This window comes from Stenotrophomonas hibiscicola ATCC 19867 (genome assembly GCF_000382065.1).
In the GTDB taxonomy this organism is placed as follows: Bacteria; Pseudomonadota; Gammaproteobacteria; order Xanthomonadales; family Xanthomonadaceae; genus Stenotrophomonas; species Stenotrophomonas hibiscicola.
Window position 1 is genome coordinate 505,561 of the sequence record NZ_KB907499.1, and the last position, 57,671, is coordinate 563,231.

Sequence of the window (57,671 nt, forward strand, 5' to 3'; positions counted from 1 at the left end):
AAACCAGCTTTCGACGTTGCTGTTGCCGTTGCCGTTGCTCCTGCCTCTGCGGGTGCAGGGCGCAGCCCTGCCAGAACCCCAACACCCCGTACTTGCAACGGTCATCATCCCGGTCCACACTTCGTTGCCGATCTGAAGACGGCAACGATGACCCACAAGATCCCGCTGTTGATCGACACCGACCCCGGTGTGGACGACGCCCTGGCCCTGCTGATGGCCTTCGCCGATGAACGGCACGACGTGGTCGCCCTGACCATCGCCGCCGGCAATGTCGGCCTCGAGTACACCGTTCGCAACGCCCTCAAGCTCTGCGACATCGTCGGCCGCCCCGACGTGCCGGTGTTTGCCGGCAGCCCGGATCCGCTGCTGCATCCCTCCGTCGACGCTGCCCACGTGCATGGCCGTGACGGCTACGGCGACGTGGACCTGCCGCCGCCCAGCCGCCAGGCCGAAGCCGAGCACGCTGCACTGGCCATCCTGCGCCTGTCGCACGAGCACGCCGGCGAACTGATGCTGGTGATGCTGGGCCCGCTGACCAACCTTGCCCTGGCACTGAAGCTGGACCCGACCCTGCCCGAGCGCATCAAGCGCATCGTGGTGATGGGCGGCGCGGTCACCTGCCACGGCAACATCACCCCGGCGGCCGAATTCAATATTGCGTTCGACCCGGAAGCGGCGCACGTGGTGTTCACCTCGTTCAAGCACCTGCTGGTGTCGGACTGGGAGGCCACCGTCGCCCATGGCCTGCCGCTGCAGGACGCCGAGAAGTGGCTGCAGGCCGATTCCGATCGCGCCCGCTTCTACGAGTTGATCTCGCGCAAGACCCGGGGCCTGTCCGAAGACAGCAAGGGCGGCCGCTGGTACACCGCCGATGCGGTGGCCATGGCCTGGGCGCTGAACCCCGAAGGGCAGTTGCGGGTCGAGTCGCGCCCGCTGAACGTGGAGCTGAACGGCACGTTCAGCCGCGGCGCCACCATCGTCGACTGGAACCGCCAGACCGGCCAGCCGGACAACTGCGATCTGCTGATGGCCTACGACCAGCAGCGTTTCGAGGCCCTGGTGCGCCAGGCCCTGGGCGCGGACTGACGTCCGTGGCCCGGCACCGGTTGCCCCGGGTGGCAACCGGTGCTTATAATGCCGCTCTTGACCACCAGCCCATTTACGGTGTGAGCCCATGAAGGCCGATATCCATCCGAACTACCGCGACGTCGTCTTCCATGACGTCACCTCCGATTTCAAGATCCTGACCCGCTCGACCATGGCGACGAAGGAAACCATCCAGTGGGAAGACGGCAACGAATACCCGCTGGTCAAGGTTGAAATTTCCTCGGCTTCGCACCCGTTCTACACGGGCAAGCACAAGGTCATCGACACCTCGGGCCGTATCGACAAGTTCCAGAAGCGCTACGCGCGCTGATCTGTCGATCCAGCTTCGAACCAACGGCCGCGCTCTGCGCGGCCGTTTGTTTTTCCCCAACGCCAACCCAACGGGCGTTTGGATGGACGGAACACTGCGTTCGTGTGACAACGCTTTTGCCGATCCGGGCCGCTCAACGGCCGGCGTCTGGCTGCCTGTCGTATACGACTTCTGTCTAGCGCCGGGCAAATGCTGCTGTGCGATAATGACCTGATCCCCGGCACAGGCCGAGGACGTCATTCACGTGCCTGACCAATGCGCTTGGGCAGGCGCCTTCCCATGAAGGAGCGCACACAGTGTCCGATCTTGATCAGGTCACGCTCAACGCCGGCGACAAGTCGGTCGTTCTGCCCGTCATCAAACCCACCCTTGGCAACGACTGCGTCGACATCGCGAAGCTGACCAAGGAAACGGGGTATTTCACCTACGATTCCGGCTTCACCGCGACGGCCAGCTGCAAGTCCGCCATCACCTACATCGACGGCGACAAGGGCGTGCTGCTGTACCGCGGCTACCCGATCGAACAGCTGTCGGAAAAGTCGAGCTACGTCGAAGTGGCCTACCTGCTGATCAACGGCGAGCGCCCGAGCGCCGAGCAGCTGAAGGCCTTCACCGATGAGCTGACCGCCGAAGCCAACGTCGATGAGTCGATCAACACCCTGATCGGCAGCTTCGCCAAGGATGCCCACCCGATGGCCATCCTGGCCGCTGCGATCGCGCAGCTGTCGGCCATCTACCACGACTCGCTGGACCTGTCCGACGCCGAACAGCGCCGCCAGGCCGCCGTGCGCCTGATCGCCAAGGTGCCGACCCTGTCGGCGCTGATCTACCGCCACGGCAAGGGCCTGCCGGCCAACAAGCCGGACACCTCGCTGGACTATGTCAGCCGCTTCCTGAAGCAGACCTTCGAGTCGGCTGACGGCCAGTACGATCTGAACCCGGACGTGGTCAAGGCGCTGGACCTGCTGTTCATCCTGCACGCCGACCACGAGCAGAACGCCTCGACCTCGACCGTGCGCCTGGTCGGTTCGACCGGTGCCAACCCGTACGCGTCGGTCGCCGCTGGCGTCACCGCGCTGTGGGGTCCGGCCCACGGCGGTGCCAACGAAGCCGTGCTGAAGATGCTGGAAGAGATCGGCACTGCCGACAACGTCGAGTCCGCCGTGGTCAAGGCCAAGGACAAGACCTCCGGCTTCCGCCTGATGGGCTTCGGCCACCGCGTCTACAAGAACTTCGACCCGCGCGCCAAGGTCATCGGCGAGATGACCAGCAAGGTGCTCAAGCAGCTGGGCGTGCAGGATCCGCTGCTGGACGTGGCCGTGAAGCTGGAACAGGCCGCGCTGCAGGACGAGTACTTCGTCGCCCGCAAGCTGTACCCGAACGTCGATTTCTACAGCGGCATCATCTACAAGGCGCTGCAGATCCCGACCGAGATGTTCACCGTCATGTTCGCCCTGGGCCGTACCTCCGGCTGGGTGTCGCATTGGCTGGAACAGCAGGTCGACCCGGAAATGAAGATCGGCCGTCCGCGCCAGGTCTACACCGGCAGCGACGTGCGCGAGTACCAGGGCTGATCGCCCGCGTAGGTTGTGCCGAGAACGCCCCGCATCCGCGGGGCGTCTTTTTTTTTCGCGCGGACCTGGTAGGTGTGGACCGTTGGTCCGCACGATTTCGGCGCCCGCGAAAAATCATCCACGCATGGCGTGGATCTACCACCGCATCCGCCTCCGGTAGGTGCCAACCTTGGTTGGCACGCGCTTCATCGCGCCAAGACCGCGTGATTCAAGGGTCTCGCCAGCTTCACAACCGCTCGCGCAGCCTCAGGACGCCAGCTGCATCCGCAGCACCTGAAATGGAGCGTCCATCCCGATGAGTACCCGATTCGACCCACCCGAGCGCGGCCCGCTTGGTCCCGACGTCGCCACTGTCGTCACCGCCCCCATCGTCGCCCCTCCCAGCGAAAGCGCCGTTTCCTGGGGCGCGATCTTCGCAGGTGCCGCCGCTGCCGCCGCACTCTCCCTCATCCTGCTCATCCTCGGTGTCGGCCTTGGCCTCTCCTCGGTGTCGCCGTGGTCGTTCGAAGGCGTCAGCAAGGAAAAATTCGGCTGGTCCAGCATCGCCTGGCTCACCTTCACCGCACTGGCCGCATCGGGTCTGGGCGGCTATCTGGCCGGCCGCCTGCGCACCAAGTGGACGCAGATCCATGGCGATGAAACCTATTTCCGCGATACCGCGCACGGCTTCGTGTCGTGGGCCGTGGCCACGCTGCTGACTGCGGGCCTGCTGACCTCGGCCATCGGCGGCGTGCTCGGCACGGGCGCGAAGGTGGCGGGTGCCACTGCAGGCGCTGCCGCATCCACGGCCGGCGTTGGCGCCGCAGGTGCCGGTAGCGCTGCCGGCGCGGCTCCGGAAGGCGACCTCAACTACTGGGTCGATTCACTGTTCCGCAGCGCGACCAGCGCAGGGCCGTCTGATCCGACAGCGCCGCCGCCGGGTGCGCCGATGGATCCGAATGCTCCCTCGCCGCCGCCGCCGGCCGCTAGTGTCGGCCCGCGCGACGCGCGCATGGGTCCGCCGCCACGCCCGATGCCGGGCAACGGCCCGGTGGGCGACCGCCGCGAAGTCCGCGCCGAAGTGAACCGCATCATCGTCAACAGCCTGCAGGGCGAGGGCTTGGACCCGGCCGACACCCAGTACCTGTCGCAGCTGATCGCGCGCGAGACCGGCATGAGCCCGGCCGAAGCGCAGGCCCGTGTGACCGATGTGCAGACGCGCATGCGTGCCGCGCTGGAGAAGGCAAAGACCACCGCCAAGCAGGCGGCCGACGATGCCCGCAAGGCCGCAGCGTATGCCGCGCTGTGGCTGTTCATCACCCTGCTGATCGGCGCGTTCTTCGCCAGCCTCAGCGCCACCTGGGGCGGCCGCCGCCGCGACCTTTGAACGAGGAGACCTGAGATGAAAATGATTCTGCTCTGGCTGTTGGGCGTGCCGATTCCGCTGCTGATCCTGTACGCAATCTTCTTCTGAGATTGCATCGTTGAGTGGAGCCGTCAGGCCGCCGTAAGGCGGCCTGATGCCATCCCGTCGTGCGTGAGCATGTGTCTGCAGCGTCGAGTCCTGCTCGACGCTACAAAAGCAAGACGCGGCAGCTGAACTACGACTCCGCATACCGGCTCGGCGAACATTCCAGCACACGACGGAAGGCCGCAGAAAATCCGCTCGGAATGGATCCTGAAAGACGCGTCCGGTCCGCGATGAATGGTTTCTGACGTCGGATGTCGTTTTCACATCTTTTCGGAGTTATTGCATGGGCGTCACTATCGAGGCGAGGGAAGCTGTGGGCACTTATCCCTGCATGGACAACACCATGAACCGACGACTCACCCTTGCGCTCATCGCCACCACGTTGAGCCTGCTCAGCGCTGGGGCCTTCGCCCAGTACACCGGCCCGGGCGCCACCCATGCCGTCACCACGGTGGCCGAGGCGCGCGCCCAGCGTGACGACCAGCCGGTGGTGCTGCGGGGCACGCTGGTGGCCAGGATCGGCCACGAGCGCTACCGCTTCAAGGACGCCACCGGCGAGATCGATGTGGAAATCGACGACAAGGATCTGCCCAGCCACCAGGCCGTCAGCGCGACCACCGTGGTGGAGCTGCACGGAGAGGTGGATACGCACCGCTTCAAGCCCACCGACATCGACGTGGAGCACGTCGCCGTGGTGCCTGCGCATTGAAGGTCGTTCGCGATTTCTACACGTAGCATCGAGCCGTGCTCGACTCATGCGCACACGGTGCGCCTCAAGCGATAGTCGAGTATCACTCGACGCTACAAATGCAACGCAATGAGGTTTCTTGCATTCAAGTCGTGAGGAAATTTGCATAATCCTCAAACATTGAAAGCCCTCAAGAATTCTTCTTAACGTTCAGTTATTTAGGAATTGTTGCATGGCCTGCGTGCGGTAGGCCTACCTACCATTCTCTCGTCGCCCGTGACCACCTCCACGGGCGGCGCCTCCCTCCCTTTCTCCTTGGGGAGGGGGGCTTTCATATTCCCCCTGTCCGAGAGAGACACACATGCACGCCATTCTGAAGAAGGCCACGCTCGCTGCAGCGCTGGCCACTGTTTCGCTGTCCGCCAACGCGTTCGACGCCGACATCAAGGTCTGGGCCAACGTCGACCCGACCCTGGCCCTGCTCAAGGCCGATGGCACCGCGCTGGATTCGGTGGTCAACATGGTCCACAACCCGGTCACCGGCCTGGTGCCGTGGACCCAGCAGGTGCGCATCTACTCCAACGACGAAGACAAGGACATCGAAGTGCGCGTCGGCAGCGCTCCGCAGCTGCTCAATACCGATGGCAGCGGTGCCCCGGTGCCGCTGACTGTCAGCCTCAACGGCAAGGCGCTGGCCGTGGCCGCGCAGGACTTCGCTGCGTCCGACCTGTTCGACGGCGCACTGGAGGGCGCATCGATCCCGATGCCGCTGCGCATCGCGCAGACCAAGCAGGAGCCGATCGCCAAGGGCGGTACCTACGAAGGCATCGTCACCATCGCCATGCAGCAGAAGACCGCCAGCCCGTAAGGCGCCCGTGCCGGCCCGCATTCCGGGCCGGCCGCTTCCGGTAACACCCCCATGAAATCTCCCGCACCCGCCGTTACCCGGCTGGCGGTCGCGCTTGCCCTGTCGTTGGCCATGCCCGTGGTCGCGGCGCGCGGCGTTCCCGCCGGCTTCGAGGATCTGGTCGAAGGCCAGACCGAACAACTCGAGGTACGCCTGTTCGGCCGTTCGACGGGGCTGGTGCCGGTGCGCGTGACCCTGGAACACGTGCAGCTGGAAGCCCCGGCCGAGGCGCTGCAGGCATTGCAGCTGCCCGCCGAGGCACAGGCCGCGTTGTTGCCCGCGCTGTCGCAGCCGCTGCCGCGCAACAGCCATCTGGCCTGCCGTTACGGCGGCGCCAGCGCCGGCTGCGGTTACATCGATCCCCCCGAGGAGCCCACCGCCGTGCGCGCGCTGTATGACGAAGGCGAGGGCGCGGTGCGCCTGTTCGTCGCCCGCCAATGGATTCCCGGCGAACCGGCCGCCGAGCGCTACCACCAGGTCAGCGCCAATGCCGAAAACGCCTTTCTGCACCAGCACACGCTCAATGTCAGCGGCGGCCGCGGCTACCAGTCGCTGGCCGCGCAGGGCATGGGCGCGCTGGGCGTGTTGCAGCGCGGGCACCTGTCTGCCGATTGGACCTTCAGCCAGCAGCACTATCGCGGCGGCCGCGCCAACCGCGACTTCCAGCTGGACAACGCCTATTACCGCCATGACCTGGGGCAGCAGCACTACCTGCAGGCCGGGCGCATGGACCGCCGCAACCTGAGCAGCCCGCAGGGTGGCACCTTCAGTTTCAGCATGCTGCCGATGGACCGCTTCCAGGGCCTGCGCCTCGGCACCACGCAGGCGTACGTGGATTCCGCCGCCGCCGTGCAGGCCACGCCGCTCACCGTGCTGCTGGCACGCGATGCACGGGTGGATGCCTTCGACGGAGAGCGCCTGCTGCAGACCTTCTACCTGCAGGCCGGCATCAACCAGCTCGATACGCGCCGGTTTCCGCTGGGCAACTACACCGTCACCCTGCGCATCTACGAAGACGGTGTGCTGGTGCGCAGCGAGGACGCGCCGTTCGACAAGGGCGGCGACTGGATCGACAGCAGCGTGCAGTGGTTCATGCAGGGCGGCCGCCGTAACGAGCGCCGCAGCGACCGTTTCAACGACGAGCTGGCAGCGATGGCCGGCCTGCGCGTGCCGGTATCGCGCAACGTGGCAGTGACGGCCGGTGTCGCCGACCTCGGTGGCTTCAGCTATGGCGAACTGCGGCTGGACCTGCGCCACGTGTTCGCCACCCAGGAGATCCGCGGCACCTTCAGCGGCATGCACGGCAGCGACGGCAGCCGTGGCCAGCAGCACCAGCTGTCCTACCGTCGCCGCGCCTCGTGGAATGTGTACCACCAGCGCATGCGCGGCCGCGCCTGCCAGTTCGAGGACGACGCGCGCGACCGGCTCGGCTGTGCCGACTCGCTCAGCGCCTCGATGGCGCTGCCGGTGGCGGGCGGCAATGCCTACGTGGCCTACACCCGCCGCCAGACCTGGCGCGCAGGCACCGTGCAACCAGGGCTGGGGGATGATCCGCTGGCTGGGCTGGACCCGCTGTTGCCGCCGTGGCTGCCGCAGCCCACGCGCGTGCCGCAGCTCAGCCGCATCTGGCAGGCCAGCTACAGCCGCAGCCAGCGCTGGGGCGAGTTCAGTGTCTCCAGCCGCATCGGCGTGTGGCAGCAGACCAGTGGCGGCGGCCTGCGCGATGGACGCGATCGCGGCATCTATTTCAACTTCAGCCTCAACCGCCTGCAGCGCGGTGATCGCGGTAGCTCACAGCGCCGCTACGGCCTGGATGTGCGCCAGCCGCAGCACACGCGGCCCGACGTCAACTACAGCGCCGGCCAGACCCTGCGCCAGGAATACGAAGACCAGTACCGCGAAGTGTCGGGCGAACTGCGCGGCAACAACAACGAACGCTACAGCGCCACGCTCAGCGGGCAGCTGCAGAACCGCATCGGCCAGACCGGTGCCACGGTATCGCGCTACCAGCACCAGGGGGGCAATGAAGTGGCGTACAGCGCTACGCACAGTTCCGGCCTGGCCATCGGCTCGCGCGGGCTGTACTGGGGCGCAGGCGTGGGCGCCGATGCCGGGCTGGCAGTGCAGGTGGATGGCACCGACGACCTGGACCTGACCGGCGTGGCCGCCGAACTGCAGGTAGGCGGGCTGCGCCGACAGCGGCTGAAGCTGGGCGAACGCCGCCTGCTGCCGGTGTCCGCCTACCAATCGCACCGCGCCGAAGTGCAGGACGCCAGCGCACTGGACAGCATCGCCGCGGTGCGTGTGAGCGGTGCGGGCGGTGCGCGCCCGCTGTTCCTCTCGCCCGGGCGGCTGGTGCGCATGCCGGTGCCGATTGAAGTGACCTACACCTTCATCGGCAACGCCCACGACATCGCCGGTGCACCGCTGCGCGGCGCCCGCATTCTCAACGCGCCGGTGCCCGGCACCGGCAGCAATGGAGGCTTCGTGGCCGACTTCCCACGACGCGAAAAGACCCTGTACCTGCTGCAGGACGACCGGCTGCTGCACTGCCCGCTGCAGGTGCGCGAGCGCCGCAGCGTGGTGATGCTGGTGGGCGCCGTGCAGTGCGAACCGTTGGCCGTGGCGCAGCTGCCGCCCGATATCCGCCATCAGGCACGGGTGACGCGACTGCTGCAGGAGCAGGCGTTGATTGCCGCCACGCCGCAGACCGCGGCCGCGGGAGGTGCGCAGTGAACCGGCGGGTGTGGTGGGTGATGGCGGTGCTGTGTGCGCTGGTGGTGCTGGCGCCGCGGGCGATGGCGCAGCAGCCGCCGGAGACCGACCCCAGTCCGATAGTTCAGCAGGTGACGCTTGGGTGGGATCGATCTTCCATGCCAGGTGATCTGGAGATCTGGCCAGACAGGACGGTTCTGGGCTTCAGTCGTGACGTGTCGCGCAAGCTTGGCCAGATACATCTGACCTGCCGATCCAGTGTGGATCCTTCAAAAGGTAGTTGCAGCACATCTGGCCATGAACAGTTCCTTGCCGGAGCTTCGGAAGTTGTACTTCGGATGGTCGAGCAACGATCTGGCCTGTCAACTGAGGTGAGAGTGAAGGGGTGGTTGCGACGCATCCTTTCAGGTCGCGCCTGTTCCAACGACTTCTGGGGAACTGCAATACGACCGATGGATTCTGCCTACTGGGATATGTGCAGTATTGATTCCCCACTAGGTACAGGGGTAACGCTTGTACTTCCACAAGAAGAGCTGAGCCTATTGGTTGCGGGGCACTGGCGGGCCGAACTCCTCCTGGACCTCAGAGTGGATCCAAAGCAAGCCGCGGTGCATACCAATACTGTCTCCTTCGACTTCACCATCACCGACTACAACGCGGTCTCCATCTACTTCCCGCTCTTCGATCAGGTCACCCCGCACGTCGGCCTGAACCTGCAGTACGACCCGATCGCCCAGACCGTGGGAGGGCGAACCCAACTCGACATGTGCCTGTACGACGGACTGGGCTCGCAGAGCCAGTACCTGGGCGTCACCGTGCGCGACAGCGGGCCGCGTCCTCCGGGGCCTTCCGGCTACTCGGTCTGGCATACCGACGGCGGCAGCGACGCCACGCAGCGCGTGGACTACACCATCACCCTCGATCACAACGGCAGCGCCTTGCCCATGCGCAACGGTGTGGAGCAGCTGCTGCATGGCATCGATACAGCAAATCTGCGCCTGGTGCTGTTACCCGGCATGACGCAGCCGGTGTTCTGCGTGCCCACGCCATTGACGCTGGAAACCCCCCGCGTGCCGGTCAGCAGCAAGCGCCCCGGCTACTACGACGGCGATCTCAAGGTGGAACTGCGCGTTCCCACTGTCACGCCCTGATTCCCACGGAGCCCCCGATGAAACCTCTCATTCGCTGCCTGCTTCCCTTGTCGCTGCTGATGGCGATGCCTGCCCACGCCAATCTCACCGTGCACCCCATGCGCACGTCGGTAGACGTGAAGAAGGGCGCGCAGATCCGCATCTATTCGCAGTCCACCCAGCCGCAGTACGTGCAGGCCTCGATCAAGCGCATCGTCAATCCCGCCGGCGCAGACGAGCAGGAGGTTGAGGTCGAGCCCGGCGAAGCGGCCATCGCCATCACCCCCGGCAAGTTCGCGCTGGCCGGTGGCGGCAATCGCCTGATCCGGGTGATTCCGCTGCAGCCGGTCGAGAAGGAAACCGCCTACCGCGTGTACTTCGAAGGTGTGCGTGGCCCTGAAGGGATTGAGCACGCAGGCGAGGGCGAGCGCGCGCAGGCCAACATCGGCGTCAGCCTGGTCTGGGGCGCGCTGGTCAATGTGCTGCCCGCGCAGCCAGCCATGGCGGTACAGGTGGAAGGCAACCGCCTGCGCAACACCGGCACGGTGCGCGTAGGCATTACCAGCATCGCCGATTGCGATGGTGCGCGCTGCACCGCGCACGACGTGTCGCGAAGCCTGTATCCCGGCAGTGCGCTGGAGCTGCCGTTCCCCGTGCAGCCCGGACACACGCTGCAGCTGCGTTACCGCCTGACCCGCGATGGCTATCGCGAGCACGTACAGACCCTGGCGCCCAGCGCTGGTTGATTCCCCGGCCCCGCCAGCAGGGCTGGCGGGCTTTCACTTGAACTGGCTGTTAAGGAGTAAGCAATGAACCGTATCTACAGACGTGTGTGGAATCGAACCCGCCAATGCTGGGTTGTTGCCAGCGAACTGGCGTCGAGCGCAGGTAAGCCGCGGTCAACGGCTGCGGGCGCAGTGTTGCTTGGGCTTGTTCTTGCGGTTCCCTCAGCAGAAGCTGGCGACATCATTGCGGCTGATGAGTGCGATGAATCCATCTGGCAGGCGCTGTGCTTGAACTCGGAGGTGCGCGCAGGATCTTCTTCCGCATACTCGCTGTTCTCAGCTACGCCACGTGCGGGCATCAATGCGCTGGAACTTGGCTATCAAGCGAAAGCCAATGGCTATGGCAGTTCGGCCGTGGGTCCGGAGGCGAGGTCCGAGAACTTCTACTCCGCTGCGTTCGGCTGGAGGGCGCTTGCCGGTGAACACTACAGCGTCGCTGTGGGTGCCAACGCTCAGGCAACTGGGGGCTCGGCCATAGCGATGGGTAACGATTCAAAAGCATCCGCCTCGAGCGCAGTTGCGATTGGCCGACAGGCCAACTCCAGTGGGAAGTCGTCTGTCGCGCTTGGAGCTTCGGCCATTGCATCTGCAGATAGCGCGCACGCGCTGGGGTATCTCAGCCAGGCAACGGCAAAGTACGCAACTGCAGTGGGAACAGTAGCCAAAGCATTTGGCGCATACTCAATCGCAGTGGGCAACCACGCGACGGCCATTGGCGACGACGCCATCGCAATTGGGCGAAGTGCAAAGACCGTGGACAGTTCCGCTGGCGTGTCTCGCATCGCCATCGGCGGGGGCTCGTTTGCCGGCTCGGATGGATGGACGGGGGCAATCGCACTGGGCGGTCTGTCCAAGGCCGAGAACGATGCTATTGCCCTGGGCTATGAAGCGCGGGCGTTGGGCGAGGGCGCGCTTGGCATGGGGCGCGGGGCTCAGGCATCAGGGCGAGGAGCGACTGCCCTTGGGAAATCTGCCTTGGCCAGTGATGAGTATGGAATTGCCGTTGGCTTCGAAGCGCTGGCTGGCAGTACTCACACAACCGCCGTCGGCACTCGTTCGAGTGCGGTGGGCATTGGTGCGACAGCCTATGGAAATTCGGCCTATGTAAATGGACGCAATGGTGTCGCGGTAGGTAGTGGCTCTCGTGTCGACCATGGCAGTTCCGAGGGCGCGATAGCGATTGGTGCCGATTCGCGAGCGGGCGCAGATGGATACAACGGCGCCATTGCCCTCGGCGCCAACAGCACTGCCAGCCACGACAGCATTGCCATTGGCTACGGCGCATCCACGAGTGCTGCCGGCGCCATTGCACTGGGTCGGGGTTCTGTTGCGGCCGAGGCAAATACGGTTTCGGTAGGTAGCGGGGCCACCAAGCGCCGGATCGTCAATCTGGCTGATGCGAGGCTGTCCAGTACCAGTACCGATGCGGTTACCGGCAAGCAGCTCAATTCCACCAACACCAACGTGACCAGGGCCCAGACCGCTGCCGATGCAGCGAAGACGACAGCCACGGCGGCACAGTCCACGGCCAATACGGCCAATACCAATGCCAACACGGCATTGGCCAAGGCCAATGCGGTCAGTGGCCTGGTCAGCCAGGTCTCGGCCAGCGGCAACGTGCGTCTTGGCGGCGAGAACACCGGCACCGTGCTGGATGTGCGCAACAAGTCCAACGCAGTTCGCAGTATCTCTGGTTTGAAGGATGGAGCGCTGAGCACGACCAGCACCGAGGCAGTCACGGGCAAGCAGCTCAACGCCACCAATACCAATGTCAGCAAGGCGCAGGCAGCAGCCGACGCAACGGCTGCACGGCTGAACGCCAGCGCAGTGGCCCTTGGCGCGGGAGCTGTCGCGGAGCAGGGCAGCTACGGCATCAGTACGGCGCTGGGCAACAACGCCAAAGCCTACAACGGCAAGAGCGTCGCCATGGGCGCAGACGCTCGCGCGACGGTGGATGACGCGGGTAACAAGATCAGTGGCAACGCGGGTGTGTCCATCGGTGCTGGAACCCGCAGTGGCAACGGTGCGGTGGCACTTGGACTGGACGCTGTGGCAACGGGTGATCGTGGTATTGCCGTCGGTCATGAGGCATCCGGCAAAGGCACGCACGCAACGGCACTAGGCTTCCAGAGCAACGCGTCGGCCAACCAGGCCACGGCCGTTGGGCGCGGCGCCGTTGCCAGCAGCCTGTATGCCTCCGCACTGGGTAATCAGGCCAGTGCCACGGCACAGAGCGCGTTGGCCCTTGGTGATCGTGCCAATGCGGCACACGCGGGCGCTGTTGCGCTCGGCAATGGCTCAGCGACGACTGGGACCAATCAGGTCTCGGTGGGCAATGGCTCGTTGAAGCGCAAAGTGGTCAACGTGGCGGATGCCGCCTTGAGTACGTCCAGCAGTGAAGCGGTGACCGGCAGGCAGCTGCATGCCACCAACACCAGCGTGGCTGCTGTGAAGGCGACCGCGGACGGTGCGCAGGCGCGCGTGGCGGTGTTGGATGGCCTGGTGGGGCAGGTATCGGCAGGCGGCAACGTGCGCCTGGGTGCAGACAACACCGGCACCGTCGTCGACGTGGCCAACAAGACCGGCGCCAAACGCAAGCTGCGGAATCTGGCCAATGGCGTGCTCAGTACGTCCAGCACGGATGCAGTGACCGGGCAGCAGCTCAATGCCACCAATAGCGAAGTGACCAGCGTGCGCACGGCGGCAACCGCGGCGAAGACGGCGGCCGACGCCGCCCGTGGCGTGGCTGATGGCGCTGTGCAGAAGGCTGATGCCTTGGGCGGACTGGTGGGCCAGGTGTCTGCCAGTGGCAATGTCCGCCTGGGGGCAGAGAACACCGGCACCATCGTGGATGTCGCCAACAAGACCGGAGCCAAGCGACGCGTCTACAACATCGCCAACGGCACGCTGAGTGCAGGCAGCACCGATGCGGTGACCGGGCAGCAGCTGTTTGCGACCAATGCCACGGTGGAGACACAGCGACAGGCTTTGGCTGGGCACGCGCAGCAGCTGACGGATCAGGACGGGCGTATCACCGACAACCGGGTCGAGCTGGATGCGCTGCGTGCGGACTTCGATAACTTCGATCCGGATCTGGATGGCGTGGTCAAGTTCAGTGCTGATCGTCACCTGGTGGACATGGAAGGTGCGCGCGTATCGGGGGTGGCAGCGGGGGATATCAGTTCTGCGACCAGTACGGATGCGGTGAATGGTGGGCAGTTGTTTGTGACCAATGAGCGCGTCAATGCAATCGAGAGCGCCGGGAAGTTCCTGAGTATTGGAAGTGACAGCTTTAGCGAGGCCGCAAGGTCCGGCATTCTCGGGGTTGCCATTGGTGATTCTGCTCAAGCCAGTATCGATCAGGAGGGAGGGACCGCGATTGGTGCATTTGCTGTGGCGGGTGGGAAGAACTCTGTTGCTCTTGGAAGAGGCGCGTTTGTGGAGAGGGACGCGGAGAGTTCTTTTGCTCTTGGTGTCGGTTCGCGTGCATCGGGAGTCGAGACGACGGCACTTGGCGCGGACAGCAAGGCCGAAGCGAGCGCAGTCAGGGCTGTTGCTGTGGGCGCCGGGTCAATCGCAACAGATCCGGATACTGTTTCCTTCGGCAGAGACAGGTACCAACGCCGTTTGGTGAACGTAAGCCGGGGTATTGGGAAAGACGATGCGTCGACAATCGCGCAGCTCAACGAGACTCTTGGTGGACTCGGTGGTAGTGCAGGGGTGGATGCTCTTGGAAACGTCGTTGGACCCACCTATAGCGTGCAAGGTGGCAAGCAGAACAACGTCGGAGACGCCTTGGCTGCACTCGATGGGGCGGTGGTCAGGTCAGACAGCCGCGTAGATGGCCTCGAAGGTCAGCTGCGTGCGACGTTCCAACAGTCGCCCTCGACCCGGGCGGATGGCGTTGGTCAGCTGAACTTGGCAGGTGCGCAGGGCATGGTTCTGTCTAATCTTGCCGATGGGCGTATTGCTGCAGGTAGCCGTGATGCGGTGACTGGTAGCCAGTTGTTTGAGGCGAAGCAAGATATCGCGCGCAACCGTATCCATCTGGAGGAACTGAAGTCGCGTGGTTTCATGGAGGCGTCAGATCCTGCTGGCGTGGTCGACTTTGGGGGCTCTCGTCTAACTGGAGCCGCCAAGGGACGCATTGATGGCGACAGCAGCGATCTTGTCAATGGAGGTCAGCTGCATGAGACGAATCTTCGTCTCTCGAAAGTTGAAGCTGATTCGGCCTGGCTTGCGGTGGGCGCTGACGACCAATCACGCGGGGCAGTTGCTGGAGCGCTAGGTGTGGCTCTTGGTGGTGATGCAGTTGCTGGTGGAACCGGAGCGACAGCTCTAGGGAGCTACGCCACGGCGGAGGCGACCAACTCCATTGCGCTGGGCCGGGGGGCTTGGGTTTCAGAGAGTGGCTTCTATGGATTCGCCGTGGGGAGTGGATCTCGTGTCAACGCGAGATTCGGTGTTGCTATTGGTGCAGCCAGCCAAGTCCTCGGCGGCGCTGACGGCAGTGTTGCATTGGGGGCTGAGTCTGTCGCGGATCAGGTGGGCACAGTTTCTGTTGGCAATGACTACCTGAAACGCCGAATTGTGAACGTAGCCAACGGCCGCAACACCAACGACGCAGCCACCATCGGCCAGCTCCGCGGCGCCCTGTCCACGCTCGGCGGCAACATCGACGCCGAGGGCAATGTCACCACCCCCGGCTTCAACATCCAGGGCCAGCACCAGAACACCGTCAACGACGCTCTCACCACGCTGGACTCCGCCGTAGTCACCACCGGCTCCCGCATGGACCGCGTCGAAACCCAGCTCCGCTCGGTCTTCCAGGAAACGCCCTCCACCCGTAGCGACGGCACCGCCCAGCTCACCTTGGCGGGCACCAACGGCATGGTCATTTCCAACGTGGCCAACGGCCTGATCGCCGCCGGCAGCCGCGAGGCCGTCAATGGTGGCCAGCTGCACGCCGTGCAGCAGCAGCTCAACGGCCGCATGGACGGTCTGGAGCAGCGCGTGGATGGCCAGCCGCATTCGCGTGCGTTGTCTACGGCTTCGGCCGCGCCCACCGAGCAGGTCACGCCAACGCCGGAAGCCAGCGATTCGCCGCAGGTGGCCTCGGCAGGCGAGGGCACGTCGCCCACGCCGCAGCCGAAGTCGAAGAAGGACGACACGTCGTCGCCCACGCCGCAGGTCGATACCGCCGAACTGGAGAAGATGCTGGCCCGCGCCAACGAGTACACCGATGGCGCCATCAGCAACTTCGAGCGTCGCCTGGACAAGATGGACAAGCGCTTCAACCGCATGGCCGCGATGAGCAGTGCGCAGACGGCCATGGCCATGAACACCGCCGGCCTGGCCACCTACAACCGCCTCGGCGCGGGCGTGGGCTACGCCGAGGGTGAGTCCGCCATGGCGGTGGGCTACCAGCGCGTGCTCAACGAAAAGGGCTCAGCCACCTTCAGCCTCAATGGTGCGTTCACCAACAGCGGTGAACGCAGCATGGGCGTGGGTGTGGGCATCGGCTGGTAAGCGATGGAGCCCCGGCGTGACGCGCGTAATCCACCCCGTCGCGCCGGGGTCCTGGCCAAGGAGATGGCAATGTACAGATGGGTAAGCGGCTTCATCAGCTATCGCACGTTCTATATCTGGCGCGCGCGCTATCGCTACTACACACGGAACCTGGATCTGTGGACGCTGATGAGCGGGCTATGCATTGCCGGTCTACTGCTGGTCCTGTGGTACATGTGGCAGATGCTGGGCGTGCCGCCGCCGCGCATACATCCGGATACAGCGGCGCTGCGCATCGAGGGCGTCACCCACGAGGCGATCCATCGCATCGTGCTGGTGCGCCACGCTGGCAGCACGCGGGGGGCCGAGTTCACCACGCCGGAGGACGTGCGGGCGAGTACACTGCGCACGATGCGGGTGCGGCAGGTGATGGACAGCGAAGTGGTGTGGCGTCTGAAGGCCGACATGCTGGCGGACATCGCTGACTACATCAACGTCACAGGCGGGTGCTTCCCCTACGACTGCCGGCAGATTCGGGATCGGTTGGATCCCGTGCGCAAGGCCGCTGTGGAGAATGCGCAGATCAACGCCTCACTGGCGACGATCCTGGACGTGCCGCTGGACCAGATGCCGCTCTTGAAGGGCGGCGAGCGTGAGCGGGTGAAGAGTGGGTGGTCGGATACGTTCAACGACGTCTACTTTCAGGCCGGCTTGCTGCGGGACCTGCAGGCCATGCATGCGCAGATGATGCGGGAGTATCCGCAGCGGGCCCCCGCGCCCTGGTTGCCGCGGTTGCTCAGCGACCCGCTGCGCGATACCCGTTTCGTCTGGTAGCGGGAGCATGATGGGCGCCATCTGCCAGAGCAGGTAGCGCAGCTTTTGTAGAGTCGAGCCGCGCTCGACTGCTCTTCGGCCAGCAATCGATTGCCTGAAGCACGGTGCGGACCAACGGTCCGCACCCACCACTGGCAGGTACCGCTGCGCTCGCCGGCCATGGGCCGGCGCCACCGTCATCCGCCGATGTACGCGGTGATCTCGGCCTCGGCCAGCACCTGCCGCAACTGCGCGACAGACGCGCGCCGCATCGGCTTCTCATCCACCGGCGACAGCGGTGCTTGGCGCAGGGCGTCGTACGGCAGCACGGCCAGGTCGAAGGTCAGTTCCTCGGCACTGAACACCCACACCGGTACATCCAGGCAGCGTTCGCGGTCCATGCGCAGGCGGCGCGTCCGTGATTCGGCGGGGATGCCGTGCTCGTCCAGGAAGCGGTGCACGGCTTCCGGGTCGTCGCTGTGCAGGTGCAGCTGCACGGGGCTGTTGGCGTCGGCGGTGCCGTCCAGCACTGGGCCAGCCAGACGTGGGGAGAAGCCGTGCAGGAACTCCAGCGCACGCATCGCGGCCTCGCGGCGGCGTTGCAGTTCGTTGCCGTGCTGGGGCCCGGAGAACAGCCGCTGGTACTCGCGCAGGGCGTCTTCGATCTCGGTATTGCGGGGCAGGGAGGCATCGTCGTGGATGCCGAGCCGGCTGGCGGCCTTCAACTTGGCCTGGTGGTAGTCGCGGATGCCGCCTTCGGCCATCAGGCGGGCGGCTTCGTGGGCGAGGCGGTGGCGCCGCTCGCGGGTCTGGCTGGCAGCATGCTGACGGGCGCGGTGCATGCGATGACTCCCTGTTGCGACCTGGCTACAGAGTAGCGCAGGGATGTGACATCTGCGTGGGTATGGCGCAGAGATGCCAACCAACGGTTGGCAGCTACCACGGCAAACGGGTGCCGTTGATCCTGTAGAGCCGAGCCCATGCTCGGCTGCTCTACCGCGGGCCCCCGGAGCCGAGCATGGGCTCGGCTCTACAAAGGGCAGTGCCAACCAAGGTTGGCACCCACCTGTCCCTTCCTCAGAAGATATCGAACGCGGCGGCGTCGGCCTGCGGCGTATTGAGGTTCAGGTCGTAGTCGGTCAGGCGGTCCATGTCTTCCACCTTCACCCACTCGGTCGCGCCGTTGAGGGTGGCCTGGACCATGCCGCTGGGCGGATCGTTCTGCGCGATCGGGGTGTCCTTCAGCGCGGTGCGCATGTAGTCGATCCAGATCGGCAGGGCGGCCTTGCCACCGTATTCGCGGTAGCCCAGCGAGCGGAAGTCGTCGCGGCCCACCCACACGGTGGTCACGTACGGGCCGCCGAAGCCCGAGAACCAGGCATCGCGGTGGTCGTTGGTGGAGCCGGTCTTGCCACCCACGTCCTCGCGGCCGAGCACCTTGGCCTGTACGCCGGTACCGCGCTGGACCACGTCGCGCATCATCGACACCAGCTGGTAGGCGGTGCGGGCGTCGATCGCGCGTGGGGCGGTGCGGGCATCGGGGTTGACCGGCGCGGCCGGGGTTTCGGTCTTGGCTTCGGCCTTGGCCGCAGCGGCCGGGTCTACCTTCGGCGCCGGGGCGCCGAAGTTGAAGCCGTCCACCACCTGGTTCACCGGCTGGTCGCTGCTGCCGGCGCACTCGCGGCAGGCCAGCGCCGGGTTTTCCTTGAATACCAGGTTGCCGTCGCGGTCGTTCACCTGGTCGATCAGCCAGGTGTCCACGCGCGAGCCGCCGTTGGCGAACACGGCGTAGCCACGGGCCACCGACAGCGGGGTGAGCGAAGCAGTACCCAGCGACATCGACAGGTTCGGCGGCAGCTCGGATTCGGCGAAGCCGAACTCGCTGATGTACTTGCGCGCGTAGTCCACGCCCATGCCATCGAGCAGGCGCACCGAGACCAGGTTGCGCGACTGCACCAGCGCTTCACGCAGGCGCATCGGGCCGCGGAAGCCGCCGCCGTCGTTCTGCGGCGCCCAGGTCTTGCCGCGGCGGTCGCGGAACACGACCGGGGCGTCGAGCACGATCGAGGCCGGGTTGTAGCCCTTGTCGAAGGCGGCCGCGTAGACGAACGGCTTGAAGCTCGAACCCGGCTGGCGACGGGCCTGGGTGGCGCGGTTGAACTTGTTGCCGGAGAAGCTGAAGCCACCGACCAGCGCCTTCAGCGCGCCGCTGTGGGCATCCAGCGAGACCAGCGCGGACTGGCCGCGCGGGATCTGGTCCAGCAGCCACTCACCTTCCTTGGCACCGGCCCGCACGCGCACGATGTCACCGCGCTGCACCAGCTTGCCCGGGGTCTTGTTGGTCCACTTGGCGGCACCGGCCGGCAGCACGATCTCGGTCCGGTTGGCCAGCACCACCGTGGCGCTGCCATCGGCACCGGTGCTGGCGACGATGGCCGGCAGCAGGCCGGCCTGGCCGTACAGGCCACGCAGGTGTTCGGCCAGGGCGGCGGCGTCTTCACCGGCACCCACCTGCACCTGCTTCTCCACGCCGTGCCAGCCGTGGCGGTGGTCGTAGAGCAGCAGGCCATCACGGACGGCCAGGTTGGCGGCGGTCTGCAGGGTGGAGTCGATGGTGGTGGTGACGTGGTAACCCTTGTTGACCACATCGCCGCCGAAGCGGGCGATCATCTCCTGGCGCACCAGCTCGGCCACGTAGGGCGCGTCGACCTGCACCGGCGGCTCATGCGCGGTGGCGTGCATCGGCACGGCCTTGGCCGCGTCGGCTTCGGCCTGGCTGACGAACTTCAGGTCGGCCATGCGCTGCAGCACATAGTTGTCACGACGCTGGCGGGCGCGCTCCGGGTTGGAGATCGGGTTGCCCGAGGACGGGAACTTGGGGATGCCGGCCAGCGAGGCCATCTCGTCCAGGTCCAGCTCGTTGAGCTTCTTGCCGTAGTAGAACTCGGCGGCGGCGGCCACGCCGTAGGCGCGGTTGCCGAAGAAACTCTTGTTCAGGTACAGCTCGAAGATCTCGTCCTTGCTCAGTTCGGACTCGATCTTCCGCGCCAGCAGGATCTCGGCCAGCTTGCGGGTATAGCTGTACTCGGAGCTGAGGAAGAACTGGCGGGCCACCTGCTGGGTGATGGTGGAACCACCGGGCACGCGCTTGTCGTTGGTGGTGGCCAGCAGCCAGACCGCGCGGCCGATGCCCTTGTAGTCCACACCGCCATGCTCATAGAAGCGGGCGTCCTCGGTGGCCAGGAAGGCCTGCTTCAGCTTCTCCGGCACGTCCTTCATGGTGATCGGGGTACGCCGGGTCTCGCCGAACACCGCCATCAGCTTGCCGTCGGCGGCATAGACGTACATCGGCTCTTGCATTTCCACGTCGCGCAGGGTCTGCACGTCGGGAAGCTTGGAGGACACGGCGTAGTACAGACCGCCCACGGCGGCCGCGCCGATCAGCGCCAGGACCAGGACAATCAGGAAGATCCAGCGCAGCCAGCGGCGGAGTCGAGTCATCGGGTTCAGATTCCGATTGCGAATTTCGTGGTCGCAGAGTATAGATTACGCAAGGTGGCGGCTGGGGTCGGCACCGGGGAGCGCAAGGGGAACAGTCAGGGGCTGCATCGTGAATCCGTGAGGAACTTCACAGCAGGGCCGTTGCCATTTGCTAAGAATACGTTATTAATGCTCGGGCGCAGGTCTTGCGTCCAAGTGCCCGTCGGCAGGGGAGAAACCGTGGGGCTCATCCCAAAAAGTCAGTCGCCGCTTGTAGGCGTCGACATCAGTTCGACTGCGGTAAAGCTTTTGCAGCTGTCCCGCAGTGGCAACCGTTTTCGCGTGGAACATTACGCTGTGGAACCTCTTCCGCCGAATGCGGTGGTGGAAAAGAACATCGTGGAAGTGGAGGCCGTAGGTGAGGCCATCCGCCGCGCGATGAACCGCTCGGGGAGCAAGGCCAAGCTGGCCGCTGCCGCCGTTGCCGGTTCGGCGGTGATCACCAAGGTGATCCCGATGCCGGCCGAGCTCGACGAGAACGACATGGAAGCCCAGATCGAGCTGGAAGCGGTCAACTACATTCCGTACCCGATCGAGGAAGTGAACCTGGACTTCGAGGTGATCGGGGCGATCCCGAACAACCCGGAGATGGTCCAGGTGCTGCTGGCCGCGTCGCGTTCGGAGAACGTGGAACTGCGCCAGTCGGCCCTGGAACTGGGTGGCCTGCAGGCCAAGGTGATGGACGTGGAGGCCTTCGCGGTCGAGAACGCCTACGCCCTGGTCGCCAGCGAGCTGCCGGTGTCCATCGAGGGCGTGGTCGCGCTGGTCGATATCGGCGCCACCATGACCACCCTCAACGTCCTGCGCGGCGGCCGCAGCCTGTACAGCCGCGAACAGGTGTTCGGTGGCAAGCAGCTGACCGACGAGATCATGCGCCGTTACGGCCTGAGCTACGAGGAAGCCGGCCTGGCCAAGCGCCAGGGTGGGCTGCCGGAAAGCTACGAGATGGAAGTGCTGGAACCGTTCAAGGAAGCCACGGTCCAGCAGATCAGCCGCCTGCTGCAGTTCTTCTATGCAGGCAGTGAGTTCAACCGCGTTGACCACATCGTGCTGGCCGGCGGCTGCGCTGTGCTGGGCGGGCTGCCGGAGATGGTCGAGGAACAGCTGGGCGTGCCGACCGTGGTCGCCAACCCGCTGGCGCAGATGACCCTGGGGCCGAAGGTGAACGCACATGCGCTGGCCCAGGATGCCCCCGCGCTGATGATCGCCACCGGTCTGGCGCTGAGGAGCTTCGACTGATGGCACGCATCAATCTATTGCCCTGGCGCGCCGAGCGGCGCAAGCAACGCCAGCGCGAGTTCTACGCAATGCTGGGCATGGCCGCGATCGGTGGCCTGCTGCTGTCGCTGGTGATCTGGTTCTATTACGACCGCCAGGTGAGCGGCCAGATGGACCGCAACGCCTATCTGGAAGCCGAGATCGAAAAGGTCAAGGAACAGAACAAGGAGATCGACCGCCTCGACGCGCAGAAGGAACGCCTGCTGGCCCGCAAGAAGGTCATTGAAGAACTGCAGGCCAAGCGCTCGCAGATGGTGCACCTGTTCGATGCGCTGGTGCGCACGATTCCCGACGGCCTGGTGCTGACCGCGCTGAAGCAGGAAGGCGACGTGCTGACCCTGGAAGGGCGCACCCAGTCCAACGCCCGTGTTTCGGCGTACATGCGCAACCTGGAGACCTCCGGCTGGATGACCAACCCGGAACTGTCGATCATCGAAGCGCGTGACCCCGATAAGGACAAGGACGGCAAGACCGGCCCGGTTGCGGACATCAAGGCGCTGCCCTACGTGTTCGTGGTCAAGGTGAAGCTGCCGGCGCAGAGTGAGGAAGTGGCCGCTACGCCAGGCCTCAACGCCGATGGTTCGGTGGCAACGCCGGCGCCGCCTGCCGTGGCACCGCTTGCCGCCGGCCCGGATGCAGCGGCCCCCGCCGCGCCGGCCGCAGGCCAGCCCGCTGCTGCTCCGGCTGCACCCGCCCCCGCCGCCGCTCCGGTCAACGCACCTGCTGCCACCCCGGCCGCGCCGAACCAGCCGGCAGCCCCGGCTGCCAAGCCTGCGCCGAAGCCCGAGGGCAGCCGCCTGGCGCAGCCGCCGCAGGCCTTCAACGCCCCGCTGCAGGGGGATCGCGCATGAGCCAGAAAATCGATCTGAAGAACCTGGATTTCAACGACATCGGCAACTGGCCGCAGAAGGCCAAGATCGTCTTCTGCTCGCTGTTGGCGCTGGTGATCATGTTCGTTGCGTGGATGCTGCTGATCAGTGGCAAGCGCGAGGAACTGGCCGGCCTGGAATCGAAGGAAGTCGACCTGCGTGCCGAGTTCACCAAGCAGCAGGAACGCGCGGTGAACCTGGCGCCGCTGAAGCAGCAGCTGGCACAGATGGAACAGGTGCTGCAGCAGATGCTGCGGCAGCTGCCCAGCAAGACCGAAATGCCGGACCTGATCATCGACATTTCGCAGACCGCGTTGTCCAGCGGCCTGACCAACGAGCTGTTCGAGCCGGAGCAGGAGCAGGTCAAGGAGTTCTACGCCGAAAAGCCGATCAAGCTGCGCATGGTGGGCAGTTACCACCAGTTCGGTGCCTTCGTCAGTGGCGTGGCGTCGCTGCCGCGCGTGGTCATCCTGACCATGCACGACATCAACCTCAAGCCCAAGGACAAGACCAGCGGCAATGCCCGCAGCGGTGCGCTGGAGCTGTCCGGAACGGTCAAGACCTATCGCTATCTGGATGAGACGGAAGTGCAGGCGCAGCAGGCTGTCGCCGATGCCGAAGCGAAAAAGAAGAACGGCAAGGGGGGCAAGAAGTGATGCGCACGTACATCGCACGCAGTGCAGTGGCGTTGGCGGTCCTGTTGCTGGCCGCCTGTGGCCGCGGCGTGACCAGCACGCCGGGTGATGCGCCGAATCTTGAAAAGTGGGTGGAAGGCGAGCGTGCACGACCGGCGCAGCCGCTGGAGCCGCTGCCGGTGATGCAGCAGTTCGAAACCTTCGAATACTCCGCACAGGGCCTGCGCGATCCGTTCACCGATGCCTGGACCAATCCGCAGCAGGGGAATGGCGGATTGCGTCCGGATCCGAACCGGCGCAAGGAGCCGTTGGAAGGCTTCCCGCTGGATGCACTGGACATGGTCGGTACCATCGGCACCGGCGCCGCTACCGTGGCGCTGGTGATGGGGCCGGACAAGGTGACCTACCGGGTACGCCCGGGTGGGTACCTTGGGCAGAGCGACGGGCGGGTCACGGCGGTCTTCGAGGACCACGTGGAGCTGATCGAACTGGTGCCGGATGGCGCGGGCGGCTGGCTGGAACGGCCGGCAACGCTCTCGCTTGAAGATCAATGATCGTTTACTGGGGATAGCACGATGACCTTTCACCAAGCCAAGGGGCTGCGTCCCATCCGGCGCTCTACCTTGAACCGTGTCAGCGCGTTGGGAGTCGCGCTGATGCTGGCCTGCGCTCCGGCGCTGGCCGCCGCACCGGCCGAGAAGCCGGTGGGCGCCACCGTGGCACCGGCGGCAGCGCCGGCGGGCCTGTCGGTGGCCAAGATCGATTTCAAGCGCGGCGATGATGGCGCCGGGCGCCTGATCGTCCAGTTCGACGGCCAGGGCGCGGTCCCGGACCTGCGGACGCAGGGCAACAGCGTGGTGGTCGATGTCGGTAACGCCCGGCTGCCGGCCAACCTGCAGAAGCCGATGAACGTCACCGACTTCGCCACGCCGGTGCAGCGCATCGACGCCAAGCCGTCCGGTGCCGGTACCCAGCTGGTGCTCAGTACCGGTGGCGCGGTGGAGTCGCTGGCCTACCAGAGCGGCAACGAGTACGTGGTGGAGATCAGCCCGCGGCAGGCGCCCGCCGCGGTGGGCGCGGTCACCGCCGGCAGCGTCACCCAGGCCGCCAAGGCGGTGGGGCAGCGTGGCTTCACCGGCAAGCCGGTGACCTTCAACTTCCAGGACGTGCCGGTGCGCACCGTGCTGCAGTTGATCGCCGAAGAATCCAACCTCAACGTGGTGGCGTCCGATTCGGTACAGGGCAATGTGACCCTGCGCCTGGTCAACGTGCCGTGGGACCAGGCGCTGGACATCGTGCTGCGCGCCAAGGGCCTGGACAAGCGTCGCGATGGCAGCGTGATCTGGGTCGCTCCGCAGGCTGAGCTGGCCAAGTTCGAGCAGGAGAAGGAAGACGCGCGCATCGCCATCGAGAACCGCGAAGACCTGGTCACCGATTACGTCCAGATCAACTACCACAGTGCCACGCAGATCTTCAAAGCGCTGACCGAGGCCAAGGGCATCGGCGGCGGCAGTGGCGGCGGCAATGGCGGTGGTGGCGGTTCGTCGCAGGAAGACAGTGGTTTCCTGTCCTCGCGCGGCCGTATCGTGGCCGACGAGCGCACCAACACGCTGATGATCAGCGACATCCCGAAGAAGATCGCGCGCATGCGTGAGCTGATCGGTGTGATCGACCGTCCGGTTGACCAGGTGCTGATCGAAAGCCGCATTGTCATCGCTACCGATACCTTCGCCCGCGAGCTGGGTGCGAAGTTCGGCATCAGCGGCAGCCGCGACAACGTGTACTTCAGCGGCAGCCTGGATGCCAATGCCGAAACCCGGAAGTCGCAGGTCGATACGGCGCAGGCCAACGCCAAGGCGATTCGCGAGTGGCAGGCCGGCGGCAGCGTCGGCCCGGCGCCTATTCCCAGCGGCCCGACCATCAAGCGCGGCCTGAACTGGAACCTGCCGGTGGCCGCAGCCAACAACCCCGGCTCGCTGGCGCTGTCGATCCTCAACGCAGGCTACCTGCTGGACGTGGAGCTGTCGGCCATGCAGGAAGAGTCGCGAGGTGAGGTGATCTCCAACCCGCGCGTGGTTACCACCAACCAGCGCGAGGCCATGATCAAGCAAGGCAAGGAGATCGGCTACGTCACCATCAGCGGCACCGGTGCTGCCGGTGGCGCCGGCTCCACCCCGAACGTGCAGTTCAAGGAAGTGGTGCTGGAACTGCGGGTGACCCCGACCATCACCAACGACAACCGCGTGTTCCTCAACATGCAGGTGAAGAAGGATGAAGTCGACCGCCTGATCGAACTGCAGGGCTACGGCACGGTGCCGTCGATCAACCGCCGCGAGGTCAACACCGCGGTGCTGGTCGAGGATGGGCAGACCGTGGTCATCGGTGGCGTGTACGAGTTCACCGACCGCAGCAGCATCAGCAAGGTGCCGTTCCTGGGCGACGTGCCGTTCCTGGGCAACCTGTTCAAGAAGCGCGGCCGCAACAAGGACAAGGCCGAGCTGCTGGTGTTCGTGACGCCGAAGGTGTTGCGCGTGGCCAAGCAGAACTGAGCCCGCGCCACCCGCGAAACGAAGAAGGGCCGCCATGCGCGGCCCTTCTTCGTTTCCACCCGTAGATCCACGCCGCCCGTGTCCAGTAGATCCACGCCATGCGTGGATGGGCCGTTCAGCCGTTCTTGATGCCAACCGCAGGGCACCCTGCGATGATGTCGGGAACCCGTGCCGTCCCGCGCCGGTCAAAGGCCCCCATGAACCTGCCACCGCCGATGCCCGAAACCGTCTCGCCGCCGCCCGCGCCGGCCACCTCCCGCCTGCATGGCGCCTTCACCCAGCTGCGCGATGCCCTGTCGGCCGAGATCGTCGGCCAGGCGGCACTGGTCGAACGCCTGCTGATCGCGCTGCTGGCCGATGGCCACCTGCTGGTGGAAGGCGCTCCGGGCCTGGCCAAGACCACGGCGATCCGCGCGCTGGCCTCGCGCCTGGAAGCTGACTTCGCCCGCGTGCAGTTCACCCCGGACCTGCTGCCGGCCGACCTGACCGGCACCGAGATCTGGCGTCCGCAGGAAGGTCGCTTCGAATTCGTACCCGGACCGATCTTCCACCCGATCCTGCTGGCCGATGAAATCAACCGCGCGCCAGCCAAGGTGCAGTCCGCACTGCTGGAAGCGATGGGCGAGCGCCAGGTTACCGTTGGCCGCCACACCTACGCGCTGCCGCCGCTGTTCCTGGTGATGGCCACGCAGAACCCGATCGAACAGGAAGGCACCTTCCCGCTGCCGGAAGCACAGCTGGACCGCTTCCTGATGCATGTGCGCATCGGCTACCCGGACCAGGCTGCCGAATCGGAGATCCTGCGCCTGGCCCGCGAGCGCGCCCGTGGCGCATTGGGCGAAGCCGCACCGGCGCCGGAAAAGCTGCCGATGCAGGATGTGTTCGATGCCCGCCGCGAAGTGCTGGACCTGCACATGGCGCCGGCGCTGGAACGCTACCTGATCGAGCTGGTGCTGGCTTCGCGTGATCCGGCGCGCTATGACGCTGGCCTGGGCCGCCGCATTGCCTGGGGCGCCAGCCCGCGCGGTTCCATCGCACTGGAACGCTGCGCGCGTGCGCGCGCCTGGCTGGCCGGCCGCGATTTCGTCACCCCTGATGATGTGCGTGCGGTCGCTGCCGACGTGCTGCGCCATCGCGTGCTGCCCAGCTACGAAGCCACTGCCGAAGGCTGGGATGGCGAACGCCTTGTGCAGGAGCTGCTGGCCCGGGTGCCGGCACCCTGAGCCTGCGCATGACCGATCCATCCCTGCACCACGCCTCCTCCGTCAGCGACGGTGACGGGCTGCGCCCGCAGCTGTCCGAACTGGTGGCCCTGCGCCGCCTTGCACAGCGTCCGCCGCCGCCACGCCGTGGCCGTGCCGGCAACGCCGGGCAGGCGCCGTCACCGCTGCGCGGGCGTGGCATGGAATATGCCGAGTCACGCGAGTACGTGGCCGGTGATGATGCGCGGCATATCGACTGGCGGGTGACCGCACGGACCGGTCGTGCCCACACCAAGCTGTTCCAGGCCGAACGCGAGCGGGTCAGCCTGATCGTGGCCGATACCTCGCCGGCCCTGTACTTCGGCACCCGCGTGCGCTTCAAATCGGTGCAGGCCGCACGTGCAGGCGCCGTCGCCGCGTGGTCGGCGCAACGTCGTGGCGATCGCATCGGCGCCCTGCGTGGCAGCGACCGTGAACCACCGATCGCACCGGCAGGTGGGCCGCGCGGCGTGCTGCGCGTGCTGGATGCGCTCACCCGGTGGTATGCGCAGCCCCCGGCCGATGACCTTGGCCTGGAGCGCGCGCTGGACCATGCCGGTCGCGTCCTGCGCCCGGGTGCACGCGTGCTGGTGCTGGCCGACCCGCAGCAGGCCATCCGTATTCCGCCTGCGCGCTGGAGTGCGCTGGCCCAGCACCATGACCTCAGCCTGGTGCTGCTGGTCGATCCATTGGAACTGCAGCCTCCATCGGCCGCGCTGCAGTTCCAGACCCTGCAGCAGCGCATCGGCCTGGACCTGCGGCGCAGCGAGGTGCAGGCGCATTGGCAGGCACACTTCGTCGAACCGCTGCAGGAACTGCGGCGTCAGCTCGGCGCACGCCGTGTCGATGTGCAGGTGCTGACCACCGATGCGCCCAGCGATGCCTGGTTGGCACCATCGCCCACCGAGGTGCCGGCATGAGTGCCAACCTGCCGCTGCGCGACGTCCAAGTGCCACCGCCTCCGTCGTGGTGGCCACCGGCACCGGGCTATCTGATGATCGGCGGTGGGGTGCTGCTGTTGCTGGCGGCGATGGCCTTCGTGTGGTGGCAGCGCCGCCGACGCTGCCAACGCTGGTTGCAGCTGTTCGATCAGGAGCTGGCAACCACCGCCGATGCGGCTGCCGAACTGGCGGCGATCGCAGGGCTGCTGCGTCGCGCCGCGCGCCAGGCACAGCCCGGCAGTGAATCCCTGCGCGATGACGCCTGGTGGCAGCGCGTGGATCCGGAAGGCACGCTGCCCGCGGCGCGTCGCAGCCTGCTGGCCGAAGGTGCCTATCGCCCACGCGTGGACGCCAACGATGTGGCGGCGCTGCGCAGCTGGGCGCGCGAGCGCTATCTGGCCATGCTGCTGGAGCGGCGCCGATGAGCCTGCTGGCAAGTTACTGGCCATGGCCGGACCTGCAGCTGGCATGGCCGCTGGCCCTGCTGGCGCTGCCGTTGCCGTTGCTGATGCACTGGTGGAAGCGTCGTGCCGATCCCGGCGCAGCACTGCGTGTGCCCTATGCGGCGACGGAACTGGAAGCGCTGGCCGGTGGCGGCCGCGTCGATGTGTCGTGGCTGCGTACGCTGCTGTTGTGGCTGGGCTGGTGCGCGCTGTGCGTCGCACTGGCTCGCCCGCAACAGCTGGGCGAAGCAATCACGCCACCGCAGGAGGGCCGGCAGATGATGCTGGCGATGGACGTGTCCGGCAGCATGGGCGAGGGCGACATGGTGCTGGGTGGACAGGCGGTGGATCGCCTGACCGCGGCCAAGGCCGTGCTCGCCGATTTCCTTGATCGTCGTGCCGGTGATCGCATCGGCCTACTGATCTTCGGCGACCGCGCCTACACGCTTACGCCACTTACTGCCGATCTGGCCAGCGTGCGCGACCAGCTGCGCGACAGCGTGGTTGGCCTGGCGGGTCGCGAGACGGCCATCGGTGATGCCATCGGCCTGGCGGTGAAGCGCCTGCGCAGCCAACCCGAAGGCCAGCGCGTATTGATCCTGCTGACCGACGGCGTCAGCAACGCCGGCGTGCTGGAACCGCTGCGTGCGGCGGAAGTGGCCCGCGCCGAAGGTGTACGCATCCACACCGTCGCGTTTGGTGGCGATGGCAGCATGCGCCTGTTCGGCATTCCCATCTCCGCCGATCAGGACCCGGTCGACGAGGCCACGTTGAAGAAGATTGCCAGCATGACCGGTGGCCAGTTCTTCCGCGCGCGTGACACCGCGCAGCTGGCCGGGATCTACGCTGAACTGGACCGGCTGGAGCCGATCGCCGCGAAGGGGCCGAGCCTGCGCCCGCGCGAGGAGCGCTATGCCTGGCCGTTGGGCCTGGCGTTGTTGCTGGGTGCGTTGGCATGGGTGTGGCCGGAGCGCCGCCGATGATCGCGTTGGCATCCCATCTTCCCGACTGGAATGCGCTGCACTTCCTGCGCCCGGAATGGCTGTGGGCCTTGCTGGCATTGCCGGTCATCCTTGCACTGGCGCTGTACCGGCAGCGGCGCAGCGATGTATGGCGAACAGCGGTGGATGCCCACCTGTTGCCGCATCTGCTGGCTGCGGGCACGCGCCGCCGTGCACGCCTGCCCTGGGCCGTGCTGCTGGGCTGGACGCTGGCCTCGCTGGCCATGGCCGGGCCGAGCTGGCGCCAGCAGGCACAGCCGATGTTCCAGGCCAGCGCACCGCTGCTGGTCGTGCTGGATCTGTCCAGCCGGATCAATGCCACCGACCTGCCGCCGTCGCGCCTGCTGCAGGCCCGGGCGAAAGTGGGTGAGCTGCTGCGTGCCCGCCAGGGCGGACAGGTGGGCCTGGTGGTCTACGCCGAGGATGCCTACACCGTGGCGCCGCTGACCGACGACGGCAGCAATGTGGCGCTGTATCTGGACGCGTTGTCGCCGGATGTGATGCCACGCGACGGCCAGCGTGCCGACCGCGGTATCGACTGGGCGACGCGGTTGATGCGCCAGATCGGGGCATTGCGGGGGCAGATCCTGCTGGTCAGCGATCAGGCGGATGATGAAGCGGCACTGGCGGCCGCGCAGGCGCGCAGCCTCGGCCTGCAGGTGTCGGTACTGGGCCTGGGCACATCTGCCGGTGCGGCGTACCGGGATGGCAGTGGGCAGATCCGCCAGGCCACGCTGGATGAAGGCAGCCTGCGTGCGGTGGCTACGGCCGGTGGTGGCCGCTATGCCCGCATCGCCGCCGATGACAGTGATCTGCGCGCACTGGGTGTACTGGATGCACGCGAAGGTACTGCGGCGCAGCGGCCCGGGGAGGGCAAGCAATGGCGTGATGAAGGGTTCTGGCTGCTGCCACCGGTGATGCTGCTGGCGCTGCTGGCCTTCCGCCGCCGCGCGCTGCTGGCGGCGGTGCTGGCGGTGGGCCTGCTGCCGTGGATGAGTGATGTGCAGGCGCAGGCACCCGCCGTGCCGGCTTCACCGCCGGTGAAGGGCACACTGTGGAAGCGCGCCGACCAGGTGCAGCACCAGCGTCTGGCCGAAGGTGCGCAGGCGTACCGCAATGGCGATTTCGCCAGTGCCCGCAAGCAGTTCGAGGGCATCGACAGCGATGCGGGCTGGTACAACCTGGCCAATGCACTGGCCCGCCAAGGCAACTACGACGAAGCCATTGCCGCCTACGACCGCGCGCTGGCACTGCATCCCGGCATGGCCGACGCGGTCGCCAACCGCGCCGTGGTCGATGCCGCGCGCAAGCGCAAGCAGTCCGGTGGCAAAGGCCAGGATCAGCAGAAACCACCGCAGAACGGGCAGCAGAAGCCACCGCAGAACGGCCAGGGGCAGCAGAATCCGCAGGGCCAGAAGCCGCAGCAGGGCCAGCAGGATCCTGGCCAAGGCCAGCCGCAGTCGGGCCAGCAGGGGCAGCCCAAGCCCGGTGACGGCAAAAACCCGTCGAGCCCGCAGCCCGGCGAGCGCGGCCGCGATGGACAGCCGGCGCCACCACAGGTGGAGGATGCCAAGGCACAGGCCCGGGCCGATGAGCAGCAGCGCCAGCGCATGCAGCGGGCAATGCAGCAGGCACGTGAGGGCAAGGGCGAACAGGACGGCAAGCCCGTGCCCGGCAGCGACGGCAGCACTGCGCGCCAGCGCGAGGAGCAACAGGCGGTGGAGGCGTGGATGCGACGCGTGCCGGATGATCCGGGTGCATTGCTGCGGGCCAAGTTCCAGCTGGAAAACGAACGCAGGAAGAGGGAAGGGCGATGACGCGGGCGATCAACATGCACAGGCACTGGCCCCGACAGGTACTGGCGGCGTTGCTGCTGTGGCTGCCGCTGCTGGCCTGGGCGCAGCCGCGCGCGTGGCTGGACCGCGACCGCATCGCGTTGGGTGACACGGTAATGCTCAATGTCGAGAGCGACCAGGGCGCGCCGGACTTCACGCCGTTGCGTACCGACTTCGATCTCAGCGGGCAGACCAGCAGCCGCCAGGTGGAGTGGCGCAATGGCAGCATGCAGCAGCGCACTCTGTATGGCGTGGCACTCACCCCACGGCGCAGCGGTGCACTGGTGGTGCCGGGTCTGCAGGTGGGCAGTGCACGTACCGCGCCGCTGACCCTTCAGGTGGATGCCGCTGCCGTGGCCGGCCCCGACAGCAACGCGGTGGCCTTCATCGAAACCGTTGTCGATGACGAGACGCCGTACGTGCAGCAGAGCGTGGGCGTGGTGGTGCGGCTGTATTTCGCCTCGCAGCTGGCGTCCGGCGAACTGGTGCTGGATACCCCGGCAGGCGCGTCGTTGCAGCGGGTGGGCGATGACCGCACCGATGTGCGGCAGGTCAATGGCCGTCGCTACAACGTGGTCGAGCGGCGCTTCCTGCTTGTTCCCGAGCGCAGCGGTGCACTCCGGCTGGCCGGTGCGCGCTTCAGTGGGCGCAGTGCCGGTGGCTTCTTCGACGATTTCTTTGGCGGCGGCGACGGGCGCATGAATGCCACCGGCGCCGACCGCACGTTGCAGGTACAGGCACAGCCGGCGCAGGCGCCGCAGCCATGGTTGCCGCTGCAGGGCCTGCAGCTGCGCTACACCAGTGCACCGACCAGCGCACGTACCGGTGAGGCGGCCAACGTGGTGGTCGAGGCGATTGCCGACGGTGCCACCCGCGCGCAGTTCACCGACCTGCCGGTGCCCGATGTCGGCAACGCCGCACAGGTGTTCGCCGAACCCGCACAGTACGAAGAGAGCTTCAACGGCAGCACGCCGCGCCTGAAGATCACCCGCCGCTATTCGATCGTGCCGCGCCAGCCGGGTTCGCTGGTGGTGCCGGGGCCGCGCCTGCCGTGGTGGGATGTTCGTGCGGGCAAGCCACAGGAAGCGAAGCTGCCGGACCTGACACTCGCCGTCGCAGCCGGTAATGGCGGTGGCAGTGCTTCACCTGCGCCGCTGCCGCCGATCGACACCGATGCTGCGCTGCCGGGGGGCGATGGCCAGGACAGCCGTATCGCGGCCACCGATCCGCGCGCCAGCGGCCTGGCCGAGCGTCCGTGGCCATGGATGGGCGCCGCTATCGGCCTGGCGCTGCTGTGGCTGCTGACCTTGCTGTGGGGCTGGCAGCGTGGCCGTCGCCCGCGCGTGGCGCCGCCTGAGGCGGGCAGGGGGGCTGTGCCGGCTGTGGCGACGGGACGTGCCGGCCTGGCCGAACTGCGCCGCGCGCTGGATGGTGAAGGCTTCGATCAGGTAGAAGCTCAGCTATGCGCGATGGCCGGCGTTGAACGCATCGAGCAGGTCATCGCCCGGTTGGATGACCCGGCCCAGCGCCAGGTGCTGCAGGACCTGCAACAGGCCCGCTGGGGCGGGCAGGGTGATCTGGCGCCGCTGCGCACGCGCCTGCGCGAGGTCTTCCGTGACGGACCGCACTGGTCGGCGGCGGCGATCACCGCTGACACTGGGCTGCCGCCGCTGTATCCACCGCGGCGAACCTGAACCGGCGCCGCTTGCGCGCTTTGTTAGAGTGCATTCATTTTTCGAGGAAACCCGCGCATGACAGCAGCTGCTGCCGACAAGAAGAAGTTGCCCCTGCATTGGAAGATGGGCATCGGCTTTGCGATCGGCCTGATCCTGGGACTGATCGTGCACGCCCTGGGTGGCAGCGTCGATGGTCTGCAGGCCGGTGCCAAGTGGGTAATGGACTACATCACCACCCCGGCGTCGGGCCTGTTCCTCAACCTGATCTTCATGCTGATCGTGCCGCTGATCTTCTCGGCGCTGATCATGGGCGTGTCGGAGATGGGCGACATCCGCGCCCTTGGCCGCATCGGCTGGAAGACCCTGGCCTATACCGTGCTGTTGTCCGGCATTGCCGTGGGCATCGGCCTGGTGCTGGTCAACCTGCTCAAGCCGGGCGCCGGCGTGGATCCGCAGGTGGCCGCGATGATGCTGTCGGAGAACGCAGAGCGCAGCAAGGAAATCGTTGCCGGCATCCATGGCACGCCGAAGGGCATGGACATGCTGTTGTCGATCGTGCCGAGCAACGTGCTGCAGGCCGCGTCCGACAACGGCGCGATCCTGTCGCTGATGTTCTTCGCGCTGATGTTCGGCATCGGCATGGTGTTGACCGACGACGAGAAGGTCGCCCCGCTGCGCCGTGCCATCGAAGGCGTATTCGAAATCTCGATGACCCTGATCAACCTGGTCATCCGCCTGGCGCCGTACGCGGTGGCCTGCTTCATGTTCAACCTGGCCGCGCTGTTCGGCTTCGAGCTGATCATCCGCCTGGGCGCCTACGTGGGCGTGGTGGTGCTCGCGCTGGGCCTGCACATGATCGTGACCTACGGCACCGCCGTGTGGCTGTCCGGCCGCTCGCCGCTGTCGTTCTTCCGCGATACCCAGGAAGCGACGGTGATGGCGTTCTCCACCGCCTCCAGCAACGCCACCCTGCCGACCGCGCTGCGCGTGGCCGACCAGATGGGCCTGCCGCAGCGCGTGTCGCGCTTCGTGCTGACCGTGGGCGCCACCGCCAACCAGAACGGCACCGCGCTGTTCGAGGGCGTGACGGTGATCTTCCTGGCCCAGTTCTTCGGCGTGGACCTGAGCATCGGCCAGCAGATCATGGTGATGGCGGTCTGCATCCTCGGTGGCATCGGCACGGCCGGCGTGCCCTCGGGCTCGCTGCCGGTGGTGGCGATGATCTGTGCGATGGTGGGCGTGAACCCGCTGGGCATCGGCCTGATCCTGGGCGTGAACCACTTCCTGGACATGTGCCGTACCGCGCTGAACGTGACTGGCGACCTGGCCCTGACCACGCTGGTGGCCAAGGGCGAAGGCCACGATGGCCCGGCGCTGGGCCCGCAGCAGGACTGAGTCCGGATTCCCGCCCCCGGACTCCGGGGGCGGGTAGTGCCGGCCGCTGGCCGGGTACGCGTCATCGCATGCGCGCTGCCGCTCCCACGTTTCGCGATGCGAATCGTAGGCCCCCCTTACCGGCTTCCACACCCCCGCGCCTAGGGCGCAGCCCCCGGACTCCGGGGGCGGTAGTGCCGGCCGCTGGCCGGCAACTTCATGATCTTCATTGAATTCTGCGCAGTTGGCGGCCAGCGGCCGGCACTGCCGGGCACGGTGAACCGACCCCCCGCCCGGCGACTATGGGACAATAGGCCGCCCGCACGTCCGCGGCCGCCTCCCGATTCCGACAGAACCATGACGCAGCCTACCCGTCGCCAGTTGGCCAACGCCATCCGCTTCCTTGCCGCCGATGCGGTTGAAACCGCAAAGTCCGGCCACCCCGGCATGCCCATGGGCATGGCCGACATCGCCGAAGTCCTCTGGAACGACTACCTCCGCCATAACCCGAGCAACCCGCACTGGTTCAACCGCGACCGTTTCGTGCTGTCCAACGGCCATGGTTCGATGCTGCAGTACGCGCTGCTGCACCTGAGCGGTTACGACCTGCCGATCGAGCAGCTCAAGCTGTTCCGCCAGCTGGGCAGCCACACCGCCGGCCACCCGGAGCGCCATGAGACCCCGGGCGTGGAAACCACCACCGGCCCGCTGGGCCAGGGTTTCGCCAACGCCGTGGGCTTCGCCCTGGCCGAGAAGCTGCTGGCACAGCGCTTCAACCGCCCGGAGCTGGAAGTGGTCGACCACCGCACCTGGGTGTTCATGGGCGATGGCTGCCTGATGGAAGGCGTATCGCATGAAGCGGCGTCGCTGGCCGGTACCTGGGGCCTGCACAAGCTGGTCTGCTTCTGGGACAACAACCACATCTCCATCGACGGCAACGTCGAGGGCTGGTTCACCGACAACACCCCGGAGCGTTTCGAAGCCTATGGCTGGAACGTGGTCCGTGACGTCGATGGCCACGACCCGGAAAGCATCAAGGCCGGCATCGAGGCCGCGCTGTCGCAGAGCGACAAGCCGACCCTGATCTGCTGCCGCACCACCATTGGTTTTGGTTCGCCGAACAAGGCGGGCAAGGAATCCAGCCACGGCGCACCGCTGGGCAAGGACGAACTGGAAGCCACCCGCAAGCAGCTGGGCTGGGAGTACGGTCCGTTCGAGATCCCGCAGGCGATCTACGACGGCTGGCGCGCCAATGGCGCCGGCACCCTGCGCCAGGCCGAGTGGGAACAGCTGTTCGACAAGTACGCCAGCCAATACCCGAGCGAAGCCGCCGAGCTGACCCGTCGTTCGCACGGCGAACTGCCGGCCGACTTCGTTGCCAAGGCCGATGCCTACATCGCCCAGGTGGCGGCTGAAGGCCCGACGATCGCCTCGCGCAAGGCCTCGCAGCTGGCCATTGAAGCCTATGCTCCGCTGCTGCCGGAAATCGTCGGCGGCTCGGCCGACCTGGCGCACTCCAACCTGACCCTGTGGAAGGGCAGCAAGTCCGTTGCCAGCGACGACGCCAACGCCAACTACGTGTACTACGGCGTGCGCGAGTTCGGCATGACCGCCATTGCCAATGGCCTGGCCCTGCACGGTGGCTTCATTCCGTTCGACGCCACCTTCCTGGTGTTCAGCGACTACGCCCGCAACGGCGTGCGCATGAGCGCGCTGATCCCGGCCCACGCCATCCACGTCTATACCCACGACTCGATCGGCCTGGGCGAAGACGGCCCGACCCACCAGCCGGTGGAGCACCTGGCTTCGCTGCGCTACATCCCGAACAACGACGTGTGGCGTCCGTGCGATGCGGTCGAGTCGGCGGTGAGCTGGAAGGCCGCGATCACCCGCCAGGACGGCCCGAGCTGCCTGGTGTTCAGCCGCCAGAACCTGCCGCACCAGCCGCGCAGCGCCGAGCAGATTGCCCAGATCGAGCGCGGCGGTTATGTGCTGGCCGATGCTGCCGGTACCCCGGACGTGATCCTGATCGCCACGGGCTCGGAAGTCTCGCTGGCCACCGAAGCCAAGGCCCAGCTGGACGCGGCCGGTATCAAGACCCGCGTGGTCTCGATGCCGTCCACCGACGTGTTCCTGCGCCAGGATGCGGCCTACCGTGAATCGGTGCTGCCAAATGCCGTGCGCAAGCGCGTGGCCGTGGAAGCCGGCGTCACCGGTTTCTGGCGCCAGTTCGTCGGCCTGGACGGTGCTGTGGTCGGTATCGACACCTTCGGTGCCTCGGCGCCGGCCGATCAGCTGTACAAGCACTTCGGCATCACCACCGCCCACGTGGTGGAAGCGGCCAAGTCGCTGTAAGCAGCATCGCAGCGTGATGCAGGAAAGGCCGGCGCACGCCGGCCTTTCCTTTTTTCTGTGGGGCGAATCGAATCGGTCGCCGTGCCGGTGGATCCACGCCATGCGTGGATGAGCGTTACATCGCGTCGCGCACGTCCATCAGCGCAAACCCCAGCAGGTTCAATCCGCGCCACCGCGCCGGGTTGTGCGCGTCGGCGTGGTCCTTGGCCAGGCCGATGCCCCAGATGAAATCCACCGGGCTGGCTTCCACCAGCACCCAACGCGCAGTGGCGCGCAGGAAGGCGCCCAGTTCCGGGTTCTGGCTGAACTTGGCGCGGTTGCCAGCCACCACCAGGTCGTAGCGCGCCTGTACCCAGCGCGCTTCATCGAAGCCTTCGATCTGGCGGCCCAGCGCCTTTGCCTTGTCCGGTGTGGCGCTGGTGATGATCTTGTCGAGCAGCGCGCTGGCGCCGAACAACCGCGCCTTGCCGGCCATCATGTAGTGCTCGGCGGTGCGGTAGCGCACGCCATCAATGTCGAAGCCGGCGTCATACCACTGGCTGAAGCAGGACGCAGACACACCGCTGCGCGGCGGCTGGTGGCCCCAGAAACACAGATAGCGCAGGTCTTCGCCTGCGGCCTGGCGTTGCTGCAGGTCGTGCAGGAAACGGGAATCGTCGCTCATAGGCATACGATAGCGCGTTGGGCACCACGCATCCGCCGGGCACGGCCCGGCGCTGCCCCTGCCTACGCGGTGCGGGCGAGGGCCAGGCGGAGCAGTCGCGCATCCAGGCGCTCTGCGAAATTCTTCGGCGCCTGCAGGCCCATGCGCTGCAGGTACACCGCATCGCCGTCGCCGGCCGGTTGTCGCAGCGCGGCCCAGACCGTGCGCAGCTTGTCGCCACGGGTCTGCGTGTAGGCCTTCAGCCAGCCCAGTGCCTTCACCAGTACCTGCTCGATCTCGTTGAAGTCGCTGCCGAGCGGGTAGTCCGGCAGGCTGCCATCGGCGCGGAATGGGGCCAGTGCCGCGGCCAATGCCTGCGGCGTATTGCGCTGGAGGCGCTGCGTGTCCGGCTGGGACACCGCCAGCAGCTTGCGCGCGGCCTGCGCCTGCTGCAGCAGGCCACCCTGGAACGGGGCTTCGGTGATCGCGGTCATCGCATGCACGCAGTCCTCGTCGGTCAGACCTCGCAGGTCGGCGATGCCGTACTCGTTCAGGTAGATGTCGCGCAGGTGGCGCGGGATGGTGGTGTGCCCGTAGTTCCAGCGCACGTTGGACTCGCGCCGGCCCTTGTCATCGCGCGCGGCACGGAACATCAGCACGCTGCGCGCTTCCGGCAGAGCATGTGCCATCGCCACGAAGTTGTACTGGCCACCCACGCCGGACACCACGCGGCCATCGTCCAGCGCGTCCGACACCGCTGCACCCAGCGCGGTGGCCATCATGCAGGAATTGAAGAAGCGCGCGTGCCGGCGCTGCAGGCGTTCCAGCGTTTCGTTGCCACCGTACAGCTGGTTGATCTCGCTGATGCGGCGCATGCCGATCGCACGACACTCATCTTCCGGCAGCGTGCGCAACCACTCGTAGAACTCCGGCGAGCCCAGGTAGAACGCGCCGTGCAGGTACTCGCCCTCGGCGGCCAGGGTGGCGTGGTCGATGGACAGCGTGCTGCCATTTTCGATGCGCTGCATCAGCGCCAGGTCGTCGTGCACCTTGCGCTTGATCACCCCGGTCTGCACCAGCCGGCGGAAGCCCTCGTTGAGCATCTCGCTGCAGCCGTACAGGCCCACTTCGAACGGATCCAGCCCGCCGATCTCCTGCACCAGCGGGTGGCTGGCCAGCTGCGGATCCAGCGCGTGCAGCACGCGGCGGTAGCGGGCGTTGTCGGTGTGGCGCAGCACAAGCGCATGGCTGAGTGCATCGGCCAGCGTGCCGATACCGATCTGCAGGGTGCCGCCGTCGCGCACCAGCGTGCTGGCGTACAGGCCGATGGCGTAGTCGGCATCGCCGACCGGCTGCCGCGGCAGCCCGAACAGCGCCGGGTACGGCGGTGGCGGAGTGATCACCAGATCGAAGAACGACACATCGACCGTTGCCGAGCCGCCCAGATAGGGCAGCTGCGGATCGATCTCGGCGATCATCAATGGGCGCGGCAGGCCGCGCGCGGTCATCGCATCCAGCGTGTCCTGGGTGATGTCGTTGTTGCACGACAGGGAAAGCCGGCGGTCGTTCGGGCGCATCGCCACCTTCTGCACGATCACCTGCGGTGCGCGCTGCGCCACCGCGTCGGCGGCATGGGTGTAGTTCAGGCTGGTATAGCTGGATTGTGCCTGCCGCGACCCGAGCAGGGCGCCGGACTGCATGTAGAACTCTTCCACCTGCACATGTGCCGGCAACGCGTCGCGCGCGATCGCATCGGCATAGGCCAGGCGCGGGAAATCGTCGCCGAAATGGCGCTGCGCGAACGGCGCCAGGAAGCGCGCTTCCAGACCGTTGCCGCGCGCCTTCGGCGGGTTCAGCGACAGCGCGGTATACAGCTGCAGCGGCCGCGAAGGGTCGTGCTCGACGCGTGCGTAGAGGGCATTGAGCAGCCGGTGTGGCTTGCCCAGTGCCAGCGGTGCCCCGATCCGCAGCGGCCCGTCCACGCGCGCAAACAACCAGTCGACGGCGGCGTCCAGGTCGGTGAGGTGTTCGGTCATGCGGGGCGGTCCTGCGTGTGGGGGAGTGCGGGCATTACAGCATGTCGGGCTTGAACCGCCGTCGACGCGAGACTTCCGCGCCGGACACCATGAACTGCCCATCGCCGCGGTAATGCACCGTGCGCGGCAGCTTCGGCCGGGGCGCGACGTGGGCGCGCACGATTTCCCAGATGAACAGGTTGCTCGATTGCACCTGGCTGTCGTCGTAAAGACGGCATTCGAAGCAGGAATGGCATTGTCCGACCAGCGGCGCGCCAACCTCGCGCGCAGGTACTGCATCCAGCCCGAAACGCGCGAACTTGTCGACCTCGCGGCCACTGCAGTTGCCGATGTCGACCACGGTATCGAGCAGCTCCACGCCGGGTACGTTGATCACGCACTCGCCACTACTGACGGCCAGTGCATGGCTGTGGTTTTCATTCCACAGGTAGGTGGCGACCAACGACGGCGAAAAGCCCATCACCATGTGCCAGCCCATCGTCATCAGGTTGCGCTGGCCCTGCCACGCGGTACTGACCAGCACGATCGGGCCGGGTTCGAGGAAGCGGCGCGCCTGCTCGACCGGGAAATCCTTCTTGGACAGCGCTTTCATCCGGGGCCTGGGGCGGGAGGAATCGATGCTGGCGCAGCCGGGATGAACCCGGAGTCGAGGGGCTTGACAGATGATTCGATTACGCGCGTAATCGTGATGTCGATTACGGATGTAAACCATGACCCCGATCAGCGAAGCCGAAGCCGTTGTGATGGAGGTGCTGTGGCAGCAGGCACCGCGTAGCGCCGATGACGTGGTGGCCGCGCTGGCCCACCGCGACTGGGCCGAGCCGACCATCAAGACCCTGCTCAACCGCCTGTTGACCAAGGGCGCGATCGCTGCCGAGCGCGATGGCCGGCGCTACCTGTACCGGCCGCTGCTGCAGCGCCAGGCCTGGGTGGAGGCGCAGAGCCAGGACTTCATCGGGCGTGTTTTCGAGGGGCGCGTGGCGCCGCTGGTCGCGCACTTCAGCGAGCGCGGCCAGTTGAGCGCGCAGGACATCGCCGAACTGAAGAAGCTGATCCAGGAGCTGGACCATGACTGAGCTGCTCGACGGATTGTGGCAGGCCAGCCTGTGGCTGGCGGTGGGCGCGGTCCTGCTGGCGGTAATGCGACCGCTGCTGGTGCGGATGGGCGGCGCGGGGCTGGCCTACCGCAGCTGGTGGCTGCTGCCGATGCTGCTGGTGGCACTGATGCTGCCGTTGCCGCAGGTTGCGTTGTTGCAGCAGGTACCCACGCTGCCGCTGAAAGTGATGCCCGGTGCCATCGATGCTCTGAACGGGCCGTCGTTGCCATGGGCAGGGCTGTTGTTCGCGCTGTGGGCGCTGGGCGCGGGCATCTGCCTGCTGCGCGACCTGCGCGCACAACTCCGTTTCGAACGGCGGATGGGTCCACTGACGCCGCGCACCGATGGCAGCTGGCAGGCCAGCGGCGATCCCGGCCTGCCCGCGCTGGTGGGCCTGTGGCGACCGCGCATCGTGGTCGGCCCGGCATTCGACCAGCAGTTCACCGCACAGGAGCAGAACCTGATCCTGCAGCACGAGCGCAACCACCGTCGCAACGGCGATCACTGGGCCAACGGCGCGCTGCTGCTGGCGCGCGTGGTGTTCTGGTTCCACCCGCTGCTGCCATGGGCCGCACGCCGCTTCCTGCGCGATCAGGAACTGGCCTGCGATGCCCGCACCATCGGTCCGCAGCCTGCGCTGCGCGGCCTCTATGCCAGCACGCTGCTGAAGGCGCAGCTGGTCCACCCGGTTGCGCCCGCGGTTTGCCATTGGCGCAGCCAACCCGTGTTGAAGGAGCGTATCGCCATGTTGAAGCAGTCCAAGCGGAAGGCATTGCCGTGGGTGTCCGGGCAGGTGCTGGTGGTCGGGTTGTGTGTGGGCATGGGGGCGGTGGCATGGGCCAGCCAGGGCGGTGCGGCCGGTGGCACCCGGATCGGTGTCGAGCCGTTCGAACATGCGCAGGACGATGCGGCCAAGGCGGGGTTGGACCGGCCGATCCAGGTGGACAAGATGCCGCCGCCGTCCTATCCGAAGTCCGCCGTCGAGCAACGCCAGGTAGGCGTGGTCAATCTGCGCATCGAAGTGGATGCACAGGGCCATCCGACCGATGTGCGGGTACTCAGTGCGACCAATCCGGGGGTGTTCGACGCCGTCTCCGTCGCCGCCGCGCGCAGCTGGACCTATAGTCCCGCGGTGAAGAACGGCAAGCCGGTGGCCGGTGCCGTACGCATTCCGATCACCTACGCCATGGATGACACCGAGGACGCGAAGTGAAGTCCGCGCCGCTGTTGATGATGGCAGCGCTGCTGGTGGGGTGTGCAACCCAGGATCGCCTGACCACCGTCGATACCCGCAGCGAGAATGTCGGTCACCAGCGCCTGCAGCCGCAGGCGGGCGGCGGCAGTGGGCAGCTGCAGGTGTATTCGCTGGGTGCGACCGAGGGCTACCGGATGCCGCAACTGTACGCGGCACCGGACCCGGAGGTCGGGGATAGCGACCCGCGCGCGGAACTGGCGCCGACCACAATCTGCCTGCAGGTGGTGGTTGATGCCAACGGCGACGTCGAGCGCAGCCTGCCATTGACCGATCGCCCGGAGTGCGCGGCAGGGGCTGCACGCGAGAACGCGCCCCTGCTGCAGGCTGCGCAGGAAGCCGTGGCGATGTGGAAGTACTCGTCCGCAGCGGTCTGCCACTTCGCGGCCGGCAAGGTGCCTGCCGACCGCGGCGACTGCCGCGGCGCCGAGCGCGTCGAGCCGGTAGCGGTCACCCTGCAGTACGCCTTCACGTTCGAGATCGTGAAGGGACGGCACGTGGTGCGCACGCAGGGAAAATGACTGCTCGCGATGACCAGGATAGCGCCGGTCCACACCCGGCGGGCGCAGTGGCGTGGATCAGGCCCCGCCCTGGATGTTGGCCTTCACCGCTGGCTGCATCAGCTTCGGTTCTTCCAGCGTCGCATCGCGGGCCTGGCGCACGCTGACGAACTCCGCCTCGGCCACGCCGTCGTGCACGTGGATATTGTGCGCGCGCTGTTCGCCGATGGTGGTCTCGTTGGCGAACCCGCGGCCACCCGGGCCGTAGTCGTGGCAGACGAATACGCGCGTCGCATCGGGCAGGGCCAGCAGACGCTGGATCGAGCGGTACAACTGCGCGGCATCGCCGCCCGGGAAATCGCAGCGGGCGGTGCCGCCATCGGGCATGAACAGCGAGTCGCCGGTGAACAGCGCATCGCCGATCAGATAGGCGATGCTGTCGCTGGTGTGGCCGGGCACGGCGATGACCTGACAGCGCAGTTCGCCCAGAGCGAAGGTCTCGCCATCGCTGAACAGGCGATCGAAGATCTCATCGGCGGCCGGAAGCTGCAGGCCGTAGCGCGGCGCAAAAGTGGCCTGCACCGCACGGATGCCTTCGCCGATGCCCAGCGTGGCCTGCGGAAAGCGGTGCTTGAGCCGGCGCCCTGCCGACACATGATCGGCGTGGGCATGCGTCTCCAGCAGCCAGCGCAGCTGCAGGCCTTGTTGTTCGATGGCATTCAGCACGTCGCGCAGCGGTGCTTCGCTGCTGGCGTCGGTATCCGGGTCGTAGTCCAGTACCGGGTCGATCAGCGCTGCCTCGCCACTGGCCGGGTCGCTGACCAGATAGCTGAAGGTGTTGCTGTCACGGTGGAAGAACGACTGCACCTGGACCGACATTGGAACGCTCCTCAGCGCGTGCCGAGCACGCGGTTCAGCAACTGCGCCAGGTTCTCGCCGGCCAGTCGCAGCTGCGCTTCGGCCAGCGGCCGGTAGCGCTCGGTGTATTCATCACCGATCTTACGCGTGGCCGGATAAACGCCAGCTTGCATGGAAATGCGGCAGCTGGCCTCGGCCCAGGCCTGCGGGTCGCGCTGCGGGTTGGACTGGCGTGCCAGCTTCGGCGCGCGCTGGCTCTGCAGCAGCGGCAGGTAGCCGGCATCGTCCAGCTTGCGGGTGTTGAGCATGCCGCTGTCCCACAGCGAGTGCAGGTTCGTACCTCGGTTGCCGAACTGCAGCTGGAAATCGTTGCCGCCCTTGTCATGGGCGTAGCCGGCGTGCATCGGCTGGTGGATGTCACCCACCAGGTGCACGACGAACTTCAGCGCCTGCAGGCGCTCGCCGTCGGTCAGGCTGCGGTCGCCGAGGATGGCACTCTGTGCTTTCAGTGCCTCGACAATGCAGTTGCCGCTTTTGCAGTGCTTCGGTGCTTCGTAGTGGCAGTTGTCTTCGGCGATGTTGACGTAGTGCCAACCGGCCGAGCGACGGCCCAGGCCGGGGTCCTTGGCGCGCAGCTGATCGGCCCAGGGCGCGATGCTGGCCAGGGTGGCGTCTGGCTCGGTGGCCAGCAGACGGTCCACTTCGGCGCGGGCGGCGGGGTTGAGGCGGGCGTCGGCGACTTCGGCAACCAGGCGGTGGCCTTGTGCGCCCCAGGCATGGGCCGGGGCGGAAGCGGACAGCAGGGCCGGCGCCAGGGCGGCGGCGAGGAACAGGGAGTGCAGGGCTTTCATGCGCACATTCTAGCGGGCCTCGGCAGGCCCGGGCTTGATCACGCCTGGTGTTCGCCACGCGGCCTTGATGCGGCGGCCGCTAGGGTGGCCCGTGCACATGCGGGGAGGGGCCGATGGCGATCACGGACAGGCGCATCATGGCCGGGCATCCCGATGACGACGGGTTCGCTGCCGCGTTCGATGCCCAGGTGGTCTGGCGCATGCGCTGGGCCTGCGCCGTGGCCGGGGCGTTCTCGCTGGGCTTTGCCGTGCTCGATACCTACTGGTTGCCGCCGGACGTGCACGCGCCGGTGCTGCGCTGGCGGCTGGGCGTTCTGCTGCCGGCACTGCTGCTCGGCGTCGCGCTGACCTTCGTGCCGGTGCTGCGGCGCCACCTGCAGTGGCTGGGCGGCAGCGTCGTGCTGGTCAGCGGGCTGGCGCTGGTGACCATGATCTGGACCGCGCACCGTGCCGGCGTGGACTACCCCTACGAAGGCATCAGCCTGTTCCTGTTGTTGAACTACTTTCTGTGCGGGCTGCGCTTCGGGGTAGCGACGCTGACCGGAACCCTGATCGCGCTGGCCTTCGTGCTGGCCGAGCTGCAGGTGGGCCGGCACTGGGCGCAGATGCTGCAGAGCGTGATGTTCGTGCTGGCCAGCAACCTGGCCGGCATTGTCGGCAGCTACATCTCCGAACGGCAGACGCGTGCAACGTGGCGGGCCGAGCAACGCCTGGATGCATTGGCCAACCACGATGGGCTTACCGGCCTGCTGAACCGGCGCGCCTTCGATCGCCAGGCCAACCAGATCTTCCAGCGCTATCTGCGTACACCGCATGCGCGTGGCGCACTGCGCATCGCCATGATCGATATCGACTACTTCAAGCGCTACAACGACCACCACGGCCATCCCGCCGGTGACACCGTGCTGCATGCGGTGGCGACGACCCTGGCTGCTCAGCTGCGTGGTAGCGACTCGGTGGTGGCACGCTACGGCGGCGAAGAGTTCGTGGCGCTGGGGCACTGGGCGCCGGGACAACCGGAATCAGCGCCGTTCGAGCAGCTTCGGCAACAGGTGCAGGCGCTGGCGATCGCACATGTCGATTCGGATGCGGCCCCGGTGGTGAGCGTGAGCATCGGTGTGGCACGCTGGCATGATGATGGTGGCGATACGCTGGAACAGGCATTGGCGCGGGCCGATGCAGCGCTGTACCGCGCCAAGGAAGGCGGCCGCAACCGGGTGGAAGTGGCGCCGGATCAATAATCGACTGAAAGGCGGCCCGTTCATGCTTCTGTAGAGCCGAGCCATGCTCGGCTGATCTTCTTCGGGTACCTGCGCGCTCCGCGCGATAGCCGAGCATGGCTCGGCTCTACAGAAGAGCGCGCCTCTGCATGCTTTCCAAAAAAAAGCCCCGGCAAAGACCGGGGCAACATGCTGCGAGGGTTTTGCGTTCAGCGGGGGAGCGGGGGGAAGCCCCCGCGCCCGGCACACGCTTAGAACTTGAAGACGTACGACGCGCCGTAGACCAGCGGATCGATGTTGACTGTGCCGATCTTCTCGCCGTTCAACTTCACCTTGCTGTCGATGTCGATCCAGCGCATGTCCACGCGCAGGGCGCCCTTCTCGCCGATCGCGAAGTCGATGCCGGCATGCGCGGCCAGGCCCCACGAATCCTGCAGCTTCAGCTTGCTGCCGGCCAATGCGCCGGTGGTGTCTTCGCTGAAGAAGGTCGTGTAGTTCACGCCGGCGCCGACGAACGGCGAGACCTTGCCCTTGCTGTTGAAGTGGTACTGCAGGGTCACCACCGGCGGCAGCTGCTTGGTGCTGCCCACGCGGCCCAGGCCGTTGATGTTGATGTCGTGCTTGAACGGCAGCGCGGCCAGCACTTCGATGCCCAGGTTGTCGGCGATGAAGTACTCGCCGGTGATGGTCGGCTTGACGTCGTTGTCGACGTCGACCTTCAGGGTGTGGCCGGCCAGCCAGCCGTTGTTCGACTTCGGCGCCACCTGGTGGACGCCGGCCGAGACGGTCCAGTCACCCTTGGACTGGGCCATGGCCGGGGCGGCGGCGAGGGACAGGGCGGCGGCCAGGCCGGCCAGGATCAGGGGGGAGGTCTTGCGCATGGGGGTGATCTCGTTGCTGGGTGGATGGCGACAGTCTCGGCCTCACGCCGCGCTAACGCTTTGATCCGGATCAAATCCTGTCCGCCCGCCCTCTGGCGCGGGGGCTGGCCCACGGTGGCCAGCCCCGGTTTGCTAGACTTGTGGGCCCTATCCATCCCGCCGCACCCGTCGCGGCCGCAGGAGCTTGAGAACATGGCAATCAAGGTTGGTATCAACGGTTTCGGTCGCATCGGGCGTAACGTCCTGCGCTCGGCGGTGCTGAACTTCGGCGACGACATCGAAATCGTGGCCATCAACGATCTGCTGGAGCCGGATTACCTGGCGTACATGCTCAAGTACGACTCCGTGCACGGCCGCTTCAAGGCCGACGTGGCCGTGCAGGGCAACGACCTGCTGGTGAACGGCAAGAAGATCCGCCTGACCCAGGAACGCGACCCGGCCAACCTGAAGTGGGACGAAGTCGGCGCCGACGTGGTGCTGGAAGCCACCGGCCTGTTCCTGACCAAGGAAACCGCGCAGAAGCACATCGATGCGGGCGCGAAGAAGGTCATCATGTCGGCCCCGTCGAAGGACGACACGCCGATGTTCGTGTTCGGCGTGAACGACAAGACCTACGCCGGCCAGGCCATCATTTCCAACGCGTCGTGCACCACCAACTGCCTGGCCCCGCTGGCCAAGGTCATCAACGACAAGTGGGGCATCAAGCGTGGCCTGATGACCACGGTGCATGCGGCCACCGCCACCCAGAAGACCGTCGATGGCCCGTCCAACAAGGACTGGCGCGGCGGCCGTGGCATCCTGGAAAACATCATTCCGTCGTCCACCGGTGCGGCAAAGGCCGTCGGCGTGGTCATTCCGGAACTGAACAAGAAGCTGACCGGCATGAGCTTCCGCGTCCCGACCTCCGACGTGTCGGTGGTCGACCTGACCGTCGAGCTGGAAAAGGAAGCCACCTACGCCGAGATCTGCGCCGAAGTGAAGGCACAGAGCGAAGGCGCGCTGAAGGGCATCCTGGGCTACACCGAAGACAAGGTGGTGGCCACCGATTTCGTCGGTGAAACCCACACCTCGGTGTTCGACGCAGACGCCGGCATCGCCCTGGACGGCACCTTCGTCAAGCTCGTGTCGTGGTACGACAACGAGTGGGGCTATTCCAACAAGTGCCTGGAAATGGCCAAGGTTGTCGCCGCCAAGTAAGGCCGGCGAAGATCGCACGCGGACCCCGGCCTGGCCGGGGTTCGTCGTTTATGGGGCCGGCCCTGTCGTAGCATGGCCCGGTCGACCGCTGCCGCTGGGGCGCGGGATTGCAATGGAAGCATGCAATGGAAGCATTGATAGCCCTGGTGGTACTGGTTCTGCTGGCCATCCCGCTGCTGCTGGTGGTGGCGCTGGTGATGATTGCTGGCCTGCGCCGCCGTGTGGCCGCGCTGGAAGCCGCCATGGCTGCCGCGCCGGCCGCCCGGCCGGTTGCAGCCGAGCCTGCGCCGGAACGGTCTGCGCCCCTGCCTGTGGCCGGCGCCGATCCGCCGTTCCTGCGGCCGGTGGCAGCTGCCGCACCGCCTCCGCCCCAGCCAACGCCACCGCCGGTGCGCGAAGCGGTGTCTGCGGCAGTGGAGGCGCCGCGCCCGGTCGCACCACCGCCGGTGCCACCCGCGCCGGTGCAGCCGCCGTTGCCCCCCGAACCGGCACTGCCCAACTTCATCGAGCGCGGCATTGGCGCGGTCAAGCGTTGGTTCACCGAGGGCAACGTGCCGGTCAAGATCGGCATGCTGGTACTGCTGGCCGGTGTTGCTGCGCTGTTGAAGTACGTCAGCGACCAAGGTTGGCTGGTGTTGCCGATCGAGCTGCGCCTGGCCGGCGTCACGGTGGGTGCACTGGGCCTGTTGGCGTTCGGCTGGCATCAGCGCGAGCGCCGGCGCCTGTTCGCGCTGGCGCTGCAGGGCGGTGCCATCGGCGTGCTGCTGTTGACCATCTTCGCCGCGTTCAAGCGGTTCGAGCTGCTCAACCCGGGGTTTGCCTTCGCCAGTTCGATTGCGCTGGTGGCTGGGCTGTGCGTGCTGGCGGTGGTGCAGAACTCGCGCACGTTGGCGGTGCTGGGCATCCTCGCCGGCTTCATGGCACCGCTGTGGCTGTCCACCGGCAGTGGCAACCACGTGGGGCTGTTCAGCTACTACGCGGTCCTCAACGCTGGCATCTTCGCCATCGCCTGGTTCCGTCCGTGGCGTGCGCTGAACCTGCTTGGCTTCGCTTTTACCTTCGGCATCGGTACGTTCTGGGGCGTGTTGCAGTACGCGCCGGACAAGTTCAGCAGCACCGAGCCGTTCCTGCTGCTGTTCTTCGCCTTCTACCTGTTGATCCCGCTGCTGTACGCGCGCCGGCAGCCCGCCGGGCGACGTGACCTGGTCGACGGCAGCCTGGTGTTCGGCACGCCCCTGGTCGCCTTCTCGATGCAGGCGGGCATGCTGCACGAGCAGCCGATGACGCTGGCGCTGTGCGCGCTGGGCCTGGCGGCGATCTACGCGGTACTGGCGCGGGCGCTGATCGCGCGCGCGTCGTACACGGTGCTGGCGCAGTCGCATGCGGTGCTGGCGGTGGGCTTCGCCACGCTGGCGGTGCCACTGGCACTGTCTGCGCGCGCCACCGGCGCGGTGTTCGCGCTGGAAGGTGCGGGCCTGGCCTGGCTGGGCCTGCGCCAGAAGCGCTGGCTGCCGCAGGTGTCCGGTGCGCTGCTGCAGATCGGCGCCGCGTTCGCCTTTGTGGCAGGCGCCGACCACTGGCTCGACGACGCCCGCTTCCTGCTCAACCCGACCGCCATCGGTGCGTTGCTGCTGGCCCTGGCCGGGTTCGCCTCGGCGTGGAGCTACCAGCGCAGGGTGCGCCACGAGATCGCACTGGTTTACTACCTGTGGGGCCTGCTGTGGTGGCTGGGGGGGCTGGTGCACGAGATCTTCCGCTTCTTCCCGCACCGCACCCAGGCCGACGCGCTGCTTGTGCTGGTCGCAGCCACGGCCTGGCTGGCGGCTGAAGTGCAGCGCCGCCAGCCGGCACGCGCGCTGGGCGTCACCGCGCTGGCGATGCTGGCCCTGGGCTTCCCGCTGGCGCTGATGCAGAGCGATGCGCACCAGCAGCCGTTCGCCGGCTATGGCGCGCTGGCCTGGGCGGTGTTCGCGGCGCTGGGCGTCCGTACGTTGCTGTGCCTGCGCCAGGGCGGCAACACCGTGGCACGTATCGCGCAGTTCCTGTGGTGGCTGCTGTGGCCGTCGCTGCTTTCGCTGCTGGCCCTGTGGGGCGGTGGCGAGGCCGGGCTGGCACAGGGCTGGACGCTGCTGCTGTTCACGCTGCCGTGGCTGCTGATGGCGGCGCTGTCGTTGTGGCGCTGGGACGCACTGCGGTGGCCCCTGGGGGCTGCCTTCGACAGCGTGCGCCTGCCGTTGCAGTGCGTGCTGTTCGGCCTGCTGTCCGCAGGCTGGCTGTTCGGCCAGTTGCTGCCGGGTGACGCAGCGCCGCTGCCGTGGCTGCCGGTGTTGAACCCGGCCGAGCTGGGGCAGTGGTTGAGCCTGGCGCTGCTGGCGCGCTGGCTGTACAGCGGGCAGGCGCCGCAGGCACTGGTGAAGATCCGGCTGCCGCTGTTGGCATTGGCCACCTTCGTCGCGCTGACCAGCCTGGTGCTGCACGGCGTGCATCAGTGGGGCGGCCTGTCGTGGAGTTCGTCGATGATGCGTTCCAGCCTGGCGCAGACCAGCCTGACCGTGCTGTGGAGCGTGCTCGGCGTGATCGCCTGGGTATGGGGTTCGCGCCGCGGCCAGCGCGTGTTGTGGATGGTCGGTGCCGTGCTGATGGGTGTGGTACTGGCCAAACTGGTCATTGTTGATCGCCAGCACCTGGGCAACCTGCTGGGCATTGCATCGTTCATCGCCTACGGCCTGCTGTGCACGGTCGTGGGTTATCTGGCACCGGCACCGCCGAGCGCGGCGCCGACCGTGGAGGAAAAACAATGAAGACGTGGAGCAGGGCGCTGCTGCCGGCGATGTTCGGCATGCTGGCCGCCGTCACCGCACAGGCTGCCGATTACCGTACCCAGTACGCCGAACAGTGGCCGCTGACGTTGTCCAGCGCACAATCGGGTGCCTACCGTGTCGTGCTGGAACCGGCGATCTACCGTCGCTCCGGTAGCGCAGACCTGGGTGACGTGCAGGTGTTCAATGCCGCCGGCCAATCGTTGCCGTCGGCATTGCTCGCGCCGGACCAGCCGCTGGCACAACCGCCGGTGCAGCGGGAACTGCCGTGGTTCGCGTTGCCGCCGCTGGCCGAAGCACAGCGTAACGACCTGCAGTTGCTGACCGAGCGCGATACCGATGGCCGTGTCCGTCGCGTGGAAGCACGTGTGACTGGCGGTGCAAGGGCCAACGGGCAGGGCGGCTGGCTGATCGACGCCAGTGTGCTGGGCCAGCAGCCGCTGGCGGCGCTGGTACTGGATTGGGCCGACAGTGGCCAGCCGTTGCAGGCTCAGGTGCAGCTGGACGTCAGCGACGACCTGCAGCATTGGCGTGCACTTGGCCGCGACATTCCGCTGGTGGACCTGCAGCGCGCCGGCAAGCGCCTGCTGCAGCGCCGCCTGCAGGTGGATGGGGAAGCGCGCTATCTGCGCGTGCTGGCGCAGGGCGATGCGCGTCTGCCGACGCTGCGCAGCGTACTGGCCGAGCTGCCGCCGGCACCGGCCACACTGCCATGGGAGTGGTTGTCGCTGGCACCGACCTCGAAGGGCAAGGGCGAGTACACCTTCGAGATGGATGGCCGCTTCCCGGCGGCACGTGCCGACGTGGCCAGCACCGACAACAGCCTGGTGCAGTGGACATTGTTCAGCCGCGATGACCAGAGCGCGGAATGGCAGCGCCGCAGTGCACCGTGGATTGCCTATCAGCTGCAGCAGGGTGCGCAGGGCCAACGGCAGCAATCGGCCGCGCAGCCGCTGGGCGGGGTGCATCGGGATCGCTATTGGAAGCTGGTGGCGAACCCCGCCGAAACGGCAACCGCACCCACCCTGCGCCTGGGTTATCAACCCGAAGTGCTGGTGTTCCTGAGCCAGGGTGCAGCGCCGTATGCACTGGCGGTGGGCAGCGCGACCGCGCGCCGCATGGAAGCGCCGATTGGTGTGCTGATCGAGGAACTGCGCCAGCGCAATGATCCGTCGTGGCAGCCGACGCTGGCGCGCCTGGAAGGCAGTCCGGAACCGCTGGCCGGCGATGCGGCGCTGAAGCCGCAGCACGATTGGAAGGCGTGGTTGCTGTGGGTGCTGCTGGGGCTGGGTGTGTTGGTTGTTGGCGGCCTGGCGGTCAGCCTGCTTCGGCAGAAGCCGGCGCCTTCGGCGTAGGTTCCGGCGAACGGCGCAGCCCCTCGTGGGTGGGCGGTTGGTCGCGTAAAGCAAAAGCCGTGCTTGGCCGGGCGGGGTGGGTTCGCGGGAGACGCCGTGAACCCGTCCCTGGGGGCTTGGCCGCGGCATCCATGCCGCGGACACTCCCGCGAACCCACCCCGCCCGGCCTCTGACAATTTCCGTGTGCGTCCACCCACGGAAGGAAAAAAAGAAGAGCAAAAGCTGCTTGGCAGGGCGCTCTTTGTAGAGCCGAGCCCACGCTCGGCTGCTGTTCGCGATAGACCCAGCCGAGCACGGGCTCGGCTCTACATTTTTCTCCGACATCAGAAACCGCTCTTGCCTTTGCCGTCCGCTCCGCCTCATGAACCTGTCGAGGCCGGGGTGGTGTGGGCTCGCGGGGGCGTAAGCGCCATGGATGGCGCGCCCGAGCCTCCATGGACGGATTCACGGCGCCCCCTGCCAGCCCACACCGCCCCGGCCCACCCCCAGCATCATGAAGCGTCAGCGCTTTGGCAGTTGCTGTTGCCGTTGCCGTTGCCGTTGCCGTGCGCCTCTGCCTGCCGCAGGCATCGACCCTCCCACCACCCGCACCCGATACAATGGCCGTCTGCCGTACCCCGGCATCCCGTCCCTGAGCCAAAGAGTTGCCCATGTCCATCGTCCGCATGACCGACCTCGACCTCTCCGGCAAGCGCGTGCTGATCCGCCAGGATCTGAACGTGCCGATCGAGAATGGCCGCATCACTTCCGAACAGCGCATCACCGCTTCGCTGCCGACGCTCAAGCGCGCGCTGGAGCAGGGCGCGGCGGTGATGGTCACCTCGCACCTGGGGCGCCCGAAGGAAGGCGTGTGGAGCGAAGCCGATTCTCTGGCGCCGGTGGCCCAGCGCCTGTCCGAACTGCTCGGCCGCGAGGTTCCGCTGGTGCGTGACTGGGTCGACGGCGTCGAGGTGCAGCCGGGCCAGCTGGTGCTGCTGGAAAATTGCCGCATGAATGTCGGCGAGGGCAAGGACGATGAAGCCCTGTCGAAGAAGTACGCGGCGCTATGCGATGTGTTCGTGATGGATGCCTTCGGCACCGCGCACCGTGCGCAGGCCTCCACCCATGGTGTCATCCGCTTCGCACCGGTCGCGGCCGGTGGCCCGCTGCTGATGGCCGAGCTGGACGCGCTGGCGCAGGCGCTGGATGCACCGGCCAAGCCGTTGCTGGCCATCGTCGCCGGCAGCAAGGTCAGCACCAAGCTGGAACTGCTGGCCAACCTGGTCGGCAAGGTCGATCAGCTGATCGTGGGTGGCGGCATCGCCAATACTTTCATTGCTGCCGCTGGCCATAACGTCGGCAAGTCGCTGTATGAACCGGACCTGCTGGACACGGCGAAGAAGATCGTGGCCGATGCGAAGGCGCGTGGCGCCGACATTCCGCTGCCGGTGGACGTGGTCACCGCCAAGCAGTTCCTGCCCGACGCTGCCGCGGAAGTGAAGGCGGTCGATGTCGTTGCCGAAGACGACCTGATCCTGGACATCGGCCCGCAGACCGCCGCGCAGTACGCGCAGCTGATCGAGAAGGCCGGCACCGTGGTCTGGAACGGCCCGGTCGGCGTGTTCGAGTTCGAGGCCTTCAGCAAGGGCACCGAAGCGCTGGCCCGCGCGATCGCCAGCTCGAAGGCGTTCTCCATCGCCGGCGGTGGGGACACCCTGGCCGCGGTCGACAAGTTCGATATCGCCGGCGACGTCAGCTACATCTCAACTGGTGGTGGTGCGTTCCTGGAGTTCCTGGAAGGCAAGACTCTGCCTGCAGTGGCCGCACTCGACGCGCGCGGCGCATGAGTGGCGAGCGCGGCAAGGATGTGCTGTTCTTCGACCTGGACGGCACGCTGATCGATTCGCAGGTGGGCATCACCGCCTGCATCGCCTATGCGCTGCAGAAGATGGAGTACCCGGTGCCGCCGCAGGACACCCTGCGGGGCTGGATCGGTCCGTCGCTGCGTACCACCTTCATGCCGCTGTTCGGTGAACCGGCGCGGGTGGAACAGGCAGTGGGCTACTACCGGGAGCGCTTCGATGTCGAAGGCTGGCGCGAGCACACGGTGTACCCGCAGGTGGAGGACACCCTGCGCACGTTGCATGGTCGCGGCCACCGCCTGGCGGTGGTCACGGCCAAGAACGAGCCGCATGCGCGCCGCATCCTTGCCCACCTGCCGTTCGGCGGGCTGTTCGAGGAGATCGTCGGTTCGACCCTGGACGGCTCGCGCAGCCACAAGCCGGAACTGGTCGGCGAGGCGTTGCGTCGGCTGCAGGTGCAGCCTGCGCAGTGCTGGATGATCGGCGACCGCCGCATGGACATCGAAGGCGCGCGCCACCACGGCCTGCGCAGTGTGGGCGTGCTGTGGGGCTTTGGCGGTGAGGCCGAACTGACCGAAGCCGGCGCGGGCCAGCTGGCCCGTGAGCCGGCGCAGCTGACGACGCTGTTGGCCTAGGCTCCTGTAGAGCCGAGCCCATGCTCGGCTGCTTCGGCCTATGCCCAGCCGAGCATGGGCTCGGCTCTACAGAACTGCCTGCGCCGGCGTATGTCCGGGTGATGTCCGTTCCATGACCCGCGAAGACAAGCGGCACAAGGCTGTAACCGTATACATGCGACGTGAAGGATGTGCTAATTTCCGTCCTTTACCGGGAGAGGCCCATTCACCATGTTCGAGCGTCAGCGTCGCACCAAGATCCTTGCCACCCTCGGTCCGGCCACTGATCCGCCGGGCGTGCTGGAGGATCTGTTCCGCGCCGGCGTCAACGTGGTACGCCTGAACTTCAGCCATGGCGACCCCTCCGGCCAGGCCAAGCGTGCCGCCGAAGTGCGTGCCGCCGCTGCCCGCGTGGGCGTGGAAGTGGGCATCCTGGCCGACCTGCCGGGCCCGAAGATCCGCATCGAGCGCTTTGCCGAAGGCAAGGTGCAGCTCAAGGCGGGTGACCGCTTCGACCTGATCGCCAGCACCAACGTCGGCCCCGGCGATGCGACCCAGGTAGGCGTCAGCTACCTCGGCCTGCCGCAGGACGTCGGCCCGGGCGATGTCCTGCTGCTCGACGATGGCCTGATGCAGCTGCAGGTGGTGGAGGTGCAGGGCGAGCGCATCATCAGCACCGTGCTCAACGACGGCGCGCTGTCTGATCGCAAGGGACTGAACAAGCAGGGCGGTGGCCTCTCGCTGGGCGCACTGACCGAGCGCGACAAGGAACTGATCGGCATCGTCGCCAAGATCGGTGTCGACTTCATCGCCGTGTCGTTCTGCCGCAACGCGCAGGACATGAACGACGCGCGCGAGATCGCCCGCTCGCACGGCTGCGATGCCGCGCTGGTGTCGAAGATCGAGCGCACCGAGGCGATCGAGAACCTGGAAGAGATCGTCGAGGCCAGTGACGTTGTGATGGTCGCCCGTGGCGACCTCGGCGTGGAAATCGGCGATGCCGAGCTGCCCGGCCTGCAGAAGAAGATCATCAAGGCCTCGCTTGCGCAGAACAAGGTGGTGATCACCGCCACGCAGATGCTGCAGTCGATGGTTGAAAGCCCGATCCCGACCCGCGCCGAAGTGCTGGACGTGGCCAACTCGGTCATCGATGGCACCGACGCGGTGATGCTGTCGGCCGAGACCGCTGCCGGTGCCTGGCCGGTCAAGGCGGTGGAAGCGATGGCGCGTATCTGCCTGGGTGCCGAGCGCCAGTTCCAGACCGAGACCGACTTCAACGCCTCGCCGCGTAATCTGGAACGTGCCGACCAGGCGATTGCCATGGCCACCATGTTCCTGTCGCAGCACGTGGGCGTGCGTGCGATCGTGGCGATGACCGAATCCGGTGGCACCGCCCGCTACCTGTCGCGGTTCCGCGCCAAGGCGCCGGTGTTCGCAGTCACCCGCCACGACGGCGCGCGCCGCCAGATGGCCCTGATGCGCGATGTGTTCCCGATCAACTTCGACAGCCGCGGGCTGACCCCGCGCGAAGCCGCGCGCGGCAGCATCCGCCTGCTGGTGGAAGCCGAACTGCTGCAGGCCGGTGACCGCGTCGTGTTCACCAGTGGCGAGCACATGGAAACCCACGGTGCCACCAATACCCTGCGCCTGCTGGAAGTGGGAGAGGACGGCCGCGCCATCGGCCTGGGCGACCTCTGAGGCCCGCCGGGGTCGGATCCCCGCAAGGGCTCTGACCCCGTGCCGCAGGACATCGCTTGTCCTGCGCCGACATTGGAATCGTTTCCATTCTGGCCTGCACGCCGGCGCAACGGGCGGCGGGGCTATACTTGTGTTTTTCCCGCACCCGCCACAGGAAGTACATGAGCATCGAACAGCTGGCTGAAACCGCCCAGGCCATGGTTGCCCCGGGCAAGGGCATCATCGCGATCGACGAATCCACCGCTACCATCGCCAAGCGTTTCGCTGGCGTCGGTATCGAGAACACCGAGGAGAACCGTCGTGCCTACCGCGAACTGCTGCTGACCACGCCGAAGCTCAACGAGCACATCTCCGGCGCCATCCTGTTTGACGAAACCATCCGCCAGTCGACCAAGGACGGCGTGCCGTTCGCCAAGTACATGGCCGACCACGGCATGATTCCGGGCATCAAGGTGGACAAGGGCGCGCACCCGCTGGCCGGCTGCCCGGGCGAGCTGGTGACCGAAGGCCTGGATGGCCTGCGCGAGCGCCTGCAGGAGTACTACAAGCTGGGCGCGCGGTTTGCCAAGTGGCGTGCTGTGATCAACATCGGCGAGAGCATCCCGTCGGGCACCTGCATCGAGTCCAACGCCCATGCGCTGGCCCGCTACGCAGCGCTGTGCCAGGAATGCGGCCTGGTGCCGATGGTCGAGCCGGAAGTGATCATGGACGGCGACCACGACATTGAAACCTGCTACGAAGTCACCGAAGCGACCCTGCGTTCGCTGTTCGACGCCCTGTACCAGCAGAACGTGCTGCTGGAAGGCACCATCCTGAAGGCTTCGATGGTCATCTCGGGCAAGGACTGTGAAGAGCAGGCCGACGTCGAGGAAGTGGCCGAGTCGACCGTGATGTGCCTCAAGAGCACCGTGCCGGCCATCCTGCCGGGCGTGGTGTTCCTGTCCGGTGGCCAGAGCGACGAGCAGTCCACCGAGCACCTGAACGCGATGAACCAGCTGGGCAACCTGCCGTGGCCGCTGAGCTTCTCCTACGGCCGTGCCATGCAGCAGGCCGCGCTGAAGCTGTGGGCCAAGGACATGAAGGGCAACTACGCTGCTGCCCAGAAGACCGTGTACGAGCGCGCCAGGGACAATGGCCTGGCCGCGCTGGGCAAGTGGAACGGGTGATCCGTCCCATCGCTGGATGAACAAGGCAGCGCCGGCATCACGCCGGCGTTTGCTTTTGCGGGTATCTTTTCCGCCCCCATGCGCCCGGCCGGTGCGTGGGAACCACATGGAAGGCCAAGGAGAAACAACATGCGTTTGGCAGCAATCACACTGGCCGTAGCCACGGTCCTGGTCGCCGGCGGGTGCAACCGCATCGGTGGCGGCGGTGCCGAGGCAGGCAAGGCCGCGTCGCTCGATTTCGACAAGCCGGTCTCCGGCGAGATCACCTCGCGCAGCGGCATCAACTTCAATGACGGCAGCCATCACCAGCTCTACCAGATCAAGCTGGAAGACAGGGATCTGGTCGGCCTGAAGCTCACTGGTGCCCTCAGCGGCTCGATTGCGGTGTTCAACAACGGCAGCCTGGTATCCACCAGCAACACAGGCTATGAGCGCGAGGGGGACGTCTCGCTGGCTTTCCGTGCCAACGGCAGTGGTACCTACCAGGTGGCAGTCAACGCCGATGGCCCGACCGCGTTCGGCCCTTATCGCCTTCGCGCCGAGAAGCTGAAGCCGTACGACGGCAAGCCGCTGGCGGGCAGTGGCGAGATCGTCGATATGCTGGCCAGCAACTCGCAGGACTACACGTTGCAGGTGGACAAGGCGGGCCTGTACGAGATCCGGCTGGTCTCGGACGCCTTCGACCCGGTGCTGAAGCTGTCCGGGCAGGGCGTGGATGCCGAGAATGACGACGGCGGGGACAGCACCAACTCGCGCCTGACCCTGTCGCTGAAGCCGGGCAAGTACACGCTGACCGCGCGTGGCCTCGGCGACGGCGTCAGTGGCATGTTCACCTTGTCGGCCAATCGGATCGAGCTGCCGGGCAACCTGGTCGATCGCGATGGCACCGCACTGCCGAAGTCCGGCAGCGTGTACACG

General features: G+C 66.7%; 44 protein-coding genes (1 of these 44 running past the window's edge). 36 read left to right on the top strand and 8 right to left on the bottom strand.

Annotation, left to right across the window (positions count from 1 at the left end):
• The first annotated feature begins 147 nt into the window (after window positions 1–147).
• The 11 genes from G370_RS0107165 to G370_RS0107215 all read left to right on the top strand — a co-directional run bounded on the left by G370_RS0107165 (window position 148) and on the right by G370_RS0107215 (window position 17,008).
• Window positions 148–1,086, top strand: a complete 939-nt coding sequence (locus tag G370_RS0107165; RefSeq protein WP_019659981.1) for a nucleoside hydrolase — start codon at window positions 148–150, stop codon at window positions 1,084–1,086.
• 88 nt (window positions 1,087–1,174) lie between these two features.
• Window positions 1,175–1,417, top strand: a complete 243-nt coding sequence (locus G370_RS0107170) for a type B 50S ribosomal protein L31 (protein ID WP_005410871.1) — start codon at window positions 1,175–1,177, stop codon at window positions 1,415–1,417.
• 296 nt (window positions 1,418–1,713) lie between these two features.
• The gene (locus tag G370_RS0107175; protein ID WP_019659982.1) at window positions 1,714–2,991 is read left to right on the top strand and encodes a citrate synthase; all 1,278 of its coding nucleotides are present in this window, start codon (window positions 1,714–1,716) and stop codon (window positions 2,989–2,991) included.
• Window positions 2,992–3,286: 295 nt separating this feature from the next.
• A complete protein-coding gene (locus tag G370_RS0107180; protein ID WP_019659983.1) occupies window positions 3,287–4,357 on the top strand; it encodes a hypothetical protein in 1,071 nt (356 codons plus the stop codon).
• 427 nt (window positions 4,358–4,784) lie between these two features.
• Window positions 4,785–5,150 carry a NirD/YgiW/YdeI family stress tolerance protein gene (locus G370_RS0107185; protein ID WP_026347019.1) on the top strand — a complete coding sequence of 122 codons (366 nt, stop codon included), beginning with the start codon at window positions 4,785–4,787 and terminating at the stop codon, window positions 5,148–5,150.
• 340 nt (window positions 5,151–5,490) lie between these two features.
• The gene (locus G370_RS0107190; RefSeq protein WP_019659985.1) at window positions 5,491–5,997 is read left to right on the top strand and encodes a CS1 type fimbrial major subunit; all 507 of its coding nucleotides are present in this window, start codon (window positions 5,491–5,493) and stop codon (window positions 5,995–5,997) included.
• Window positions 5,998–6,048: 51 nt separating this feature from the next.
• Window positions 6,049–8,772, top strand: a complete 2,724-nt coding sequence (locus G370_RS0107195) for a TcfC E-set like domain-containing protein (protein ID WP_019659986.1) — start codon at window positions 6,049–6,051, stop codon at window positions 8,770–8,772.
• A 137-nt stretch (window positions 8,773–8,909) separates the two neighbouring features.
• The gene (locus tag G370_RS1000000121275) at window positions 8,910–9,902 is read left to right on the top strand and encodes a CfaE/CblD family pilus tip adhesin (RefSeq protein ID WP_233654088.1); all 993 of its coding nucleotides are present in this window, start codon (window positions 8,910–8,912) and stop codon (window positions 9,900–9,902) included.
• A gap of 17 nt (window positions 9,903–9,919) precedes the next feature.
• A complete protein-coding gene (locus tag G370_RS0107205; protein ID WP_019659988.1) occupies window positions 9,920–10,627 on the top strand; it encodes a giant cable pilus chaperone protein in 708 nt (235 codons plus the stop codon).
• Window positions 10,628–10,690: 63 nt separating this feature from the next.
• Entirely contained in the window at window positions 10,691–16,195 is a 5,505-nt protein-coding gene (locus tag G370_RS1000000121280; protein WP_080112509.1) for an ESPR-type extended signal peptide-containing protein, read from the top strand.
• 69 nt (window positions 16,196–16,264) lie between these two features.
• Window positions 16,265–17,008 (top strand): hypothetical protein, encoded by a 744-nt coding sequence (locus tag G370_RS0107215; protein ID WP_019659990.1) that lies wholly within the window; start codon window positions 16,265–16,267, stop codon window positions 17,006–17,008.
• Window positions 17,009–17,184: 176 nt separating this feature from the next.
• Here the strand turns inward: G370_RS0107215 and G370_RS0107220 are convergent, their stop codons facing one another.
• On the bottom strand, window positions 17,185–17,829 hold the full coding sequence (locus tag G370_RS0107220) for a hypothetical protein (RefSeq protein ID WP_010484059.1): 645 nt from the start codon (window positions 17,827–17,829) through the stop codon (window positions 17,185–17,187).
• A gap of 235 nt (window positions 17,830–18,064) precedes the next feature.
• The gene (locus tag G370_RS0107225; protein WP_019659991.1) at window positions 18,065–20,488 is read right to left on the bottom strand and encodes a penicillin-binding protein 1A; all 2,424 of its coding nucleotides are present in this window, start codon (window positions 20,486–20,488) and stop codon (window positions 18,065–18,067) included.
• Between the two features lie 219 nt (window positions 20,489–20,707).
• Between G370_RS0107225 and G370_RS0107230 the strand changes: the two genes are divergently transcribed.
• The 13 genes from G370_RS0107230 to tkt all read left to right on the top strand — a co-directional run bounded on the left by G370_RS0107230 (window position 20,708) and on the right by tkt (window position 36,724).
• The gene (locus G370_RS0107230) at window positions 20,708–21,766 is read left to right on the top strand and encodes a pilus assembly protein PilM (protein WP_010484061.1); all 1,059 of its coding nucleotides are present in this window, start codon (window positions 20,708–20,710) and stop codon (window positions 21,764–21,766) included.
• Window positions 21,766–22,656, top strand: a complete 891-nt coding sequence (locus G370_RS0107235) for a PilN domain-containing protein (RefSeq protein ID WP_019659992.1) — start codon at window positions 21,766–21,768, stop codon at window positions 22,654–22,656. Before G370_RS0107230 ends, G370_RS0107235 begins: the two co-directional genes overlap by 1 nt.
• The gene (locus G370_RS0107240; RefSeq protein ID WP_019659993.1) at window positions 22,653–23,330 is read left to right on the top strand and encodes a type IV pilus inner membrane component PilO; all 678 of its coding nucleotides are present in this window, start codon (window positions 22,653–22,655) and stop codon (window positions 23,328–23,330) included. Before G370_RS0107235 ends, G370_RS0107240 begins: the two co-directional genes overlap by 4 nt.
• Window positions 23,330–23,863 carry a pilus assembly protein PilP gene (locus G370_RS0107245; RefSeq protein ID WP_019659994.1) on the top strand — a complete coding sequence of 178 codons (534 nt, stop codon included), beginning with the start codon at window positions 23,330–23,332 and terminating at the stop codon, window positions 23,861–23,863. The genes G370_RS0107240 and G370_RS0107245 overlap by 1 nt, the downstream gene beginning before the upstream one ends.
• A gap of 21 nt (window positions 23,864–23,884) precedes the next feature.
• The gene (locus G370_RS0107250; protein ID WP_019659995.1) at window positions 23,885–25,858 is read left to right on the top strand and encodes a type IV pilus secretin PilQ; all 1,974 of its coding nucleotides are present in this window, start codon (window positions 23,885–23,887) and stop codon (window positions 25,856–25,858) included.
• Between the two features lie 197 nt (window positions 25,859–26,055).
• Window positions 26,056–27,081, top strand: a complete 1,026-nt coding sequence (locus G370_RS0107255) for an AAA family ATPase (RefSeq protein ID WP_019659996.1) — start codon at window positions 26,056–26,058, stop codon at window positions 27,079–27,081.
• A gap of 8 nt (window positions 27,082–27,089) precedes the next feature.
• Window positions 27,090–28,019, top strand: coding sequence for a DUF58 domain-containing protein (locus tag G370_RS0107260; protein ID WP_019659997.1), 930 nt, complete (start codon window positions 27,090–27,092; stop codon window positions 28,017–28,019).
• Window positions 28,016–28,465: a DUF4381 family protein gene (locus G370_RS0107265; RefSeq protein WP_019659998.1), complete on the top strand. Its 450-nt coding sequence runs from the start codon at window positions 28,016–28,018 to the stop codon at window positions 28,463–28,465. The genes G370_RS0107260 and G370_RS0107265 overlap by 4 nt, the downstream gene beginning before the upstream one ends.
• Window positions 28,462–29,466 carry a vWA domain-containing protein gene (locus G370_RS0107270; RefSeq protein ID WP_019659999.1) on the top strand — a complete coding sequence of 335 codons (1,005 nt, stop codon included), beginning with the start codon at window positions 28,462–28,464 and terminating at the stop codon, window positions 29,464–29,466. Before G370_RS0107265 ends, G370_RS0107270 begins: the two co-directional genes overlap by 4 nt.
• The gene (locus G370_RS0107275; RefSeq protein WP_026347023.1) at window positions 29,463–31,301 is read left to right on the top strand and encodes a tetratricopeptide repeat protein; all 1,839 of its coding nucleotides are present in this window, start codon (window positions 29,463–29,465) and stop codon (window positions 31,299–31,301) included. Before G370_RS0107270 ends, G370_RS0107275 begins: the two co-directional genes overlap by 4 nt.
• Window positions 31,298–33,013 carry a BatD family protein gene (locus G370_RS0107280; protein WP_019660001.1) on the top strand — a complete coding sequence of 572 codons (1,716 nt, stop codon included), beginning with the start codon at window positions 31,298–31,300 and terminating at the stop codon, window positions 33,011–33,013. The genes G370_RS0107275 and G370_RS0107280 overlap by 4 nt, the downstream gene beginning before the upstream one ends.
• Before the next feature lie 57 nt (window positions 33,014–33,070).
• Window positions 33,071–34,390 carry a dicarboxylate/amino acid:cation symporter gene (locus G370_RS0107285; protein WP_019660002.1) on the top strand — a complete coding sequence of 440 codons (1,320 nt, stop codon included), beginning with the start codon at window positions 33,071–33,073 and terminating at the stop codon, window positions 34,388–34,390.
• A 336-nt stretch (window positions 34,391–34,726) separates the two neighbouring features.
• Window positions 34,727–36,724 (top strand): transketolase, encoded by a 1,998-nt coding sequence (gene tkt / locus G370_RS0107290; protein WP_019660003.1) that lies wholly within the window; start codon window positions 34,727–34,729, stop codon window positions 36,722–36,724.
• Between the two features lie 115 nt (window positions 36,725–36,839).
• On the opposite strand, the gene G370_RS0107295 is transcribed toward tkt, so the two are convergent.
• From G370_RS0107295 to G370_RS0107305, 3 genes are all read right to left on the bottom strand, one after another.
• Window positions 36,840–37,388 (bottom strand): riboflavin biosynthesis intermediates N-glycosidase, encoded by a 549-nt coding sequence (locus tag G370_RS0107295; protein ID WP_019660004.1) that lies wholly within the window; start codon window positions 37,386–37,388, stop codon window positions 36,840–36,842.
• 62 nt (window positions 37,389–37,450) lie between these two features.
• Entirely contained in the window at window positions 37,451–39,403 is a 1,953-nt protein-coding gene (locus tag G370_RS0107300; protein ID WP_019660005.1) for an acetyl-CoA hydrolase/transferase C-terminal domain-containing protein, read from the bottom strand.
• A 34-nt stretch (window positions 39,404–39,437) separates the two neighbouring features.
• Window positions 39,438–39,995 carry a flavin reductase family protein gene (locus G370_RS0107305; protein WP_019660006.1) on the bottom strand — a complete coding sequence of 186 codons (558 nt, stop codon included), beginning with the start codon at window positions 39,993–39,995 and terminating at the stop codon, window positions 39,438–39,440.
• Between the two features lie 118 nt (window positions 39,996–40,113).
• Between G370_RS0107305 and G370_RS0107310 the strand changes: the two genes are divergently transcribed.
• From G370_RS0107310 to G370_RS0107320, 3 genes are read left to right on the top strand one after another with little or no spacing between them, the layout of a single operon-like run.
• Window positions 40,114–40,479, top strand: coding sequence for a BlaI/MecI/CopY family transcriptional regulator (locus G370_RS0107310; RefSeq protein WP_010484077.1), 366 nt, complete (start codon window positions 40,114–40,116; stop codon window positions 40,477–40,479).
• Window positions 40,472–41,713 (top strand): M56 family metallopeptidase, encoded by a 1,242-nt coding sequence (locus tag G370_RS0107315; protein ID WP_019660007.1) that lies wholly within the window; start codon window positions 40,472–40,474, stop codon window positions 41,711–41,713. The genes G370_RS0107310 and G370_RS0107315 overlap by 8 nt, the downstream gene beginning before the upstream one ends.
• On the top strand, window positions 41,710–42,273 hold the full coding sequence (locus tag G370_RS0107320; protein ID WP_019660008.1) for a hypothetical protein: 564 nt from the start codon (window positions 41,710–41,712) through the stop codon (window positions 42,271–42,273). Before G370_RS0107315 ends, G370_RS0107320 begins: the two co-directional genes overlap by 4 nt.
• Window positions 42,274–42,330: 57 nt before the next feature.
• Here the strand turns inward: G370_RS0107320 and G370_RS0107325 are convergent, their stop codons facing one another.
• Complete coding sequence (locus G370_RS0107325; protein WP_019660009.1) at window positions 42,331–43,131, bottom strand: MBL fold metallo-hydrolase; 801 nt, start codon at window positions 43,129–43,131, stop codon at window positions 42,331–42,333.
• 11 nt (window positions 43,132–43,142) lie between these two features.
• Window positions 43,143–43,961 carry a S1/P1 nuclease gene (locus tag G370_RS0107330; protein WP_019660010.1) on the bottom strand — a complete coding sequence of 273 codons (819 nt, stop codon included), beginning with the start codon at window positions 43,959–43,961 and terminating at the stop codon, window positions 43,143–43,145.
• Between the two features lie 113 nt (window positions 43,962–44,074).
• Here G370_RS0107330 and G370_RS0107335 point away from each other — a divergent pair, with 113 nt between their 5' ends.
• A complete protein-coding gene (locus G370_RS0107335; protein ID WP_019660011.1) occupies window positions 44,075–45,202 on the top strand; it encodes a GGDEF domain-containing protein in 1,128 nt (375 codons plus the stop codon).
• Between the two features lie 230 nt (window positions 45,203–45,432).
• Here G370_RS0107335 and G370_RS0107340 read toward each other — a convergent pair whose 3' ends face one another.
• Window positions 45,433–46,062 carry an OmpW/AlkL family protein gene (locus G370_RS0107340; protein WP_005410839.1) on the bottom strand — a complete coding sequence of 210 codons (630 nt, stop codon included), beginning with the start codon at window positions 46,060–46,062 and terminating at the stop codon, window positions 45,433–45,435.
• Between the two features lie 192 nt (window positions 46,063–46,254).
• Between G370_RS0107340 and gap the strand changes: the two genes are divergently transcribed.
• The 8 genes from gap to G370_RS0107380 form a co-directional block, all read left to right on the top strand.
• Window positions 46,255–47,259 carry a type I glyceraldehyde-3-phosphate dehydrogenase gene (gap, locus tag G370_RS0107345; protein WP_019660012.1) on the top strand — a complete coding sequence of 335 codons (1,005 nt, stop codon included), beginning with the start codon at window positions 46,255–46,257 and terminating at the stop codon, window positions 47,257–47,259.
• Between the two features lie 125 nt (window positions 47,260–47,384).
• Complete coding sequence (locus G370_RS0107350; RefSeq protein WP_019660013.1) at window positions 47,385–50,060, top strand: DUF2339 domain-containing protein; 2,676 nt, start codon at window positions 47,385–47,387, stop codon at window positions 50,058–50,060.
• The gene (locus G370_RS0107355) at window positions 50,057–51,433 is read left to right on the top strand and encodes a DUF3999 domain-containing protein (RefSeq protein WP_019660014.1); all 1,377 of its coding nucleotides are present in this window, start codon (window positions 50,057–50,059) and stop codon (window positions 51,431–51,433) included. The genes G370_RS0107350 and G370_RS0107355 overlap by 4 nt, the downstream gene beginning before the upstream one ends.
• A 651-nt stretch (window positions 51,434–52,084) precedes the next feature.
• The gene (locus G370_RS0107360) at window positions 52,085–53,260 is read left to right on the top strand and encodes a phosphoglycerate kinase (protein WP_019660015.1); all 1,176 of its coding nucleotides are present in this window, start codon (window positions 52,085–52,087) and stop codon (window positions 53,258–53,260) included.
• Window positions 53,257–53,910 carry an HAD hydrolase-like protein gene (locus G370_RS0107365; protein ID WP_019660016.1) on the top strand — a complete coding sequence of 218 codons (654 nt, stop codon included), beginning with the start codon at window positions 53,257–53,259 and terminating at the stop codon, window positions 53,908–53,910. The genes G370_RS0107360 and G370_RS0107365 overlap by 4 nt, the downstream gene beginning before the upstream one ends.
• A gap of 210 nt (window positions 53,911–54,120) precedes the next feature.
• Window positions 54,121–55,587, top strand: coding sequence for a pyruvate kinase (pyk, locus tag G370_RS0107370; protein WP_019660017.1), 1,467 nt, complete (start codon window positions 54,121–54,123; stop codon window positions 55,585–55,587).
• Window positions 55,588–55,748: 161 nt separating this feature from the next.
• Entirely contained in the window at window positions 55,749–56,753 is a 1,005-nt protein-coding gene (locus G370_RS0107375; RefSeq protein WP_019660018.1) for a class I fructose-bisphosphate aldolase, read from the top strand.
• 129 nt (window positions 56,754–56,882) lie between these two features.
• A protein-coding gene (locus G370_RS0107380) for a hypothetical protein (protein ID WP_019660019.1) crosses the window boundary here: on the top strand, window positions 56,883–57,671 show its 5' portion. 360 nt of this gene lie beyond the right edge of the window; 789 of the gene's 1,149 nt are visible here — the first part of the coding sequence; the start codon lies at window positions 56,883–56,885; its stop codon lies off the right edge, out of view.

Coding starts and splice junctions, on each gene's coding strand:
- G370_RS0107300 (WP_019660005.1), bottom strand. CDS start 39,403: ATGACCGAACACCTCACCGACCTGGACGCCGCCGTCGACTGGTTGTTT.
- G370_RS0107305 (WP_019660006.1), bottom strand. CDS start 39,995: ATGAAAGCGCTGTCCAAGAAGGATTTCCCGGTCGAGCAGGCGCGCCGC.
- G370_RS0107285 (WP_019660002.1), top strand. CDS start 33,071: ATGACAGCAGCTGCTGCCGACAAGAAGAAGTTGCCCCTGCATTGGAAG.
- G370_RS0107260 (WP_019659997.1), top strand. CDS start 27,090: ATGACCGATCCATCCCTGCACCACGCCTCCTCCGTCAGCGACGGTGAC.
- pyk (WP_019660017.1), top strand. CDS start 54,121: ATGTTCGAGCGTCAGCGTCGCACCAAGATCCTTGCCACCCTCGGTCCG.
- G370_RS0107335 (WP_019660011.1), top strand. CDS start 44,075: ATGGCGATCACGGACAGGCGCATCATGGCCGGGCATCCCGATGACGAC.
- G370_RS0107340 (WP_005410839.1), bottom strand. CDS start 46,062: ATGCGCAAGACCTCCCCCCTGATCCTGGCCGGCCTGGCCGCCGCCCTG.
- G370_RS0107205 (WP_019659988.1), top strand. CDS start 9,920: ATGAAACCTCTCATTCGCTGCCTGCTTCCCTTGTCGCTGCTGATGGCG.
- G370_RS0107275 (WP_026347023.1), top strand. CDS start 29,463: ATGATCGCGTTGGCATCCCATCTTCCCGACTGGAATGCGCTGCACTTC.
- G370_RS0107220 (WP_010484059.1), bottom strand. CDS start 17,829: ATGCACCGCGCCCGTCAGCATGCTGCCAGCCAGACCCGCGAGCGGCGC.
- G370_RS0107315 (WP_019660007.1), top strand. CDS start 40,472: ATGACTGAGCTGCTCGACGGATTGTGGCAGGCCAGCCTGTGGCTGGCG.
- G370_RS0107185 (WP_026347019.1), top strand. CDS start 4,785: ATGAACCGACGACTCACCCTTGCGCTCATCGCCACCACGTTGAGCCTG.
- G370_RS0107310 (WP_010484077.1), top strand. CDS start 40,114: ATGACCCCGATCAGCGAAGCCGAAGCCGTTGTGATGGAGGTGCTGTGG.
- G370_RS0107235 (WP_019659992.1), top strand. CDS start 21,766: ATGGCACGCATCAATCTATTGCCCTGGCGCGCCGAGCGGCGCAAGCAA.
- G370_RS0107365 (WP_019660016.1), top strand. CDS start 53,257: ATGAGTGGCGAGCGCGGCAAGGATGTGCTGTTCTTCGACCTGGACGGC.
- G370_RS0107255 (WP_019659996.1), top strand. CDS start 26,056: ATGAACCTGCCACCGCCGATGCCCGAAACCGTCTCGCCGCCGCCCGCG.
- G370_RS0107350 (WP_019660013.1), top strand. CDS start 47,385: ATGGAAGCATTGATAGCCCTGGTGGTACTGGTTCTGCTGGCCATCCCG.
- tkt (WP_019660003.1), top strand. CDS start 34,727: ATGACGCAGCCTACCCGTCGCCAGTTGGCCAACGCCATCCGCTTCCTT.
- G370_RS1000000121275 (WP_233654088.1), top strand. CDS start 8,910: ATGCCAGGTGATCTGGAGATCTGGCCAGACAGGACGGTTCTGGGCTTC.
- G370_RS0107265 (WP_019659998.1), top strand. CDS start 28,016: ATGAGTGCCAACCTGCCGCTGCGCGACGTCCAAGTGCCACCGCCTCCG.
- G370_RS0107270 (WP_019659999.1), top strand. CDS start 28,462: ATGAGCCTGCTGGCAAGTTACTGGCCATGGCCGGACCTGCAGCTGGCA.
- G370_RS0107225 (WP_019659991.1), bottom strand. CDS start 20,488: ATGACTCGACTCCGCCGCTGGCTGCGCTGGATCTTCCTGATTGTCCTG.
- gap (WP_019660012.1), top strand. CDS start 46,255: ATGGCAATCAAGGTTGGTATCAACGGTTTCGGTCGCATCGGGCGTAAC.
- G370_RS0107195 (WP_019659986.1), top strand. CDS start 6,049: ATGAAATCTCCCGCACCCGCCGTTACCCGGCTGGCGGTCGCGCTTGCC.
- G370_RS0107240 (WP_019659993.1), top strand. CDS start 22,653: ATGAGCCAGAAAATCGATCTGAAGAACCTGGATTTCAACGACATCGGC.
- G370_RS0107245 (WP_019659994.1), top strand. CDS start 23,330: ATGCGCACGTACATCGCACGCAGTGCAGTGGCGTTGGCGGTCCTGTTG.
- G370_RS0107180 (WP_019659983.1), top strand. CDS start 3,287: ATGAGTACCCGATTCGACCCACCCGAGCGCGGCCCGCTTGGTCCCGAC.
- G370_RS0107250 (WP_019659995.1), top strand. CDS start 23,885: ATGACCTTTCACCAAGCCAAGGGGCTGCGTCCCATCCGGCGCTCTACC.
- G370_RS0107325 (WP_019660009.1), bottom strand. CDS start 43,131: ATGTCGGTCCAGGTGCAGTCGTTCTTCCACCGTGACAGCAACACCTTC.
- G370_RS0107360 (WP_019660015.1), top strand. CDS start 52,085: ATGTCCATCGTCCGCATGACCGACCTCGACCTCTCCGGCAAGCGCGTG.
- G370_RS0107215 (WP_019659990.1), top strand. CDS start 16,265: ATGTACAGATGGGTAAGCGGCTTCATCAGCTATCGCACGTTCTATATC.
- G370_RS0107375 (WP_019660018.1), top strand. CDS start 55,749: ATGAGCATCGAACAGCTGGCTGAAACCGCCCAGGCCATGGTTGCCCCG.
- G370_RS0107165 (WP_019659981.1), top strand. CDS start 148: ATGACCCACAAGATCCCGCTGTTGATCGACACCGACCCCGGTGTGGAC.
- G370_RS0107355 (WP_019660014.1), top strand. CDS start 50,057: ATGAAGACGTGGAGCAGGGCGCTGCTGCCGGCGATGTTCGGCATGCTG.
- G370_RS0107170 (WP_005410871.1), top strand. CDS start 1,175: ATGAAGGCCGATATCCATCCGAACTACCGCGACGTCGTCTTCCATGAC.
- G370_RS0107280 (WP_019660001.1), top strand. CDS start 31,298: ATGACGCGGGCGATCAACATGCACAGGCACTGGCCCCGACAGGTACTG.
- G370_RS1000000121280 (WP_080112509.1), top strand. CDS start 10,691: ATGAACCGTATCTACAGACGTGTGTGGAATCGAACCCGCCAATGCTGG.
- G370_RS0107295 (WP_019660004.1), bottom strand. CDS start 37,388: ATGAGCGACGATTCCCGTTTCCTGCACGACCTGCAGCAACGCCAGGCC.
- G370_RS0107330 (WP_019660010.1), bottom strand. CDS start 43,961: ATGAAAGCCCTGCACTCCCTGTTCCTCGCCGCCGCCCTGGCGCCGGCC.
- G370_RS0107190 (WP_019659985.1), top strand. CDS start 5,491: ATGCACGCCATTCTGAAGAAGGCCACGCTCGCTGCAGCGCTGGCCACT.